We start from the raw sequence: 57671 nt of genomic DNA on the forward strand, positions 1-57671 counted from the left end.
CTCAGAGAAGATGAGGTTGATAGGTCCGGGGTGTAAGTGCGGCGACGTACGTAGCTGACGGATACTAATTGATCGAGGACTTAACCTATTTAAGTTAAAAGGGTTTGATTGACCCTGATTTGTGAAACAATTATTCGTTTTATCCAGTTTTGAGCGAACAAGCTCAGGTAGTCTAGTGGCGATAGCGAAGAGGTCACACCCGTTCCCATACCGAACACGGAAGTTAAGCTCTTCAGCGCCAATGGTAGTTGGGGGCTTCCCCCTGCAAGAGTAGGACGTTGCTAGGCACTTGAAAAGTCATTACCATATGGTAGTGACTTTTTTTGTTTATATGTCTACAAAAAAAGAAAAGCCAATGGCTGTTTTAATGTCAATCATAGTTGAGGATTCTCGACAAAAAACCTCACAGAAGCACCGGGGCATTGAAAGGCCATTACCAATAGGTAATGGTTTTTCTTTTTATATCAGCAAATGGGATTTGGTTTATTTTTGAAAGGGGTGGTTGTGTGCAAATGGTATTGATTATTTTTGCCATTAATATTGTTTATGTAACATTTTTCACGGTTCGCATGATTTTAACGTTAAAAGGATATAGGTATATCGCGGCCGGTGTTAGTATGATTGAAGTCGTTGTCTATGTTGTTGGACTTGGTTTGGTACTGGATAATTTGAATGAAATTCAAAATTTAGTGGCTTACGCGATTGGTTATGGTTGTGGGGTTATAATAGGTACGAAAATTGAGGAGAAAATGGCTTTAGGCTATATAACCGTAAATGTAATCACTGTAGACGAAGATAAGCTGCTTCCAAAATTACTAAGAGAACAAGGTTACGGTGTAACAGACTGGTCAGCAAATGGACTAGAGGGAAATCGATCTGCGCTTCAAATTTTGACTCCCCGAAAATATGAATTAAAACTGTATACAGCTATTAAAGAATTAGATCCAAAGGCATTTATTATTTCTTATGAACCGAAAGCAATTCATGGTGGGTTCTGGGTAAAGTCAATTAAGAGAGGTAAATTGTTTAAATGAAAAAAAAGAAAACGATGTGGTTTGAGGTCGCTGAAAACGAAACAATCGATGACTGTTTGAAAAGGATGGCACGGGAAGGCTATCAGGTAGCTGGTAAAAAAGAAGCGCCGATTTTTTCAGAAATTAATGGAGAAGTTGTCCCGGTTCGCCAGCTTATCCAATTTAAAGGGCAACTCATATAAAAAGACGAACAATAATTTTAAGTGTTGTTAAAATGTTCGCGTTTACGTTGACGAATGACCGCTTTATTGATAAAATAAGTAATGTAATTTAGATATCCCCATATAAACTGAAGGATTGGCTTCAGTGTTTCTACCGTGACACCTTAATGTCTGGACTATGCGGGAAAGCGACTTTTTAGGAAAATGGTAGCGAAAGGTGTGTGTCTTTATGAATGAACACAGTCATCTTAACGCATATTATATATCCTCGAATGGTCTGCTTTTCATGTTCAGTGAAAAGTAGATTATTCGAGGTTTTTTGATTTTAAAACAGCTTGATAGTAAATCATGGACTTTTATCTTAAAGGAGCGGAATTATTGTGGCGCCGAAAATTGGAGTTATTATGGGTAGTAAAAGTGATTGGGAAACAATGAGACATGCATGTGAGGTTTTAGAAGAACTCGGTGTATCTTATGAAAAGAAAGTTGTTTCAGCGCACAGAACCCCTGATTACATGTTTGAATATGCTGAGCAAGCCGAAGAAAGCGGACTAGCTGCAATCATTGCAGGCGCTGGTGGAGCGGCTCATTTACCAGGTATGGTTGCTTCTAAAACTTTATTGCCGGTAATCGGGGTTCCAATTCAGTCCAGGGCCCTTAATGGCATGGATTCCTTGCTTTCAATTGTTCAAATGCCGGGTGGTGTTCCAGTCGCGACGGTTTCGATTGGTAAAGCAGGCGCAACAAATGCTGGACTACTTGCCGCTCAAATACTTGCAATAACGGATAAAGCGTTGTTGAAACGGATAGAGGAACGTCGGTTAAAGATGAAGGAAATGGCACTAGAAAGCAGTGGTGATTTAGTATGAAAACAATTTCAGCTGGGAAAGTCATCGGTATTATAGGTGGTGGCCAGCTTGGTCGCATGATGGGATTAGCCGCAAAAGAGGCTGGTTTCAAGATTGCAGTGCTGGATCCAACTGAGAATTCCCCGTGTGGACAAATCGCAGACATCCGAATAGTTGCGCCATATGATGATGAAGATGCTTTAAAGAAACTTGCAGAGGTCAGCGATGTTATCACCTATGAATTTGAAAATATCGATTATGATGGTTTGAAAAGATTGAGTGACACTGCATTTGTTCCGCAAGGCGCTGAACTTGTTCGCATCACGCAAAATCGCATGAACGAAAAGGCAGAAATAACAGCATCAGGTGCGCCAGTAGCCAACTATATTACGGCACATACTTTTGAAGAACTCAAAAGTGAAATTGAGAATGTAGGTTTTCCGTGTATTGTGAAAACAGCATTCGGCGGTTATGACGGTAAAGGTCAGGTTAAATTGGATTCACTGGAAGATTTAATTGAAGCTGAGCCATTATTTCAAAATTCGCCTTGTATAGCGGAAGCATTTGTTCCATTTGAAAAAGAAATCTCAGTGATTATACAGCGTAATGCTGCAGGCGAATCTTACTGCTTGCCAATTGCTGAAAATATTCATAAAAACCATATACTGCACGAATCAATTGTTCCAGCACGGGTAGATGAGACAGTTTTAGTGAAAGCTGAAAAAGCAGCCACTAAAATTGCGAATCATTTAGAACTCGTTGGCACGCTTGCAGTGGAAATGTTCGTCCTTGGTGATGGTGATATCGTTATTAATGAACTAGCCCCACGTCCGCATAATTCAGGACACTATTCGATTGAGGCATGTAATATATCACAGTTTCACCAACATATCCGGGCGATTTGCGGTTGGCCGCTTCGGAAGCCAAAGCTTTGGGCACCATGTATTATGGTGAATGTTCTGGGGGAACATGTTGAACCATTAAATCAAGCTGTTGAAAAGTACCCAGATTGGTCCATCCATTTGTATGGCAAAGCAGAAGCAAAATTGCAACGGAAAATGGGCCATATTACCATAATGACAGAGAGCATTGAATCGACATTAACTGAAATTGAGTCGACAGGAATTTGGTCTGATTAAACAAAGAGTTTTTAATTCACACGGCAATCATTAATTGAAGTAAATGAAACTTCATTCAGGAGGAACTAACATGACAAAAGTAAACGTATATGTGACACTTCGTGAAAGTGTTGTTGATCCACAAGGTATTGCTACAACGGATGCGCTAAAAAATATGGGCTTTGCTGAAGTAGAAAGTGTTCGTATCGGTAAGTTAATTGAACTTAAGATTGATGAGACGACAACTGATATTGATGCGCGTGTGAAAGAGATGTGCGACAAGCTTCTTATTAATAAAGTGATTGAAGACTACCGTTATGAAATCGAGGAGGCTTGAATCCGATGAAGTTTGCTATTCTTGTTTTTCCAGGTTCAAGTTGCGATGTCGATATGCACCACGCGATAAATGAAGTGCTTGGTGAAAAAGCTGAATACGTTTGGCATACAGAAGCAGCGTTAGAAGAATTTGATGCGGTTATAATTCCAAGCGGATCTTCTTACGGCGATTACCTTCGTCCTGGTGCGCTTGCAAAAGGTTCTCCTGCAGTAGAGAGCTTGATGTCATTTGTAGAATCCAAGAAACCTGTTTTAGGTGTTGGAAACGGTTTTCAAATTTTAACTGAATTACATCTATTGCCAGGTGCTTTTCTTCAAAATAAAGAACTGCTCTTTAAATCGGGCAGTGCAAAATTAAGCGTTGAAAATGTGGAGTCTATTTTTACTTCTGAATATGAAGAAGCCCAAGAAATCACAATACCTTTTGCGCAAGCATACGGAAATTATTACGTAGATGAAAAAACATTGAGTCAGTTAAATGAAAATGGACAAATCGCGTTTACATATAAAGATGAAAACGATAATGGCAGTACTGAAAAAATCGCAGGCGTTTTGAATGAACAAGGAAATGTACTTGGCATTCTGCCGTTACCTGAACGTGCGATTGAAGAAATTATCGGCGGTACCGATGGGTTGCCTCTATTCAAGTCAATTTTGAAAAGGTGGAATGAAAACAATGTCAGCCAATCATGAACCAAGTGCAAAGCAAATTCAAGATAATAAGTTGTATCGTCAAATGGGAATGACCGATGAAGAATTCGAACTTGTTGTAAAAAGCATGGGTCGCTTGCCGAACTATACAGAAACAGGTTTGTTTTCGGCTCTTTGGTCCGAACACTGTTCATATAAAAGCTCGAAACCGATTCTAAAAAAGTTCCCAACAAGTGGCGAACGCGTTCTTCAAGGGCCGGGCGAAGGTGCAGGGATTGTTGACATTGGCGACAACCAGGCTGCAGTTTTTAAAATGGAATCACATAACTCACCATCCGCAATTGAACCATTTATCGGTGCTGCGACAGGCGCAGGCGGGGTTCTTCGTGATGTATTTTCAATGGGTGCACGTCCTGTAGCACTTGTCAATTCGCTTCGTCTTGGGGATTTAACAGATGAGCGTGACCGTTTCTTATTTAAAGAGGCGGTTGCTGGGATTGCAAGTTACGGTAACGGCATTGGCATTCCAACAATTGCAGGAGAAGTACAATTCGATAATTGCTATTCTAAGCGACCACTCGTAAATGCAATGGCTGTAGGGTTACTGAATCATGAAGACATTCAAAAAGGTGTTGCAGCAGGTGTTGGTAATACTGTCATGTATGCTGGTGCTAAAACAGGACGTGATGGCATACACGGAGCAACGATGTCCTCTTCGGAACTAACAGTTGAAGAAGATGGTGAGCTACCAGTTATGCAAGCTGGCGATCCATTCCTTGAAAAACTTGTGATGGATGCATGTCTTGAACTTGTAAAATCAGACGCGCTAATTGGGATACAAGATATGGGTGCTGCTGGTCTTTCATCAGCATCGGCTGAAATGGCATCAAGTGCCGGATACGGCGTTGAAATGAATTTAGATCTTGTACCGCAACGTGAAGAGGGCATGACAGCATATGAAATGATGCTCTCAGAATCTCAAGAACGTATGTTAATCGTCGTGAAAAAAGGTCGCGAACAAGAAGTCACGGATCTTTTTGCAAAATACGGCGTTGAAGCAGTGTCAATTGGGAAGGTAACGGATGATAAAATGCTCCGTTTACTTCATAAAGGCGAAGTAGTGGCGGAAGTATCAGCAGATGCACTTGCTGAAGATGCGCCAGTTTATTATAAAGAATCAGCGGAACCAGATTACTTTAAAGAATTCCAAGCAATGGAAATGTCTGAACCAGTTGTTGACGATTTAAGCGAAACATTAAAAGCGCTATTACAACGTCCAACGATTGCGTCGAAAAAATGGGTTTATAACCAATTTGATACGCATGTTCGTCGAAATACAGTTGTCGCACCGGGCTCGTCTGCGGGCGTAATTCGTGTCGATGGGACGAATAAAGGGCTAGCAATGACTTCAGATTGTAACTCTCGTTATGTTTATCTAGATCCTGAAACAGGTGGGAAAATCGCGGTTGCGGAAGCGGCAAGAAATATTATTTGTTCTGGCGCTGAACCGATTGCGATTACGGACTGCTTGAATTTTGGAAATCCGGATAAGCCAGAAGTGTTCTGGCAGTTTGAGAAATCAGCGGCTGGAATTTCAGAGGCATGCATCAAGTTAAATGCGCCTGTTATCAGCGGTAACGTTTCGATGTCCAATGAAGTGAACGGAGTAGCCATTTATCCGACGCCGACAATCGGAATGGTCGGATTGGTTCACGATTTATCTCACGTTACGACTACTGAATTTAAAAATGCTGATGACGTAATCTATATTATCGGTGATACTAAGCTTGATTTTGGTGGTAGTGAACTACAACAAATGCAAGAGGGCGAGATTTTTGGACAAGCTCCTGCCATTGATCTAGACGTAGAAGCTTCTAGACAAAAAGAACTTTTAACAGCAATCCAAAATCAACTTGTTGAATCAGCAACTGACTTGTCAGAAGGTGGATTTGCGGTTGCACTTTGTGAAAAAGCGTTCGGAGCTAATGGACTTGGCGCAAATGTAACGATTTCTGGATCAGCTGTCACTGCATTATTCAGCGAATCACAATCACGTTTCTTGGTATCGGTTAAGCGTGAAAATGCAAAAGCGTTCGAAGCTGCAGTAAAAGATGCGGTGAAAGTTGGCGTCGTTACTGATACAGAGCGAATTGTTATTAACGGAGAAGATACGGGATTAATAGACGGGACGGTTGAAGAGTTCCGTTCTGCTTGGAGAGGGGCAATAGAATGCTTGCTGAACTCAGAGGATTAAACGAAGAGTGCGGCGTGTTTGGTATTTGGGGTCATGAGGATGCGGCGCAGATCAGTTATTATGGTCTGCACGCATTGCAACACCGCGGTCAAGAAGGTGCTGGTATCGTTACGAAAGATAGCAAAGGCCTTCATGTTCATAAAGGTGAGGGCCTTGTGAATGAAGTGTTTTCCGGCAATGAAATAAATGAATTGACTGGTAATGCTGCCATTGCGCAAGTGCGTTATTCATCAGAAAATGGTCGTGGAATCGAAAATGTTCAGCCGCTTGTTTTTCGTTCAACAACGGGAAGTCTTTCGGTCGCACATAATGGCAATATTGTAAATGCCGCAGAACTTCGAGAGCATCTAGAACGTCAAGGGAGTATTTTCCAGACGAATTCAGATACAGAAGTGCTTGCGCATTTAATTAAAAGAAGTAATGGGACGCCGAGACAGCGCGACCGCGTCAAGAAAGCCTTATCGATGTTAAAAGGCGCATTTGCGTTTGTCATTTTGACGGAAGACGGCTTGCTGATTGCGCAGGATCCAAATGGTCTTCGCCCTTTATCCTTAGGGAAAATGGGTGATGCATGGGTTGTGGCATCGGAAACCTGTGCATTTGATATTATCGGAGCGGAAAGTGTGCGGTCGGTTGAACCTGGAGAATTAATCATCATTAATGATCAAGGTCTCCATTCGGAACGATTTGCACCAGCTGCAGATTCAGCAATGTGCTCGATGGAATATGTATACTTTGCACGACCTGACTCGGATATTGACGGGATTAATATCCACTCGGCACGTAAGCGTTGCGGTAAGAGACTTGCACGTGAAGTGCAGATTGAAGCAGATGTTGTTACGGGTGTTCCGGATTCGAGTATTTCAGCTGCCATCGGTTTTTCAGAAGAAAGTGGCATTCCGTACGAATTAGGTCTTATTAAAAGTCGTTACGTAGGACGGACTTTCATCCAACCTTCACAGGAATTACGTGAGCAAGGTGTCAAGATGAAATTATCCCCTGTGCGTCAAGTTGTGAGAGGCAAACGTGTCGTCATGGTAGATGATTCGATTGTTCGCGGCACGACATCTAAACGGATTGTGAAAATGTTGAAAGAGGCGGGCGCAACGGAAGTGCATGTTGTTATTGCATCTCCACCACTTGTCAGTCCATGCTTTTATGGTGTTGATATTAGTACGGATTCTGAATTGATCGCGACAAATCGTTCGATTGAGGAAGTTCGTGAATTAATAGAAGCGGATTCGCTGACGTTTTTGTCTCCGGAGGGAATGCTTGAGTCAATAGGCAGACCGGATAATACAAAGAACTGCGGACAATGTCTGGCATGCTTTACAGGCGAATATCCGACTGAAATTTATAAAGATACAGTTATGCCGCACGAAAAAGAAATGAGTAGATAGGGGGCTTTTCCATGTCGAATGCTTATGAAAAAGCGGGAGTCAATATTGAAGCGGGTTATGAATCGGTTGAGCGTATGAAGTCTCATGTTGCGCGTACGGGACGAAAAGGTGTTGCAGGTACTTTTGGTGGTTTCGGCGGCATGTTCGATTTGTCTGCACTTGATTATAAAGAGCCGGTTTTGATATCTGGTACAGATGGTGTGGGTACGAAATTGAAATTGGCTTTCATGGCTGATAAACATGATACGATTGGCGTCGATTGTGTTGCGATGTGTGTGAATGATATCGTGGCACAAGGTGCGGAACCGTTATATTTTCTAGATTATATCGCGCTTGGAAAAGCAGTGCCTGAAAAAGTCGAAGCCATTGTAAAAGGAATTGCTGATGGCTGTGTTCAGTCGGGTGCCGCGTTAATCGGCGGAGAAACAGCCGAGATGCCTGGACTTTACGATGTAAATGAGTATGATCTTGCTGGGTTCGCGGTAGGGGCTTGTGAAAAGAGCGATGTTGTTACGGGCGATAAAGTTGTCGAAGGTGATGTACTCGTTGGGCTTGCTTCGAGCGGTATTCACTCGAACGGATTTTCACTTGTACGTAAAATTGTTTTTGAAGATGAAGGCTATGAAATTGATAGTTTAATCGCGGGTTATGAAGAGCTCGGAACAGTTGGGAATGCGCTATTAGAGCCAACGAAAATCTATGCGAAACCAGTACTCGACATGCATAAGCAACTTGCTATCCATTCAATGGGGCATATCACGGGTGGCGGTTTCTATGAAAATTTACCACGTATGTTGCCTGATGGACTTGCAGCAGAAGTTGAACTTGGATCATGGGAATCCCTGCCAGTATTCAATATGCTAAAAGAAAAAGGCGCGCTTTCGGATAAGGACCTTTACAGCGTATTCAATATGGGAATTGGATTTGTTATTGCTTTACCGGCAGAAGATGCTGACAAAGCGCTTCAAATTGTTGCTGAACATGGCGAAAAAGCGTTTAAAATCGGTCGTGTGATTGCAGGAGAAGGCGTCGTGTTTAACGGCGAGCATGACGGGAGTCTAGCTTAATGACACGGAAAACTAAAATTGCTGTATTCGCTTCTGGAAGCGGAAGTAATTTTACAGCAATCGAAGAAGCCTGCAGAAACGGTGAGTTAAACGCGGAAATCGCTTTGGTCGTGACAAATAAACCCGAGGCATATGTAGTAGAACGTGCCGAAAACGCAGCGATTCCGGTCGCTGCGTTTCGTCCGAAAGACTACGCGTCTAGGGAACTTTATGAGGCGGCAATTCTAGATGCGCTTCATGAAGCCGGGGTGGAGTGGCTTGTGCTCGCGGGCTATATGCGACTTGTTGGACAGACGTTATTGTCTGCGTACCCATCCAGAATCGTCAATATTCATCCTTCACTGCTACCATCTTTTCCTGGAAAAGATGCCATTGGACAAGCGATTGAGCACGGTGTGAAAGTCACTGGCGTTACCGTTCATCTAGTCGATGAAGGAATGGATACTGGACCGATTCTTGCGCAACATGCAGTGGATGTTGTGGATGGCGATATTGAAAAGACGGCGGCTGCAATTCACGCTGTTGAACATTTCTTATATAAAGATACATTGGCACAACTATTTAGCTGATTGGTAAATACTAATTTATAAAACGGAGGGTTTTATTCGTGAAAAAACGTGCACTGCTAAGCGTGTCGGACAAAAGCGGGATTTTGGAATTTGCAAAAGCGCTAGAAAGTCTCGGCTATGAATTATTATCTACAGGCGGAACGATGAAACATTTGGCGGACAATGGTGTCGCGGTTACAGCTGTCGATGAAGTGACAGGATTCCCTGAAATTATGGAAGGTCGCGTGAAGACACTTAACCCGTTAATCCACGGGGGACTGCTTGCCAAACAAGATGATCCAACACATCAAGCGCAAATGGAAACGCACGGCATTCAGCCGATTGATATCGTTTGTGTGAACTTGTATCCGTTCAAAGAGACAATTTCAAAATCGGATGTATCCACTGAGGACGCGATTGAAAATATCGATATCGGCGGTCCGGCGATGCTTCGTGCTTCTGCGAAAAACCATGCGTATGTCACGGTGATTGTCGATGCAGCTGATTACGACCAAGTTCTTGAGGAATTAAAATCGGACGGGATAACGACGAATGAAACGCGCAGACGTCTTGCGGCAAAGGTTTTCCGTCATACAGCAGCTTACGATGCACTGATTGCAAGTTTCCTAACAAATCTTGCGGGAGAAGAATTCCCGGAGCAAGTGACCTATACATACGAATTAAAACAACCACTTCGTTACGGTGAAAATCCACATCAAAAAGCAGCGTTTTACAGTCGTCCACTTGGTTCGGACTTCTCGATTGCGTACGCGAATCAGCTGCACGGCAAAGAACTATCATACAATAACATCCAAGATGCAAATGCTGCGATTCAAATCGTGAAAGAATTTGAAGGCGCTGCGGCAGTAGCAGTTAAACATATGAATCCTTGCGGAGTAGGTACTGGCGAAACGATTTTCGACGCGTTCAATAAAGCATACGAAGCAGATCCAGTATCCATTTTCGGCGGTATCATTGCGTTGAACCGTGAAGTAGATGCGTCGACAGCAGAGAAATTATCAGGGATATTCCTTGAAATTGTTATCGCACCTTCATTCACAGCAGATGCAATTGAAATCTTAACGAAGAAGAAAAACATTCGTCTACTAACAATTTCATTTGATCAAAACAAAAAAGACAGCTGGAATACAGTTTCTGTTGAGGGCGGACTTTTAATGCAAGAGCCTGATGCATATGGATTTGCGGATGCAGACATTCGTGTAGCGACAGATCGTGAGCCTACGGAAGCTGAGTGGGAAGCGATGAGGCTTGGTTGGGCAGTTGTGAAACACGTGAAATCGAATGCGATTGTTGTGTCCGATGATCATATGACGCTTGGCGTTGGCGCGGGGCAGATGAACCGTGTCGGTGCGGCAAATATTGCACTTACTCAAGCAGGCGAACGTGCAAAAGGTGCAGCACTAGCATCTGACGCATTTTTCCCAATGGATGATACAGTTGAAGCAGCGGCAAAAGCAGGCATTACGGCAATTATCCAACCGGGCGGTTCTGTAAAAGATGAAGACTCGATTAAGAAAGCAAACGAATACGGGATTACAATGGTTATGACCGGCGTTCGTCATTTTAAACACTAAGGAGGGAAATGCATTGAAAGTACTCGTTATCGGGAGCGGCGGTCGTGAACACGCGATTGCCAGACAGTTCAATGTCTCCCCTTCGGTCAATAAAGTATTTGTAGCACCTGGTAATGACGGCATGAAAGGTGATGCTGAATGTATCGGGATTAGCGCGACAGATTTCGAAGCACTTGCATCATTTGCGAAAAAGAACGCTATCGATTTAACTTTTGTCGGTCCTGAACAACCATTAGCTGAAGGCATTGTAGATTATTTCGCTGAACGCGGATTACAAGCGTTCGGGCCGACCAAAGCGGCAGCACTCATCGAGGGAAGTAAATCATTCGCAAAAGAACTTATGGCGAAATACAATATTCCAACTGCTGGGTACGGAACGTTTACGGACGCGGAAGAGGCGAAAGCATTCATCCGTGAAAAAGGCGCACCGATTGTCGTCAAAGCGGACGGACTAGCGGCTGGAAAAGGTGTGATCGTTGCGATGACACTTGAAGAAGCGCTGAACGCGGTAGACGATATGATTGGCAACCAGAAATTCGGTGAATCTTCATCTCGTGTTGTCGTCGAGGAATTCTTAGACGGCGAAGAGTTCTCGTATATGTCGTTTGTTCACGATGGACAGATTTACCCAATGGTCATCGCGCAAGATCATAAGCGCGCGTATGACGGCGATAGAGGACCGAATACAGGTGGAATGGGTGCGTATTCTCCAGTTCCGCAGATCTCACAAGAAGTTGTGGATGAAGCCTATGAAAAAGTCGTCGTTCCGACTGTTGAAGCGATGGCGGCGGAAGGAACTCCGTTTACGGGGATTTTGTATGCAGGATTAATCCTCACTGAAGACGGGCCGAAGGTGATTGAATTCAACGCACGTTTCGGTGATCCGGAAGCACAAGTCGTTCTGCCACGTATGGCATCTGATTTCGGCGCGTTTATGGCTGCACTCATGGCTAGCAAACCGTTTGAGTTGGAATGGAATGATAAAGCCATGTTAGGCGTTGTCGTTGCTTCTGATGGGTATCCTGAGCATGTTGTGAAAGGAAACGTATTACCAAACTTAGATACACTTTCAGCGCAAGGACTGGATGTTTTCCATGCAGGAACAAAATTACATGACGAAAACTTTGTCGGTAATGGTGGACGCGTCATTCTAGTTGCTGCGAAAGCTGGCTCTTTAAAAGAAGCACAAGAAGAGGTTTATGAAGGTTTAACGCAGCTGAAATGGGACGGGTTTTTCTACCGGACTGATATTGGCTGGCGCACATTCGAATAAATCGAAGCCCACTCTTTCAAACAATGGGAGAGTGGGCTTTTATTGTTGCGGGGATTTGAATAGGCAGTTGCAGGATTTTGCAAGACAACTATACTTATAAGTAACGCAAATACGGGAAGGTGAAGTAAAAATGGTCTTGAAATTCAATGATGTGGAGAAAAGGTTGAGTGATTCGCTCGTTTTTCCAGCATTCAATTTACATATAAATGGAACCGAAGTGACTGCAATTTACTCTAGCTTGAATGTCCGAAGCACTCTTTTGCAGATGCTAACAAAGGAAATTCCCGTAGTTATGGGTGAAATCTTTATCAGGAACATCGAGATGTCAAAAGTGAATCTTTCAGAAGTTGGATTTTCGTTCCTAGAAGAAGGGTTGTATGAACGTTTAACAGTTGAAGAACATCTGAAATTATACTGTAGGCTTTACAATTGCAATGAATCGATTCCATCGGTACTTCGAAAAGTTCATCTGGAAGAAAAACGAAATATGCGGGTGAAACAGCTATCTTATTCTGAACAAAAACGAATTTTATTCGGGAAGCTCCTCATTCAAAATCCTGAATTGTTCATTTTTGAAGAACCCGATCAAAATGTAGACTTTGAAACACAACGCATTTTTATGTTAATCATCGAGCAACTACGAAATGAAGGGAAAAGTTTGCTTATTCTCACAAGTAATATGGAAAGCGCGATTACAACTGCAAATCGTGTATTTAAATTGGACGAACATGGTTTACAGGAAATACAAGTAGCCAGTGAATCTGAAAAAAAAGAGTCCGAAGATCAGCAAAGTGATGAAATCGCTCAGGAGGAAATCCAACCGGTTCGTTTTGAAAAAATCCCGACGAAGGTCAACGAAAAAATTGTATTATTTGATCCACCTGAAATTGATTATATTGAAAGTAATGATGGACAGACATATTTACATATTAAGGGAGAAGAATTTGCGACGACATTTACATTAAATGAGCTCGAAAATCGACTCCAACATTTTGGCTTTTTCCGCTGTCATAGATCGTATATTGTGAACCTCCAAAAAGTTCGAGAAGTCATTACATGGACTCGAAATAGTTTTAGTCTTGTTTTGGATGACGAAGAAAAATCGTCAATTCCACTTTCAAAATCAAAAATGGGGGAATTAAAAGCGATGTTGGGCCTAAAATAAGCACCATTCACCCCTAAAAAGGCGCTTTTCATCGAAAATATGCTGTTTTTCTTATAAAAAGCGTTTAATCTGAAGATGCAAGTACAAATCAGATAAAAACTTTTTCAGGGGGAATAGCAATGGAAAATATCATCGAAGTTGAATCATTAGAAAAAATCTTTGCAAATCAAACCGCACTTGAAGACGTAAATTTCCATGTTAAAAAAGGAGAAATTTTCGGATTTTTAGGTCCGAGTGGTTCTGGTAAAACGACAACAATTAAAATTTTGACAGGTCAATTAAACCAAACAAGTGGAAAAGCAACTGTCTTCGGGGAACCTGTTTCAGAAATGAAAAAAGGGGGGGCCAGGAAGAAAATTGGGGTACTCACCGATAATAGTGGCTTATATAGTAGACTATCGATTTACGATAATTTGAAACTATTTTGTGACCTTTATGAAGTACCGCTCAAAAGGATTGACGAAGTATTGGAGATTGTGAATTTGGAAAATGAAAAGAAGAAAGTCGTTTCTAAACTATCGAAGGGAATGCTACAGCGTGTGATTCTTGCACGGACACTTTTACATGAACCAAAGTTGTTATTCCTAGATGAACCGACTTCTGCGCTCGATCCTGTAAATTCACAACATATACATAATGGACTTCGTGAGTTGAATGCGCGTGGAACAACAATATTTCTTACGACGCATGATATGAATGAGGCAGAACTGCTCTGTGACCGTGTTGCATTTTTGAATAAGGGACAAATTCGGTTGATGGATGAACCAGGAAAACTTAGAAAACAGTATTCGGATTCAACGGTGACTGTTGAACTAAAAAACGAAGAGAAAGTTGTGCTTAAAACGACAGACGAGGGTGCACAGCAAATGTTTGATTATATGTCATCGAATAATGTGGTAGCTATTCATACGAACGAGCCGACATTGGGCGATATTTTTGTCGAAGTGACAGGGAGGAAATTATCATGAACTTTTCAATGAAGCGTGTTAATGCAATTTTTCATAAAGACTTTAAGGATATTTCAAGAAATTCGGCTGTTTCGGTTACAGCGCTCATGCCGCTCATCTTAGCTTTTATCTATGGAAAAATGGGCGATTTATCAATTGACATGCATTATATGATTATTAACTTTACTTTGGTTACTGTAGGATCCTTTGTCCAATGTAGTTTAATCGCTGAAGAAAAAGAAAAAAACACGCTTCGTGGATTAATGCTTTCACCTGCTTCGACGTTGGAAATACTCGGTGGAAAAAGTTTGTTAAGCACAATCGCTTCGATGATTATAGTTGTATTCGGAATCATGTTAACGGGCTACCGACCTGAACATGTTGTTGTTATAGCGGTTGCAATCCTATTCACATCATTGTTTTTTATTGGCTTGGGGACACTTCTTGGGCTACTCGCTAAATCAGTTATGGAAGCTTCCGTACTGGTATTGCCGTTTATGTTTATATTCGGATTTGGCTCGATGTTCTCGATGTTTACTGACAAATATCCGATTTTGAAAGTGATGGAATACACGCCAAACTCCCAACTGTTAACAATTGCACAGAAAGTTGAAAGTGGGATCGGTATCGGCGGCGTATTTCCGAATCTCGGAATTATTGCCTTGTGGATTATTGTAATATCGTTTTTAACGGTTGTTATTTTCAAAAAACGAATGGCAGATTAAACCAAATTAAAATAATCCTGAATCTAAGAATCACTAGATCAGGATTATTTTGGTGTTTATTCACTCGCTTCTTTTTTGTAGATGTTAATTTTCTTGTAAATGATAAAACCGGCCAATCCCAATTGTAATAGAGGAACAATCAGGAGTAGCTTCCCGATGGAAGAGCCGAAAATATAGCAGATTAAAAGTTCAGCAACCGCACCGACGATAAGTGGATATAAATCTCTTTGGAAATACCCGATAATTCCCCACGCTGCGGTTCCGGTAAATAGTATTATGAGCACTGGTCCAATGATGTCCCATACCATCTTAATCCCTCCCTCTATCCATGTTTACTAATCCAATGAATCATATGAAATGGAAGTCCGTCTTATCCCTTCGCCAGGTCTTCATTAAACTGCAGTTTATCTACCATATTATCAAATCTTATCTTATTCAGTTCTACTATATTCGCTATAATTATATCAAATCCTTCTTTATTAGGGGCTTCACTCACTACTTATATCACCTGCGCTATGCTACGATTACTAACAAAGAGATATTAGTAAAAGGAGCGAATTCAATGTGGGGGCATAATGAAATACAGGAACAACTACATATTATTGACGGCAAGAAAGCGCCGGATCTTGTGATTGTTAATGCGACATATTTACATTCCGTATATAAAAAATGGTTGACTGGAAACATCTGGATTTCGGGGAGCAGAATCGTTTATGTTGGAAAAGAGATGCCAACGATTTTAGATTGCACTGAAATTGTGGATGCGACGGGTAAGAAAATTGTACCGGGTTATATTGAACCGCATGTACATCCTTTTCAACTATATAATCCGAGAACATTTGCCCAATACGCTGGGAATCTTGGAACGACGACTTTCATAGCGGATAATCTTACCTTATTCATGTCACTGGCAAATGAAACCTCATTTTCACTACTAGACAAATTAAATAAATTACCGTTTTCATTTTATTGGTGGGCAAGGTTCGATTCACAAACAGTTCTTCAAAACGAGGCTGAGTTATATAATTTAACTTCAATTAAGGAATGGCTAGAACGACCTGAAGTTCTACTAGGCGGTGAGCTAACGGGGTGGCCACGTCTTATGGGCGGGGACCCAGCTATGGTGGCCGCAGTCCATGCAGCAAAATTAGCGGGTAAAAAGATTGAAGGCCATTTACCGGGCGCTTCCGAAAGAACGCTTACGCGGATGAAACTACTTGGGATTGACGGTGATCATGAAGCGATGACATTACAAGAAGTTGAAAGCAGATTATTGCATGGTTATGCGGTAACGCTTCGTCATTCATCCATCCGTCCAGATCTACCAAACTTATTAAAGGAAATTGTTGAAAAAGAACTGAATGTTTTCGACCATTTAATGATGACGACAGACGGCTCCACACCGGCATTCCACAGTGACGGCGTCATGGATAAATGCATTCGTGCTGCGTTGAAATCAGGCGTCCCGCCGATTGACGCGTATTTAATGGCGTCTTATAATGTTGCGCGTTACTACGATATGACGGATTTACATGGGATTATCGCCACTGGCCGGTTTGCGACATTAAACTTCTTAACGGATGAAGAAAATCCAGTACCAACGGATGTTTTATCAAAAGGTGTTTGGTTGAAACGAGAGGGGGACAGTACAAACGCATTTCCTCCTATCGATTGGTCAGTCATTCCGCAGTTTACACCAGAATTTAATCTAACCGAAGCGGATTTTACCTTTGATGTATCAATTGGCATTGAAATGATAAATGATGTAATTACAAAGCCATATTCAGTAGCAATTGACACGACAGTTGATTGTTTAGAAAATAGTCACGATGAAAGTTTTCTAATGTTAATTGATAAAAAAGGGAAATGGCGTGTGAACACGATATTAAAAGGGTTCGCTACGCATGTACAAGGGTTTGCAACATCCTATTCCAACACAGGAGATATTATTTTAATAGGAAAAGACAAGTCTTCAATGGTAGCTGCATACAATGAGGTAAAGCGGATTGGCGGGGGAATGGTTCTGATCGAAAATGGACAAGTCCTGGCTACACTTCCACTTCCGATTGGCGGCGGTTTATCGGCGGAACCGATGGCAAAACTTATCGAGCAAGAACTTGAACTAAAGTCAGCCTTAAAAGAACGGGGGTATCATTTCGCCGATGCGGTGTATACATTTTTATTTTTACAATCCACCCATCTGCCCTACGTTCGAATTACGCAGGTTGGTGTCTATGACGTTATGAAAAACAAAGTACTCATTCCAGTGACGGAAAGATAGGAGAAAAAGATGAAAAGTAAACAGCGCTTACTCTTTTATATTTTACTAGCTATTTTACTAGTATCGGCCTGCAGCAAAGACAAAGTTGAGGAACCTAACAAGAAGCCTACAAATCCAGATGAGTCAGAGTCTGTTGATGAAACTGCCTTGTATCAGGCACCGTTTACAGGTGTCATGTCTGAAGAAGAAAGTTTGCGTCGTCCAGTAGCTGTGACAATCAATAATCATCCGCTCGCAAGACCACAATCCGGTTTAAGCGAAGCAGACATCGTTTATGAATTAATCACAGAAGGAAATGTCACAAGGCTATTAGCGCTATTTCAAAGTGAACTTCCTGAACAAATCGGGCCGGTTCGAAGTGCACGAGACTACTTTATCCATATGGCGAAGGGGCTTGACGCGTTTTATGTTGCTCACGGATACAGTCCAGATGCACTCGCATTATTAAATTCGGGTTATGTTGACCATGTGAACGGTATGCATTATGACGGGACTCTTTTCAAACGATCAACAGATCGAAAGGCGCCTCATAATTCATATATTTCAAGTGACAGTATCAAAACTGCCGAAGAGACGACGAATTCTTCGATGGAGATTAATAAAATACCGTCACTTTCTTTCCATGAATCTATTGAAAGTGCTAAAATAGGAGATAGTACATCATCTTTTGTCGTTCAGAACGGCACACACCCTAATTTCACAAGTACGTATTCGTACCAAGAGGAAAATGGGACGTACGATCGAACGGTAAATGGTATGTTAACCATCGATAAAACAAATGACGAACCGATTGCACTTTCAAACGTGCTTGTGTTTGAAGCAGTACATCAGACAATCGACAATGAAGGTAGACAAGCCATCGATCTTGAATCCGGCGGCAAGGCCCTTTTATTTCAAGCTGGAATCGTAAAAGAGATTGAATGGGTAAACCTAGACGGTATCTTAACACCATTCGAAAACGGTGATCCCGCAAAACTCGTCCCAGGTAAAACATGGATTCACATCATCAAAACAAATCCAGGTATTGGGACTAATGTTTCGTATGAGCTTGGTGAATAATGGTCACTTAATCCCCCCTATATAGAATGATTATAGTTGATTGTAGTGTAGGGCGGCGACTCCAGCGGGATTAGCGAGACAGCCGAGACCCTGGACTGAGCGTAGCGAGGGAAGCGGCTCGGCGCTCGCCCGCAGGAAAGCGTCCGCCCGAAACGGAAATCAACGGATTATATAAAAAACGAGTACTTTAATAATGGATTGTTCAAGTAACACTTACAATACTCAAGGCGAATAGATGGAAAGAGAGGGAAATCGTATGCAACTAAACAAAATACGCGGACATCAAACAGACCAACTATTTAAAGCAATCCTTGAATTGGAAACAATTGAGGAATGCTATGAATTTTTTGATGATCTTTGTACAATCAGTGAGATGCAATCACTTTCACAAAGACTTGATGTCGCACAAATGCTAAATATGAAGAAGACGTACGATACGATTCAAAACGACACCGGCGCAAGCACCGCGACAATTTCACGCGTTCGCCGTTGCGTCGACTATGGCTCCGGCGGTTACAATAAAATACTAAGTCGTCTCTATCCAATAAATGATGATGAAAGTAACGAGTAATTTTCCTGAAGAAGAAACTAAATAGTGAAACTTAAACAATCAACCAGGCGGAGAAAGAATCTGTCTGGTTTTTTTGCTATAATAGAAGAACGAACATAAATGGTTAGGTGGTTAATAATGGACATCACAACATGGCGTCATGCCTTTAAATTAGATCCCGCGAAAACAATAACAAATAAAGAACTTGAAATTCTTGCAGAATCAGGAACTGACGGAATCATCGTTGGCGGAACAGATGGCGTCACGCTTGATAATGTGCTGGACTTGCTTGTGCGGATTAGACGATATTCAGTCCCACTAGCGCTTGAAGTATCAACTGTAGAATCGGTCACGCCAGGCTTTGACTATTATTTTATCCCAACAGTGTTAAACTCGACAAAAACGAAATGGATTAACGGCATTCATCACGAAGCGCTTCGTGAATACGGCCATATGATGGATTGGGACGAAATCATTACAGAAGGCTACTGCATATTAAATCCAGACTGTAAAGCTGCACAGTTGACTGGCGTAACGAAAGTCCCCGACGAAGAAGATATTATTGCTTATGCGCGAATGACGGAACATCTTTTTAAACTGCCCGTCTTTTATATGGAATATAGTGGCATGTACGGCGACCCGGAAATCGTTCGGGCGGCGGCACGAATACTTGAAAACACCAAGTTATTTTACGGCGGCGGCATTCAAAACGCGCAAGACGCAAAGGAAATGGCCCAAATTGCCGACACGGTTATTGTTGGAAACGTCATCTATGAGAATTTCAAAAATGCACTTTCAACAGTCAAAGCTGTTAAATCAGTTTCCCTCGCTGAACAATAAGTGTACAATGTGAAGAACAAATGTTCCGAAAGGACGAATGAAAAATGAAAACAATTGCAGAAAATTTACTGGCGGGTATGAACCCCGAGCAAGCAAAAGCCGTAAAGAAAACAGAAGGCCCATTGCTTATTATGGCGGGTGCCGGTTCAGGAAAGACCCGCGTGCTGACGCATCGAATCGCTTACCTTGTCGTGGAAAAAAGCGTTTATCCATCGAATATTTTAGCAATCACCTTTACCAATAAAGCAGCAAGAGAAATGCGAGAAAGAATCGATGATTTGCTAGGCTCAGGTACTGGCGAGCGGATGTGGGTATCGACGTTTCACTCTATGTGCGTGCGCATACTGCGTCGCAACATTGACCAGTTAGGCTATGCAAAATCTTTTTCGATATTGGATTCTGGTGATCAGTTGACAGTCATCAAAAATGTACTTAAAGAATTAAATTTAGATCCAAAGCAAAATGACGCAAGAATGTTATTAAATTCAATCAGCAATGCTAAAAACGAATGCATCGATGCCAAACAATATCGTGAGCAAATGAACACATTTAATCCTTATGAAAAAACGATTGCAGATGTGTATGACAGTTATTCAAGACGTCTGCGCCAAAATCAGTCGCTAGATTTTGACGACTTGATCATGTTGACGATTGAGCTATTTAAGCGTGTACCGGACGTTCTGGAATTTTACCAAAGTAAATTCCAATACATCCATGTCGATGAGTATCAGGATACGAATAATGCACAGTATCAACTTGTGAACATGCTCGCGGCTAAGTTTAATAATCTATGTGTCGTCGGCGACTCGGACCAGTCGATTTATAGATGGCGCGGCGCCGATATCGGAAACATTCTTACCTTCGAAAAAGACTATAAAAACGCAGAAGTGATAATGCTAGAACAAAACTACCGTTCAACGAAACGGGTGTTACAGGCAGCGAACGACGTCATTTCTAATAACCGTACGCGATATGATAAAAATTTGCATACGGAAAATACAGAAGGCGATCCGATTTATGTCTATAAAGCGAGCGACGAGAAAGATGAATCGCAATTTGTCGTCGGAAAAATCCTTGAATTGCAACAGGAAGAGAATTTAAAGCTTGACCAGTTTGCCATTTTGTACCGAACGAATGCCCAATCCCGGGTGATTGAAGAATTTCTAGTGAAATCGAATCTTGATTATACAATTGTCGGGGGCACGAAGTTCTATGAGCGAAAAGAAATCAAGGACTTGCTTTCCTATTTGCGATTAATCGCTAATAATGAAGATGACTTAGCGCTGGCACGCGTTATTAATGAACCAAAACGCGGAATCGGAGCTACATCATTTGAGAAAATGGCGAGTTTTTCCATCATGCACGACCGTTCCATTTTCGACTCCCTCCAGGAAGTCGATTTTATGGGGATCACGCCGCGTACAGCAAACGAAGTGGCAAAGTTTCGAGAAATGATCATCAATTTTACAAAGATGACTGAATATCTACCGGTTTCGGAACTCGTTGAAGAAGTGCTTGATAAAACGGGTTATCGGGAAATGTTAAAAAGAGAAAAGTCGATTGAAGCAGAAAGCCGACTTGAAAATATTGAAGAATTCTTATCTGTTACGAAGTCCTTTGAAGAGCAATCGGAAAATGAAGATAAATCGCTTGTTGCCTTTTTGACAGATTTAGCTTTGATTGCAGATATTGATTCGCTTGATGAGGAAGAGAACAAAAACGCCGAAAAGGTCGTCTTAATGACGATGCACGGTGCGAAAGGTCTTGAATATCCTGTCGTCTTTATAATCGGCATGGAAGAAAACGTATTTCCTCACTCTCGTTCGATGGGGGATGACGAAGAAATGGAAGAAGAAAGACGTCTGGCGTACGTTGGTATCACACGTGCCGAGCAGAAACTTTATTTAACTTCGGCGCGCTACCGAACGCTATACGGACGTGCGAGTTATAATAGTCCGTCCCGGTTTATCGCGGAAATCTCAGCAGACATTACGGAAGAATTATCGGAGAAAAGTGCATTTTCTATTGGAAGCAGCCCGCGAAATCGAATGGCAACATCCCCAAGACGCGCTGCTGTCACTCGACCTGCTTACAAAGCAAGCGGTGGCGAAAAGTTGGGCTGGAACGTCGGTGACAAAGCGAGCCATAAGGTGTGGGGCACCGGCATGGTTGTCAGCGTGAAAGGTTCTGCTGATGACATCGAACTTGATATCGCCTTTCCAAATCCGGTCGGCGTAAAACGTTTACTAGCTAAATTTGCTCCGATCGAAAAGGTATAAATGCCAAGGAGGAACGAAATGAAAGACAAAATTGAACTCGAAAAACGAGTGGAAGAGCTAAATAACCTCCTCCATCAATATGGCCATGCTTATTATGTACTCGATAAACCGCTCGTAACTGATGCAGTCTATGATGCGTATTTCGAGGAATTGTTGAAAATCGAAACTGAAAATCCGGATTTAAGGTTCCCGGATTCGCCCACGCAACGAGTCGGCGGCGAAGTTCTGTCGGGTTTTGGAAAAGTGACTCATGAAAACCCGATGCTTAGCTTAGCTAATGCATTTGATGAAGACGATCTACGTGATTTTGACCGAAGAGTTCAAGAAGCGACAGGCTCTAAGGTATCTTATATTTGTGAATTGAAGATTGATGGGCTCGCGATCTCTTTGCGCTATGTTGACGGGCGCTTTGTTCAAGGCGCGACTCGAGGCGACGGTACAGTCGGCGAAGATATTACCGCAAACTTGCGAACGATACGGTCGATTCCACTTCGCTTACAAGAGCCCGTTTCCATCGAAGTTCGCGGCGAAGCGTATATGCCTAAAAAATCCTTCGTTAAATTAAACGAATCCCGAGATGAAGCAGGTGAAGAACCGTTTGCGAATCCTCGAAATGCGGCAGCCGGATCCTTGCGTCAACTCGACACGAAGATAGCTGCAAGCCGGAATCTCGCCATTTTTATTTACGGGATTGGTGGAGACGGCAGTGAATACGGTGTGGATAGTCATTCTGATGCGTTAAATTATGCGGACGCGCTCGGATTTGAAACGAATAAAGAACGTCAGCGTTGTGAATCGATTGAAGAAGTCATTGCCTATATCAATAAATGGGCCGATGCGAAATCAGATTTGGATTACGATATTGACGGGATTGTCGTGAAGGTGGATTTATTCGAAGATCAAGAACAACTTGGTTTTACGGCGCGCAGTCCGAGATGGGCGACAGCTTTTAAGTTTCCGGCAGAAGAAGTCATTACCAAACTGATTGATATTGAGCTTAGTGTTGGACGGACAGGCGTTGTGACACCGACAGCGATACTTGAACCCGTACTCGTCGCAGGATCGACGGTAGGAAGAGCAACGCTTCATAATGAAGATTTAATCACAGAAAAAGACATTCGTATTGGAGATACAGTGATTATTCGTAAAGCGGGCGATATCATTCCAGAAGTTGTCGCACCCATTGTGGAAAAGCGATCGGGCGATGAAGTTCCGTTTGAAATGCCCGAAAACTGTCCTGAATGCGATTCTGAATTAGTCCGACTTGAGGAAGAAGTTGCACTCCGTTGTGTAAATCCAAAATGTCCTGCGCAAATGAAAGAAGCAATTATTCATTTCGTATCAAGAAACGCGATGAATATTGAGGGCATCGGCGAACGAGTCGTTGAACAATTGTATATGGCGGAACTCGTACGTGATGTTTCTGATTTATACACGTTAACGAGAGAGCAATTGATTGACCTAGAACGTATGGGCGAGAAATCCGTCTCGAATTTATTGACTGCGATTGAGAACTCCAAAGAGAATTCATTGGAAAAAGTATTGTTCGGCCTCGGTATTCGTCATGTCGGTGAAAAAGCCGCTCGAATTCTTGCAGAAGAATTTGGAACGCTTGAAGCGCTTATGAAAGCCGATGCAGAGACACTGGTGACCATCCATGAAATCGGAGATAAAGTCGCGGAGTCGATTACAACCTATTTTGCCAATGAAGATGTGTTAGAAGTGTTGCGAAAACTTGAGCGCTTCGGGGTTAACTTAGCGTATAAAGGTCAAAGCAGGCAGGATGTCCCGACAGAAGGACCTTTTGCTGGAAAAACAGTCGTGCTGACGGGGAAACTTTATGAAATGACCCGCGGGGAAGCAAAAAAAGAAATAGAAGCGCTTGGTGGAAAAGTGACGGGAAGCGTCAGTAAAAATACAGATCTAGTCGTTGCTGGAGAAGCTGCCGGTTCTAAACTCGTTCGGGCGGAAGAGCTTGAAATCTTAGTTTGGAATGAAGCGCAGCTGATTGAAGCACTCGGTGCAAAGGAGTAAACTTATGAAAAGATTCCTATTAATTCCTGGACTCGTTCTGCTGCTTCTAGTCGGAGGGTGTATCCCATCACTTGGCGGTGAAGAAGAGGAACTAATCCAGGATACTGAAGAAAGTGTAGAAGAAACGGTTATTATTCCAAATGTCCAATTGAAAGATAAGTATTACCAAACATTAATCCCTTTTAAGAAAAGCGCAAGTCGCGGTTTGGTTGCTGAGGACCGTGCCGGGACGAAATATGACATTAAAGAAGTAGAAGAAGGTCTATTGCGCATTTCGACCCAACACTTTGACACGAAAGATTATTACTTTCAAGAAGGACAGTATATTGATGAGGAAACGGCTAAGTCATGGTTAAGAAGGAAGGGTGAGGAGGAGAAGGGTCAAGGAAAAGTTGGCCTGAATCCAAAACGTCCACCTGCAGGAACATCGGATGCGGAAATAGCAAAAAAAGCGCCTGATTATCTTTCGCATATCGTCGAACAAAACTATCTGGTCATGACAAAAGATAAAAAGGTAAAGCTTGAGGGCATTTCAATTGGCCTTGCGTTAAAATCGTATTACTACAATGTCAACGGACGCGAGATAGCAGCAATACCGGACAAGCAGATTGAAGAACAAGGCATGTTGATGGCAGAAGAAGTTGTCAAACGTCTCCGTGCCCAAGAAGGACTTGAAAATATTCCGATTGTTGTCGGTCTGTTTAAACAAAATCGTAGATCTGCGATTGTACCAGGTAACTATTTCGCGACGGCTGTTGCGGATAAAGGTAAAGGTTTGACAGGATGGAAACGCATCAATGAGAAATACGTCGTGTTTCCGACACCGACAAATGATGAAAAGTATCGGGATACGAACAATGCCATAAAAAAATTCAAACAAGCCATTGATGATTATTTTCCAAGCTTCGTCAATGTGATTGGACGAGGGTTACATAAGGAAGGGAAACTAGACTCCTTAACCATTGAAATTCCAATTCAATTTTACGGAACAAGTGAAACAATTGGTTTTATTCAATACTTAGTCAGTATTATGCCGAAAAATCTTCCGAATGTTTATACTGAAGTGAGCATTACGTCGATTAATGGACCGGAAGCGTTAATCATAAAAAAACCTGGTGAAGATGAACCATTCGTTCATATTTATGGTTATTGACCCTATATGTTGAAGCCGACTATTTCTATGTATATGTAAATTGGTGTTATGATAAAGAGCATGAAGTGGACCTAAAGGAGGAAGTTACATGACAAAAGTTACAAAGGAAGAATTACTATCAGTTGCCGATCGTGCAATGCTTGCGCTGACAGATGAAGAAGCGAATCTTTTCACTGAAGATTTGGCGACATTCATCGGATATGCCGATAAACTAAATGAATTGGATTTGGAGAATGTTGTTCCAATGACGCACGCGCTTCAACAAATTAACGTGATGCGAGAAGACGTAGAACGAAACGTTTTAGACCGTGATGAAATGCTGAAAAGCGTAAAAGAACATGAAAATGGTGAGATTAAAGTTCCAACAATCCTTTCATAAAAGCACAAGGAGGAAATCCAATGACATTACTTAATAAGACGACGGCGGAACTTCAGTCGCTGTTACATAATAAAGAACTAACCATTAAAGAACTTACTGAAGAAACATTCGCGCGCGTTGCGAACACGGATGAGGCGGTACAAGCCTTCATATCGACCAATGAAACAGAAGCATTAAAGCGCGCCGAGGAACTGGATAACGAACCGGTTGAAAACCGCGGACCCCTATTCGGCTTACCAGTGGGCATCAAAGATAATATTGTAACAAAAGGAATTACGACGACTGCAGCTAGCCGCATGTTGGAAGACTTCATGCCGGTTTACGATGCAACAGTAGTTGAAAAATTAAACGATGCAGGAATGGTTTCAATTGGAAAATTGAATCTTGATGAGTTTGCGATGGGTTCGACAACTGAAACATCCGCATTCAAAACGACGCGCAATCCTTGGAACCTTGACCATGTCCCGGGTGGTTCATCGGGCGGTTCCGCAGCAGCAGTTGCAGCGGGAGAGGTTCCTTTTGCATTAGGTACAGACACTGGTGGGTCGATTCGCCAACCAGCGGCGTTCTGTGGTGTTGTCGGCATGAAACCGACTTATGGACGCGTATCCCGTTATGGACTTATCGCACTTGCATCCTCATTGGATCAAATCGGACCCATTACGCGTACTGTTGAGGAGAATGCGCTGCTTTTACAAGCAATTGCTGGCCATGATGAAAAAGATTCATCTTCATCCCCGAAAGAAGTACCAAATTATAAAGCGCATTTAACAGGTGATATTAAAGGAATGAAAATTGGTGTTCCGAAGGAATATATGGGTGAGGGCGTTGGAGAAGACGCGAAGAATGCAGTACTCGAAGCCCTTAAAGTATTAGAATCTCTGGGCGCAGAGTGGGAAGAAATTTCACTTCCGCATTCAGCATATGCACTCCCAGCGTACTATTTCATTTCGTCTGCAGAAGCGTCATCTAACCTTTCAAGGTACGACGGTGTTCATTACGGTTATCGTTCTGAAGATGCAAAAAATCTTGATGAGATTTATCGTAAATCTCGTGCGGAAGCTTTTGGAACGGACGTCAAAAGACGAATCTTGCTTGGTACTTATACGTTAAGTGCTGGCCATTACGATGACTATTATAAAAAAGCGCAAAAAGCAAGAATGTTAGTAGCCGGGGACTTTGCAAACGCCTTTTCTAAATATGATGTAATTATTAGTGCGGCGTCACCGACAACAGCTTATAAAATCGATGGCGAACCGGAAGACATCGTCACGAAATACATGGCCGACATTTTGACGACACCTATAAACCTTGCGGGTGTGCCGGCAATCTCTGTCCCTTGTGGATTTTCTAACGGACTTCCGTTAGGCTTGCAAATCATCGGAAATCACTTCGATGAGGCAACAATTTATAAAGTGGCACATGCGTACGAACAAGCAACCGATTTCCATACACGCACTCCGGCCATACGGGAGGGGAAGTAACATGAATTTTGAAGTAATCATCGGACTTGAAGTTCACGTCGAATTAAAAACAAATACGAAAATATTTTCTTCTGCACCATCCCATTTCGGTGCAGAACCAAATAAAAACATTCACGTAACTGACTTGGCTTATCCTGGCGTTATGCCCGTACTGAATAAATCAGTTGTCGATTATGGCATGAAAGCCGCAATGGCGCTTAACTGTGACATTGCCGACGTAATGCATTTTGATCGAAAGCATTACTTTTATCCGGATAATCCAAAAGCCTATCAGATTTCTCAAGAAGATCGACCAATCGGTGTAGGTGGATACGTGGAAATTGAAGTAGATGGTAAAAAGAAGAAAATTAGATTGAATCGTATCCATCTTGAAGAAGATGCGGGGAAATTGACACATACGGATCACGGGTATTCACTTGTCGATTTGAACAGACAAGGAACACCGCTTATTGAAATTGTTTCTGAAGCAGATATTCGTTCGGCTGATGAAGCATACGCTTTTCTTGAAAAGTTAAAAGCGATAATCGAGTACACAGGCGTTTCAGATGTCCGCATGGAGGAAGGTTCACTTCGTTGTGATGCCAATATTTCATTGCGTCCAGTCGGTCAAAAAGAATTCGGTACAAAGACGGAATTGAAAAACTTGAACTCCTTTAACTTTGTTCGTCGAGGCATTATTAAAGAAGTGGAACGACAAGAGAAAATCTTGCTTTCAGGCGGCGTAATTGAACAAGAAACTCGTCGTTACGACGAGTCGACTGGCGATACCGTGCTTATGCGTATTAAAGGATCAGCGGATGATTATCGTTTCATCAATGATCCAGATTTACCGGAAATTCATATTGATGAGGACTGGAAGGCTCGGATTCGTGCGGAAATTCCAGAACTTCCAGATGCGCGTAAAGAACGTTATATCAATGAACTCGAACTTCCGGCGTATGACGCAATGGTCTTAACATTGACCAAGGAAATGTCCGATTTCTATGAAGCGACTGTTGATGCTGGTGCCGATCCAAAACTGGCCTCTAACTGGCTAATGGGCGAAGTGTCTGCATATCTCAATGCTGAGCAAAAAGGACTTGCGGAAACGAAACTCACACCTGAAGGACTTACAAGCATGATTAAGCTCATAAAAGACGGAACGATTTCTACGAAAATCGCGAAGAAAGTCTTTAAAGAGTTAATCGAAAAAGGCGGTATGGCTGACGATATCGTGAAGGCGAAAGGGCTTGTCCAAATTTCGGACGAAGGCACGCTTCGCACGATGGTGGCTGAAACACTAGCAGCAAATCCTCAATCAATCGTCGATTATAAAGACGGAAAAGGACGCGCGTTGGGCTTCCTTGTAGGGCAAATCATGAAAGCATCCAAAGGACAAGCGAATCCACAACTTGTCAATAAAATCCTTCTTGAGGAAATCGAGAAACATTAATTTAACCTATGCGTCCTATGAAAGACTGCTACAGTCGTTTCATAGGACGCTTTTTAGTTAGACTTCTTTTCAAGCTAGACCTTGGAAGTTGATTCGGAATTGAGGAAAACGTACAATTGATGAAAGGGAGTGTGTCGTTCATGAAAACTGAAAAACAATACTTCGATGATGCAATTTCACTCAAAACGTATATGAATCAAATGAAAAATCACAAAGAAAATTCCCAGCGCATTTATGAGCAATTCGAATGTCCAAAAGACGATGAATTTATTGAACGATTGAAGACAGCAAAACCAAAAATTCTTGTCATTACCGAAGATTGGTGCGGAGATGCAATGATGAACAACGCGATACTCCTAAGAATCGCGGAAGCAGCTGATTTGGATGTGCGTGCAGTCTATCGTGATGAGGACACGTCACTAATCGATCGACATTTAACGAATGGCGGTCGATCGATTCCAAAATATTTACTTCTTGGGAAAGACGGAGCAGTTGCGGCCGAATGGGGTCCGCGTGCGAGTCAACTAGGAGACTATGTTTTAAAACTCAAAGAGTCATTACCTTCAAAGGATTCAACTGACTATCATGAAAAACAAAACGAATTTATTTCTAGGATTACTGCAGAATACACGACGAAACCGGAATATTGGCTAGCTGTTTACGAAGATATTCGTAAAACATTCTTGCCAGTCGTACAAAACGTGTAAAAATGAATTCGAATGTAAAGAAAGAAAGGGAATACTCGGATGAAACGTGCCCGTATTATTTATAATCCAACAGCTGGCCGTGAGGTTTTTCGAAAACATCTCGGCGATGTACTTGAACAGCTTGAAATGGCAGGTTATGAAACATCCTGCCATGCAACGACAGGAGAAGGCGATGCGACAGAGGCGGCGAAAATAGCGGTAGAACGAGGCTTCGACTTGATTATTTGCGCGGGTGGTGATGGAACACTCAACGAAGTCGTTGCAGGCGTCAGTCCTTTTGAAAAACGTCCTAAAATCGGACTTATTCCAATGGGAACAACAAACGACTTTTCGCGCGCCTTGCGAATTCCGCGTGATATTGGCGGCGCACTCGACGTCATTCTCAAAGGAGATACGATTCCTGTTGACGTCGGATTAATGAATGACCGTCACTTTATTAACATCGCGGGCGGAGGAAGAATGACTGAGCTTACCTACGATGTACCAAGTCGTTTGAAAACCGTTCTTGGTCAGCTGGCCTATTATTTAAAAGGTATTGAAATGCTGCCATCGATAAAATCTTCACATGTAAGAATTGAATATGATGGTGAAGTCTTTGATGATGAGGCAATGATGTTCCTTGTTGGATTGACTAATTCAGTAGGCGGCTTTGAAAAACTTGCACCTGATTCAAGTTTGAATGATGGTAAATTTACGTTGCTTATATTAAAGAAATGTAATATTGCCGAATTTATCCGTATCGTTTCGCTTGCTCTGCGTGGAGAACATGTTGATGATCCGCTCGTTATTTCGAGCAAGGCGGAAAAAGTCATCGTTACTTCATCAGAAGAAGTACTTCTGAATTTGGACGGCGAGTACGGTGGTGTATTGCCCGCGACATTTGAAAACCTTTATCGACACATAGAGATGTTTGCGCCATTAGACGAATTGAGAGAACAAGATTTAGTATAAACATAAAAAAGTTGTATGCACAGTCAGTAATTGACTTGCATACAACTTTTTTTACGTTAAGAAGTTTATCGCTTCATCTTGATTTCCAGCAAGTTCTGGAATTTGATCGACAGGAACAAATCGATGACAAAATGTCATGCCCTCATCTCTGCCATTCCCTTTTACGATATATTCCCATTTCTCATCATTGTCGCCGATATAAGAAAGATGGAAAATCGTGCGTTCGTAGATCTTGTTTTTATGTTCGGGAAAGTACTTGTTTTTGATTACTTTGCCCTTTAGCTCGAGGTTTTCGCGCGTAATTCCGGTTTCTTCTTCGATTTCACGATAGAGTGCATCAATGATAAATTCATCGCTTTCGATTGTTCCGCCTGGAACCTGAATGCCGGCATCAGGGTTATCTTTTTGTTTAAATACAAGAATCTCCCAGTTCGGTTCTTCGCCTCTTGTAATATAAGCTAGTACTTGTCTCCTGGTTTTCAATTGTCTTCACCTCTTGGGCTTATTCTCCCATTATACCTAATATTCATGCTATTCTCAAGTGTTTGTTGTTGAATTGTCAAATTGTAGACACTAAAGTTTCAATTTCACAATTAATCATGGCGTAAAGTAGGCGTATAGTGGGTATAAGATATAGGGAAGAATGACTTTGAAAGGTCGTGTTACCATGTATAAAAAACATGAGAAACGTCTGATTTGGCTTGTGTTCATTATCGCAGGAATTATGCTCCTCTCAATCATCGGTCGAATTTTTGGGAGTTGAAGGAGGTTATCTAATTGGGAAATGAAGAAGCTGTATTTTTTTCACGGGTATTAACAGAAACCACATTATCTTTCCACATTATTTACGCGACCATTGGTGTAGGCGTACCGTTAATGATTATGATCGCGCAATGGGTCGGTATTAAGAAAAATGACGAGCATTACATTTTACTGGCAAGACGATGGGCGAGGGGATTCATTATTACTGTCGCAGTCGGCGTTGTAACCGGAACAGCCATCGGTTTGCAATTATCATTGTTATGGCCGAATTTCATGGAGCTTGCAGGAAATGTCATTGCGCTCCCGTTATTTATGGAAACGTTCGCGTTCTTTTTTGAAGCGATATTCCTGGGTATCTATTTATACACTTGGGATCGTTTCGAAAACCAGAAAAAACATTTACTTTTGCTTATTCCAGTTGCAATCGGTGCATCATTTTCAGCGGTATTTATCACAATGGTAAACGCATTTATGAACGCGCCGCGTGGATTTGACATCTTAAACGGTGAATTAGTCAATATCAACCCGCTTATCGCGATGTTTAACCCGGCAATGCCGACGAAAGTGGCTCATGTCGTTGTGACTAGTTATATGACTGCAGCTTTCGTTCTTGCATCCATTGCAGCTTTTCGTTTATTAAAAGGGTCGAATCATGAATACCATAAAAAAGCACTTTATCTCACGATGAAAGTTGGGCTAATCTTTTCAATCGCCACAGTTATCATAGGGGATTTCTCCGGGAAGTATTTAGCCGAATACCAGCCAGAAAAATTGGCTGCGGCCGAATGGCATTTTGAAACAAAAGGAAATGCGGAACTTATTATGTATGGCGTGCTTGACGACGGGGAAGTGAAGTACGCGATTAAACTTCCAAATGCATTAAGTATACTTGCTCATGGCGTCACATCAGCAGAAGTGATCGGGCTTGACCAGTTTCCAGAAGATGAAATTCCACCGCTTTACATCCATTACTTATTTGACATCATGGTGACCATCGGCATGTGGATGGTGTTCTTGGCAGCGGTATTCTGGATTGGCACGAAAAGGTGTTGGAAAATGGTCACAACAAAATGGTTCCGTTGGTTAATTGTACTTGGTGGACCTTTATCAATTATTGCGATTGAAGCAGGTTGGTGGCTGGCCGAGGTCGGTCGACAGCCGTGGGTTCTGCGCGGACTAATGCGAACGCAAGATGCTGCGACCACAAGTGCGCATGTAGATACGATGCTAGTCTTATTCTGTTTACTTTATCTCATTCTAGGCGTCGGAAGTGTTGTCGTCTTAAGAAGGATGTTCCGTAACAATCCAGTCGAACAAGAAATCGAAGACCGGAATATGGAGAAGGGCGGTGACGTGCTATGAGCTTAGAAATAATCGGCATATCAGTCCTGTGGACATTTCTATTCGGTTATATACTTATCGGCGCAATAGACTTTGGAGCTGGGTTTTTTAATGCCTATAGTTTACTCACCGGTAAGAAACATATTTTAACGAATATCATTCAGCGATACTTATCACCAGTTTGGGAAGTCACGAACGTTTTTCTCGTCTTCTTCTTTGTCGGGATTATCGGATTCTTTCCGAAAACAGCCTTTTATTATGGAACGACTTTACTGGTTCCAGTCAGTATCGGGATAATATTACTCGCGATTCGCGGTTCGTACTATGCGTTTGAAACGTATGGTTCGCGCGGACACAAAGGCTATTCGTTTATGTATGGTCTAAGCGGAATATTGCTTCCCGCATCGTTGTCGATTGTCCTGACGATTTCAGAAGGTGGCTTCATCGAGATGGTGGATGGAAATCCCGTCCTCGATTATTGGATGTTGTTCACGAGTCGATTAACTTGGTCAATCGTCGTTCTGAGCATTGCGGCGACACTGTATATCTCCGCCGTATTTTTAACTTGGTACGCCAATAAAGCGCGCTACTTCGAAGCGGAAAATTTGTTACGAAAATACGCGCTCATTTGGGCCTTGCCGACAATCATTACTGCAGGCGGCATTATTTTCGAATTAAGAAGACATAACCCGGAGCATTACGCCAATATCCAAAACTTCTGGCCTATGTTTCTGATCTCGTTTGTCATGTTCATCGGGACCGTCTGGCTGTTATGGATACGTCGCAATTATGGGCTCGCGTTCATCTTGCTTGCTGGACAATTCCTATTTGCCTTCTTCGGATACGGTGCTTCGCATTACCCGTATTTGCTTTATCCGTACTTGACGATCTACGACAGCTTCACGAATCCAGCGATGGCGATATCATTAATTGTCGTGTTCATAATGGGACTTGGCTTGTTGATTCCTTCCTTGTATCTGCTCATGAGGTTATTCTTGTTCGATAAAGACTATGTCCGCGGAAAAAGTAAGCATCATGTTTAAAGGGGGAAGTTATTGTGACTAGTTTTCTAATGTTTTACGCCCCGTTTATTGTGCTTATCGGTGCAATTGTTCTCGCATTTGTCGTGGCGCCGAAGGACGATGCGGTAAGGCGGCAGATTGATGAAGAAGAATAAGTGTGGGGACAGACGTCGTGATGGCGTCTGTTTTTTTATTGGGGCTAAGGTCATGATTTGCGGATATGTTTGTGAAAGGTGCGGATATATGCGGGTAACTGACGGAAATCGCTGTGATAGTGTCGGATATGGACACTAAATGTACTGATATCCGTCCCAAAACGTCGGATATATATCGCGATACCTTGTCTTCGTGGTAAACTAGAGGCATATGAAATTTGGAGGAATAACAATGTCTTTTACTGTAAATAAAAATGATCGCCTCAACGTCTATGTCGAAGATCTAACGCATGACGGCTCGGGAGTTGCGAAAGTGGAGGGCTACCCGCTTTTCATTCCCGGCGCACTTCCAGGTGAAGAGGCTGAAATACAAGTGATGAAAACGATGAAACGATACGGTTTCGCGAAGTTGCTAAACGTAACAAAAGAGTCGCCGGACCGCGTTATACCGCCATGTCATGTGTTTTGGGAATGCGGCGGTTGCCAATTGCAACATTTATCATACGAAGCACAACTACGACAAAAACAAAAAACAGTCCGCGACGTTATGGAACGTATCGGTAAAATTCCGCATGTACCCGTACATCCAGTCAAAGGAATGGACAACCCATGGCGCTATCGCAATAAATCACAAATTCCATTCAGTGAACGAAACGGGGAAGTTGTTTCAGGATTTTTCCGCTCACGAACGCATCATATTGTCGACACAGATGTCTGTATTATTCAAGGTGAAGAAGCAGATGAGCTCATGTCCACATTGAAACACGAAATGCATCGCATGGGGATTGAAGCATATGACGAGCGAACAAACCGCGGCATGCTGCGTCACCTAATTGTTCGAAAAGCACGCGCAACAGGCGAATTAATGGTCGTACTTGTGACACGTTCGAAGAAGTTTCCGCAAAAAGACGCTGCGATAGAACTCATTAAACGCGTCGTCCCGGACGTGACATCGATTATGCAAAACGTCAACAGCGAAAAAACGAACGTCATTTTTGGTGATAAAACACTATTGCTCTACGGAAAACCATTCATCGTCGACACAATTGGCGATATCAAATTCGAGATTTCCGCACGTTCATTTTACCAAGTGAATTCTGAACAAACGGAAGTGTTATACGGACAAGCACTCGAGTACGCACAGCTGACAGGAACTGAATCCGTCATTGATGCCTATTGCGGTATCGGCACAATTTCACTGTTCCTCGCTCAAAATGCGAAAGAAGTATACGGCGTCGAAATCGTTCCGCAAGCAATCGAAGATGCCAAACGAAACGCGGAATTGAACGATATCAACAATGCTCACTTTGAAGCTGGCCCAGCTGAAGAAGTAATTCCTAAATGGTACGCAGAAGGAAAAAGATTTGACGTACTTGTAGTGGATCCACCGCGTAAAGGCTGCGACGAGAAATTATTGGACACGATTTTAGAATATAAACCGAAACGTATTGTTTATGTATCATGTGATCCAGCAACGCTTGCGCGGGATTTAAGGATATTAGAAGATGGTGGGTACCGTACGCAAGAAGTGCAACCGGTAGATATGTTTCCACATAGTAGCCATATTGAGGTTGTGACTTGGTTGGAGTTGGATTTGTCTAACGATAATTAACTCTTATTACAAATAATAAACTCTTTCGATTTTCATCCATTTCCATTCCGAATCCGGTAAAATTACAAACTCCTTTAATCCTAGGAGTAGTAATTAACATAATTGTGATGAATAAATCAAAAAGAAGTTACTATATTCATGAAGTAGATGAGTAAAGGTTTTCAAGATATAATGAGTCTTTGATAGTGAGTGTATCTGTAAAACAATAATAAACATCACTCGGCGAACATTACCGATTTCCATTTCTAACTCAATAGTACCCCGGTTTTCCTCAATAGGATTCCGGGGTTTTTCTTATCTAAAACCACCAAAACCATCTCTTCTTTCCCATCTTCTTTTCTCCACTATCTATTTCGGTAACTTTATTGTAACGCTGGAAAAAAACGTGAAAAGACAGGTGGAAAAGTCGGGGAACGGAATACGTTTTATGCCACGTAATTCCTATAAGTTAAAAGAAGCACAACAAATTCAATCAAAGATTGGAAATGAAGTTGTAGCTGTCACGATAAAATAAGATTATCTATATGTATTCTATGTCGAATATGACATAGGATTTTTTAATGTTTAATTTATTTAGATGTTAAAATGCAAAGTATATATTGCATTTAAATATCTAACATGTTATGTTTATTTTACAAAAGCAATTTATATTTTGCATTTAGGAGGGTGATACATGATAAACAAAATAAAAATTGCAAGAATGGAAAAAAAACTGACTCAGGCCGAACTTGCAAAACAGATCGGAGCTACGCGACAAACAATAGGTTTGATAGAAAAAGGCGAGTACAATCCAAGTTTACAACTTTGTATAGCTATTGCAAAATCGCTTGGAAAAACTTTAGATGATTTATTTTGGGAGGATGAGACAAATGATTAATTCTTTTATTAATAAACTATTACCCAAGGATGAATATAACCGGTTATCATCACTTTACTTTTTTGCTGAAAGTGCACTAATTGTTTTAATCGTTTTTATCTGTTTAACAATCGTCCAACTGTTTTTCTATGATTTAAGTGGTGGATTGGACTTACTATTACTGTGTGTAACGTTTTTTATGATTATTTATCCGACTACACGATATGTTTTATCTGGAATGGAGCATGATGATGTGATGGATGAATCGAGTTATGAAAAGAGTCGTAAAAAAGGTATGGTTCAAACAATGGGCACTGGAGCTTTATTTTTCATCTTTTTATTGACTCTTAATTTATTGAGAAATGACACACTTGATATGTTAGAACTGATCATTATGCCAATTACGTTTACAATTATTTATGGTGTTTTTACAATAATATCTTTAAAAAAATCATATAATAAAAATAAGGATTTAGATGCATAGTAGATTATGATCGCGATATTGTAAATATAAATACAAAAGTGAAGACTCCTGAGCATTATTTATGCAACTTTAGTTTTGAATTTAACAAAGCTAGGTATGACACAATTAAAAAGGAGTAAATTTAAATGATAGGGAAAAGAATAGCTGCACATATTTTAAATAGAGTTATCATCTTTTTCCCATCAATGATACTGCTTGGAGGGATTAGCTTCTTGATATATCCAAGTTATTTCATATTCGGGAATGATCCAAGTTCAGGCTGGTTGATATTCTGGCTTTTAAAGTACATGATATGTTTACCAACAGTATTTATAGATTTAATCAGTCGACCATCAGAATTTCTGGAGGTAGTTGAAATAATATTACCTGCTTTAATAAGCTTAATAATATTAGAGATTATAAGTATCACCTTAATAAAACGTGATATAGGTATGAAAATTCTGGGACTTAAAATAGTATCTATAAAAGAGAAACCATTGAGCTTAATACAAATAATAGTTAGAACGATTATAAAATACTTTTTACTGGCTTTTTTTCCTTTTGCACTGGTATATACTTTTTTAAATAAGGAGAAATTGTCATTGCATGATAAGATATCTTATACAAAAGTAGTAAAAGTGCAAAGTTAAAAAACTTTCATATTCCAGCATTCCATATCTGACGCAATAGTTTCCCGGTACTCCTTAACAGGATTCCGGGATTTTTTCTGGTCTAAAACTACAAGCTTTCTTCGTCTTTCCAATATCGAAGAAATATAAAGAGGACACATAGTAAAGATGAGAATTTAGTTTGGAACTGAAGAAGGAAAAAGTGATTGAATCTAGAATTCTATAGTGACATATTTGCATTTTGGAAATTGGTGAAGGGGATGGACTTGATGACAGAGGTTTTTTTCAAAGTTCAAGATGTACTTGAGAATTACAAAACAGCAATTTATGAAAAAAATGTTGAAAAGTTCTTGTCCATGTATGTGCCCGAAATCCATATTTATGATTGCTGGGGGAACTGGGAGAGTAAGGGGATTTCATCATGGAAGGAAAATATTGTCGAGTGGTTTAATGGGTTGAGTGAGGATGATGTTTTACTGAAAGTTGATTTTAACGACCTCGTAGTTGAAGAAAATTCAGATCTCGCATTTATTCATTGTGCTGTAACATTTGCTGGTTACCGAGAAGATACGGGTGAAAAAATTCGAGAAATGACAAATCGTTTCACATATGGTTTGAGAAAAGTGAATGAATCTTGGCTCGTAGCTCATGAACATTCATCATTACCTATAAATATGGAAACTGGTAAGGGAATTTTTAACTTGAAGTAAAAGATGAATAGTGTATTTATTACTATTATTCAATTTAAATATATTGTATGATAATGAAAATGACAGTAAACTATTTGTGAGTTTGAAAGGAAGTTTGATGAAATTGATTAATGGTTCAAATCATAAATGTATTGTTGAAAATTTACGTGAGTACAATCTAAAGAAAAACATTAAAGAACAACTAAAAATCATAAATCCTCTCTTGGGGAAAAAAGAAACAGACATAAAAGTACATTTAATGAATGCCGTGATTAATGGTGGCATTACTAAAAGTGAATCGGATTTCTTGGAAATCAAAATGGAGCTAGGTCGTATGTGTTTAGAATTGGAACAAGTATTAGATGGTATTTATGTTACTTTGTTGTTTTATGATAGAGAACGAAATCATGTTTTTCATGGTGCTGGTCCTAGTATTCCAGTGGAGTTCTTTGACTTCTTTGGTGTTATTAATGAACAGGGAATACTAGATGAAAATTGTGCTTCATGTGGAAAAGCTATTTTTACACAAGGAATTGTACAAACAGATATTGGAACGAGTACACTTTGGAAAAACTTTAAAGACAGTATCATTGAATTCGGTTTTAGGTCTTGTACCTCGATACCATTCTTTACAAACACTGGTCGTTTAGCTGGAACGTTTGCTCATTATTCTAAAAGGCCAAACAATCTTTTAACACAAGATGAAGTAGAAATGATTCAAGAGAAGATTTCTATGTTTAGTTTAGAAATTCAAACGATATCTGATCGTATTCATGAGTATACGAAAGCTGGTAATGTTAGTCTGACAATTTAATAAAGAAAGGGGATTAACGCATGACTGTTGGAGAGCGCTTGAAAATGCTTCGCTTGGAAAAAAGGCTTACACTGCTAGAGGTTGCATCTAAAATTGGACTGGCCAAATCATCTTATGCTAGTTATGAAGGGGGCCATAGAAATCCTCCCATCGATAAGCTAGTAGCATTGGCCCGACTTTATCATGTTTCAACAGATTATTTACTTAGATTAACGGATATTCCTGATTCTGTTGAATCTCTTCAAAAGCAACATCTACAATGGGATGGAATTAGTTTAAGTGAAAAGGAATTAGAAATTGTTCATCAAGTGGTTGAATTAATGACTGAAAAGCATCAAGAAAATAATGAAGTAAAGTTGAGACATATGGATATCGGATAATATTCATTGTCTTTTTTTTCTCTAGAGGGTCGCTTAAAGCGAACAAAGTTCGGAATGGGGGGCTTAACTTATTATGAGGTGTAGGTATACTGATCAATTCAGAATGGAAAACGTAAGAATTACATATAACCATGTCGTTGATAATGACCAGTTACAAGAAGAAAATATTTCATACCTGACGAATGAAAAAATCAATGTAGTGGGAAAATTTGCTGCTGAAGCAGCTCATGAGATTGGAAATCCACTTACATCTATTAAAGATGTTGTTCAACGATTAAATAATATGGGAGTAAGTAATCCTAAATACTATTCAATGATTGATTCCGAGATAAATAAGGTCGAGGAAATAGTAAATAGACTTATTATGCTTTCAGAAACACAATCAGTGAACTTTCGTATAAATGATATTGAGATTATCCTAGAAAGAGCTATTCTGGGGATGAAAGAATTTGCGCTACTTGAGGGAATTAAAATTCATTCAAACTTAGAAGCGCAGGGTTTACCTATTTACTGTGATCAAGTTCGACTTCAAGAGGTCATTGAAAATATTATCAAACATGCTATTGAAGCTTCAGCTTGTAATAAAAACGTGTATATCACTTGTAAATCAACTGAATCCCATGTTCATATCATGATAAAAGGTCATGGAGTTGGTAACTCCGAGGAAAGGGTTGTGCACTTATTTGAACCAAATTACGCCATAAAAGAGAGCAGTACAGGTTTGGATCTAATGATTAATCACAAAATTATTAAAGAACATAATGGATCTATGCAAGTTGAAAGTAAGTTAGACATAGGTTCAACGGTTGATATTTACCTTCCACTTGTAGGGAGTCTTGAAAAGGTCTATTAATAATCATAATATGGATTATTTGATTCAATTAGATTCTTAAAGAGCTTTTATGAAAGGTACGAGTTTATTCTCAGAAGAAGGATCGAACGATTTCTGAAGAAGATATCGAATATGTTTTAGAAATGGCAATAGTCATTGTGCTCGCAAGTATCCCGGTTATCCTCTATAGGGTACCGGGATTTTTTTATGTTCAAAACCTCCAGAGCCCACCCGTCATTACAATAAAATTCTCACTCGAATCCTTTGTGGTTCTCAACTTTATTCGATATGAAACTAGGAAGCACTAATCTCTTAAGATTCGTCAAATTAGTTTGAATACATGGTAAAATATACATAACCCACTTAAGTTAGTGAGGAGAAGTATCGATTTTAATAAATAGGAGTGACTTATTGAGGAAAATAAAAAGTGTTCTTATTACGTTTTCTTGTTTAGTATTAACAGCTTTATTATCAGGCGTTATCTTTCTGTTTGTAAATAATATCGAAGGAATAATCGTTTTATTATCAGGTTTAATTTTTTTATTTGTCTTGTTTATAGTGACAATAATCGGTTTAATAAATGGCGAAATTAAGTTATTAAAAATGAATGGTAGGTTTAACGTTTCGTTAGCCATTTCATATTTAGTAGTGACGAGCACGCTATTATGCGTAATGTGTTTTTTAAACTATGTGATATATGATACGTATGGAGATTTGTCTGCAAGTGGAAAAATGAAACTACTTCAAGAAAAAGTAGTCGCAAGTGAGGAATTGCAAAAGGTTATAGGGGATTATCCTGTTTTAGAGCATGGTCATATAACGTTTCGATATCATCCAGATACGGAGAAACCAGTGTATGAAATTATTCATACAATGGAAAGTATGACTGAACTTGAAAAAGAAGTTTTCGGACGGGAGATTACGAAGACTGAAAAACTAGAAGTGATTGCTCTTCGTAATTCTAAAGAGTACATACAGTTGAACCCATTATCTACTGAAACAGTCGGTGGATCCTATGACTCAAGAAATAAAAGAGCAATGGTTTATCAGGAGAGAGAAAGTTTCGATGATGATAAGTCATTTATGATTGGTACATTTGCACATGAATATAGCCATTATCTCATTGATTTATTTATAATGGAAGAAGGACTAAATGATAATGATATACCTGCTTGGTATAAAGAAGGAATATGTGAACTTTTTCATTATGAGATTGTAGATACAATTTCAATTCCCGGAAAAATAGACACCAGTTTAAAATATACAGACCTACACACATCAAAAAAGTGGAATGCTGCATCTGAAAAGACGGATGTCTATTATTTAGCCAAAAGGGCAATTGGATATATAGTAGAACACCAAGGAGACGTAAAGGATTTATCGACTATTCTCCTTCAGCAAAAGAAAACTGGTTCATTTGAGCGATCCTTTGACCAAATAACGGGATTGCAATTAAGTACATTAAACGAAACTATTTTTTCAGTGGAGAAAGATTTACAAAAAGCATGGATTGCTTGGTCGCAAGAATCGGACATTGAAACTGCTGAAAAACTTTATAAAGAAATAACCAAGAAACATCCAAATGAAAGTATAGCGTGGCATCAATACGCATTGATTCTTGAAGAACAAATGAAATGGGATGAAGCACTCAATGCTAGACGAAAAGTGATTAGCATAAATCCTGAGGAAGCTGCCGGTTTTCTCAACCTATCCTATTTGCTAACAATCTTTGATTCAAAAGAAGCCTTGGAAATGGCAAATAAATCTTTAGAATTAACGAAACAAGAGCCATATGGGAATGTAGTATTTGTCCAGAAATGGGTAGACGAAATCTCTAGCTATCATGAATTGATGAGTGAAGAAAGATTCGTTGAGGCCTATCAAGTAATTCTTCAAAGTGAACAATTATCCTTTCAACCAACAATTATTGAGGAATTAAAAAAACAAGTACAAGTGAAATCCCCATCATAATTAATAACATCTTTCATTTTCTTTGATGTCCATCTTAAGGGCGGCGCATAAGAGTGAGAGATTTTTTACTTGGAATCAAGTATGAGATTGGGTTTCTTCTAAAGAAGATCGTAACGTGATAAAGGTACCTGTGCATGGTGCAATTATGACAATTCGTGTACTTGAATAAAAAGCCAATAGAGTATTGGAAAAGTGTTGTATAATCAGGGTCTAGTCATCATATTATGCAATTGTAGTGTATAAACTGAATAGTTTCTTGCACAGGTACCTACTTTCATATTATTTGTAAAGGCGATTGTTTTACGATATACTCTTATAGTTTTGATAAATAATATGGAGGCATCAACATCAACATGGCAAACGAAAACATTCAATCGACGATTGCAAATCCAGCTCCACTAGGGCTGTTCGCATTCGGCGTGACGACTGTGCTCTTGAACTTACATAATGCGGATATCATACCGCTTTCAATTGTAATTGTTGCAATGGGTTTCGCGCTAGGCGGCGCTGCACAGATAATAGCCGGTATCATGGAATATAAGAAAAACAACGTATTTGGTGCAACTGCCTTTACTGCTTATGGCTTTTTCTGGTGGTCTTTAATCATCATATGGATCAATCCATTTAGTGAAATTGCAGCTGCAGATGATAAGAGCATGGGGTTCTATCTTCTGCTTTGGGGTATCTTTACATTCATGATGTTTGTAGGTACACTGAAGCATAATCGCTCATTACAGCTGGTATTTCTGACTTTGACAATGTTATTTTTACTATTATCAATTGCAGATTTCACTGGCATTCATTCAATACAGATTGTAGCCGGCTGGGTAGGAATCGTATGCGGAATTTCAGCTATGTATACAGGCCTTGCACAGGTTATTAATAACGAATTTGGTAAAATAATGTTACCACTTTAATTTAACAAATTGAATTTGAAAAGAGCAGCTTCGGCTGTTTTTTTTATTATAGTTACAGCGTTTTTAGTGTAAAAAAGAAGTTACTTATGTAATTGATCAGTATAATATGAGCAGGAACATCTTGACTTGGGATAGTGGTTTGACCCAGTGTCCAATTATGAAAGGATTCGAATTTGATATGAAAAATAATTTTTGGCGTGATTTACCACGACCGTTTTTTATACTGGCACCGATGGAAGATGTAACGGATGTTGTTTTTCGTCATGTAATCAGTGAAGCAGCTAGACCTGATGTGTTTTTTACAGAGTTTACAAACACGGTGAGTTATTGTCATCCGGAGGGAAAAGAAAGTGTACGTGGACGTTTGACTTTTACAGAAGACGAACAGCCAATAGTCGCTCATATATGGGGCGATAAGCCTGAACACTTTAGGGAAATGAGTATTGGCATGGCGAAACTAGGATTTCAAGGTCTGGATATTAATATGGGCTGTCCTGTGCCTAATGTGGCATCGAAAGGGAAGGGAAGTGGCCTTATACTACGTCCAGAAGTTGCAGCAGAAATCATACAAGCCTCAAAAGCAGGTGGTCTGCCTGTCAGTGTGAAGACAAGGCTTGGTTACAGCGATTTAGACGAATGGCATGACTGGCTAACGCACATATTTAAACAAGACATCGCTAATCTTTCTATTCACCTGCGTACGCGAAAAGAAATGAGCAAAGTCGATGCGCATTGGGAACTGATTCCGAAGATTAAGAAACTTCGCGATCAAATAGCGCCCGATACGCTTTTGACCATCAATGGGGATATACCTGACCGTCAAACTGGTATGCAACTCGTCGAAAAGTACGGTGTTGATGGGGTTATGATTGGCCGCGGTATTTTTCATAATCCTTTTGCTTTTGAAAAAGAGCCGAGAGAACACAGTAGTGAGGAATATCTTGATCTCTTAAGATTACAACTAGACCTTTATGATAAATATTCAGAAGAGTTATCACGTCCATTCAAAACACTTCATCGCTTCTTCAAGATATACGTGCGCGGCTTTCGTGGCGCTGCAGAATTAAGACATGAAATGATGAGTACAGCGTCAACAGATGAAGTGCGTGCATTGCTTGATAACTTTGATTGATTTAAGTTTTTTTAATACAGGTCATGATGTGTCGAAAGTTCATTATTAACTAATTTTATTGTTTGAGGTTATAGATACTATATTTATGCTACTTTTTATAATACGTTGTGGGGGGAGTTAATATTATGGCGAATGTTTTTGATAATTTAAAGCCCTTAAAAAAAGATATGGAAGAAAAAGGTTGGTGTATTGAGTCTTTCCTATTTAAATATAAACAGATAGATTTTGTAGTACTGATAAAATTATATGAAGATGACGAAGCAAGACCTGAATATGCACTGTTAAAAATCGAGTTTTTAAAGCAAGGAGACTTTGATGATAATTTACTAGTTCCTGCAAATTCAGTAAAGCTTTTTGTTGAACCCAAAACGTTAAGAGAATATTTTAATATTGAGTATACAGAAAATATCGGGAATATACTTCGACAATTTAATCAACAATTATCAACATTTATCCCTTCTAAAGTGATTGAAACTAAGTCGAATATCCAAAAAGAAGCTATGGTTCGTTCACTTAACCAAAGCGATGCAGAAAACCCAAATAAACAATATTGCTATGCCGTAAGGAGAAATCCTATAAAAGCAGATGGAACATTAGGGCAACGGAGCCTGTATAATGATAACAAAACTAGACTTCTTCGGCCTGAACTATATCAAAAGTTAAATGTAGACAAAAATTTGAGCTTCTGCTTTTCAGTTGATCTGAATGAGGAAAAAACAAATGAAAATATTATTTATAATTGGGCCAGGAATAAAAACAAGTAATCGGCTTCAAAACATGAATAGGCTTGTTATGTCGAGTTGACTTCTAAAAGAGCGTCGCATTAGGTACACTACAGGGACAAACTAAGTTGGAGGAATTGCGATGAAGGTTATAATCGAATGGCGTTACCGAACTCCTAGAGGAACGGAAACTGTCTTTCATTCGGATGAAATGAAAGCAGCCCATGCCATGCTCATAGCAGAAGACTTGGAGAAGACGGGACGTACGAAAAGCTTGAAGTTTATCGATCAACACGAAAACACGTGGACGGTCAAGCAAATGAAAAGCTTTTTAAAAGAAATCAAAACAGAGCCGCATAATATTACGGTCTATTTCGATGGCGGTTTCGACCAAACTACAAAGGGATCTGGATTGGGTTGCGTCATTTATTATGATCAAAATGGAAAATCTTACAGACTCAGGCAAAACGCATCTGTTTTGGAACTCACATCGAATAACGAAGCGGAATACGCAGCACTTCATCTTTGCATAAAAGAACTTGAAAATTTAAATGTCCACCATACTTCTGTCAAAATTATTGGGGATTCTCGGGTTGTCATCAATCATTTAACCGAGGAATGGCCAGCAATCGAACAAAACCTGTACACTTGGGCAGACCGAATCGAAGCGAAAATGAAAGCCCTGGGAATTACACCAGAGTATGAGTTAGTATCTCGCAAAGGGAATACAGAAGCAGATAAATTAGCTACACAAGCATTGAACGGAATCGAGATTACAGCAACGATAGAAGTTCTTTAACTTGATATTGGTACCTGTGCAAGGTGCACTTATGACAATTCAAAAATTCGGATAAACATCCAAAAGGATATCGGAGAAGTGCGTATCGACGGTATCCTTATTTAGCTTTATGCAATTGTAGTGTATTGACTGAATAGTGTCTTGCACAGGTACCAAAAGAGGTATTCAATAGAGGTATTCGTAGAGGTACCCGAAAAGATTTACTTAAATGAATTTACATATAAAATAATTGGATGGTGCTGCTGTGATTGGTATGGGCTATCGAACGATAAAGACAGCTGTAGGAGCAGGGCTGGCAATTTGGATTGCGAGTTTATTGGATTTAGAATTTGCAACATTCGCTGCCATTATCGTTATTATGTGTATCGAGAAAACGAAGAAAAAGACATTAATCACAATGAATAAAAAATTCCTTGCCTCTTTATTATCTTTGATTCTTGGCGCTTTATTTTTTGAGGTATTGGGTTATTACCCCATTGTTTTTGCCATTTTCATTTTATTATTTGTACCTATCCTTGTAAGATTAGGTATCCAAGACGGTTTTGTCACAAGCATGGTCGTCGTATTACATGTTTATACGGTAAAGAATGCGAACTGGGCTATGTTTTTGAACGAGTTCTACATTATTCTCATTGGTATGGGAATTGCGCTTCTGGTTAACAGTTTCATGCCAAATTTCAAGCAAGATATTGAAACCTTTAAGCAGAAGATTGAACAAAAGTTTGAAGTTATTCTTTATGAATTCTCTGCACATTTAAGGGATAGTAAGCGAAACTGGGATGGGAAAGAAATACTTGAGGTAGAAGATACAATCAATCAATCTAAGAGCATCGCTGTTCAAGATGTAGAAAATCATCTGTTACGAAAGCAAAATAAAGATTATTATTATTTGGAAATGCGAGAGAATCAACTTGAGCTTCTAAAACATATGATGAAAATCATTGCGATTGTCTCTTCCTCGAGCCTACCTGTCAAACAGAAAGAAATGTTTGCTGAGTTCTTGGAGAATTTAAGTCAGAAAGTCCATTCCGGAAATACAACCGACATCTCATTAAAAGAGTTAGAGGAATTAAAAGCATCGATCCGTGAGACGGAGTTGCCGCAGACCAGAGAAGAATTTGAAGTACGGGCGAATCTATTTTACTTAATTTTTGAAATGGAAAACTACTTAAACATAAAGAAAAAACTTTTTTCAAAAAGAAGCCGTTAGGGTAACGGGAAAGTGCTATGAAGTTTTGCTCTGCGCTTGGGATAAGAATCTAAAATTGATAAAGAGATAGGGCGCCCTTGTTCAATAACGGACAAGAGGTGCCCTGTTTTTATCTAAGAGCATATGCGATAGTCGTCAAAATTAATTCATTGCCTTTTAACAATTTGGCCGCATCCATATTTTCGACGATATGAACCCATTTGATGACATTGATTTGTACCTGAGCACCAGCAAGAAGCTTCGCGCTACTGAATAACTTTTTCGTCAGTACATCTGCTACAGTGAGTGAAAGTCCATTCCTATAACGCATAATTATTGATGTGTCAAAACATCTTCTATTAAAAAGGCCATATACAAATTGGTTTTTGTGAAAGGATTGGTGGCGTCCATATCTAATAGTCGTTCTACCTTTTTGATTTTATATAGGACAGTGTTGCGATGAATGAATAGACGCTTGCTAATTTTACTTGTACTACCGTTTTCTTCAAGGAAAATACGTAAAAATGTCACGTAATCAGTGTTGTGCAAAGCATCATATCGATAAAGCTGTCCAAGCATATCCTGTTTAAAGGATTCAATTAATGTCCGATTTTGCACGCCCATAATAATTTTGTAGGCACCAATTTCTTTATATTTGTATAAGAATCGGTTGTTGTGCAACTGTGCTAATTGAATGACAGTGAGTGATTCCTCGTAGCTTTTATTGATGTTTCCGTAGTCTTCATAAAAGTTTCCTTTGCCGATGATGACATTTAAGTTGCCGTTTTTCTGGGTGATTTTGTCGTAGATGTCTTCAACTGTTTTTGAGAAGGTGCTATTAGAGGTAGTGATTTGTGTTCGGTTGATAAGGTAGATAAGGTGATTTTTGTGCTTGAGTCTTAAAAAGCGTTTATATCTATTTTGGAATGCGAACTGAATGAGGATCTCATAACTATCAATGTTACTGCATGCATCTGTTGTTGTACAAGTGATGATGGCCAATTCTGCGCTTTGTGGAAATCCGAGTTGCATTAAATTTTTCCTTGTGGAATCGGCGTGCTGTTTGTAGTGAAACAGTGAGTTGTAAAGGACTTGGTCTTCGGTGGAGTGTTCTTGCTCGTGATTGGAGATAAATTGAAATGTCGTTTTTAAAAGATCAGCTATACGATAATCCCAAGACATTTGAAAAATGGGCAATTCATGCTCATTGGCAAACGAGATGACCGATTCAGGAATGTCAGGAATATAAGGTCCCGTATTCACAATAAAACCAGCTATTTTTTTAGTGTAAGCCAATTTAACGAGTTGTTTTAATGAGGTATTTTGATGTGGAAAGTTAATGCCTGTTGTCACAACTAATTCATTTGGTCGGCAAAACATGATTAAATCAATGCTTTCTACTACGTTAATACCCCTAACCCTTCGATACATACCGCTTTGTCCAGCTACTAATGTCAGCATTGGGAATAGTGCGCCCTCTACGATATTACGAATCGTCGCCATAACAGCCCCTCCTTACTATATAAATAACGTACCATAAAACATGTGCACTTGCACATGTTTTTTTAGTCACTAATCCATATCTTTTGAATCTTTTCTATTTTACAATTCTAATAGACAACCATTTTTAGATAACTATTAATTTTGAATCTTCACAAGAAACTACTTTTCGATAACTGTGAAAGAGAGGACTTGCATATGTATAAATGTAATAGTAGTCGATTGCAGGGTTTAATTGAACAGTTTAGTCAATTTGGTGCAACTGCCAATGGAGGCGTCACCCGTTTGTCGCTATCAAAAGAGGATCTATTAGCGAGAGACTATTTTTGTGAAATATGTAAAGGGTTAGGTATGAGCATTCAAGTAGATGATATGGCAAATATCTATGCGATTCTACCAGGAAAAAAAGAATTCCCACCAATTGTAATGGGATCACATTTAGACTCGGTTGAAAAAGGTGGCAGGTTTGATGGCGTCTTAGGTATTTTAACAGCAATAGAAGCGATACAAACGTTAAAGGAAAACGATATTGAGCTCGATACCCCATTAATGCTTGTGAATTTTACGAACGAAGAAGGTGCGCGCTTTGATCCAGCGATGATGAGTTCGGGTGTCATTGCTTCAAAATTCACTAAAGAGAAAATGCAGAAGTCTCTCGATAAAAATGGAATTACTTTTCAAGAAGCATTACAGGCAAGTGGCTACGCGGGGGAGCAAGAAAACCGTTTAACAGAAGCCCTTGCTTATATTGAGCTGCATATTGAACAAGGACCGGTATTAGCAGCAAAGCAATGCGAAATTGGGGTTGTCGAAGGCGTTTTAGGCATGGTGTGCTATGAAATTACCGTGACAGGTGAATCAAATCACGCTGGCACAACGCCGATGTCGATGCGTAAAGATCCAATGATTGTAGCATCTCGTATAATTTCGTCTTTGCATGAGCAGTTGGGCAAAATTGACGAAGAGCTTGTTTTCACATTTGGGCGTATGCACGTGGCACCTAATATTCATACAGTCATTCCAAAGGAAGTAGTATTTACCTTGGATTCACGTCATCAAGATCCAGCAGTGATGCGCAAAGTGGAGAAGCTATTGACAGGTTTAGCTTCAGAGGAAGAGGGTTGCCACATTCGCCCGAACAAGCTATGGGGGCGGGATACGGTATTTTTTGATGCGGATATTTGTAATGAAGTAGAAAAATCATGCCGTGACTTTGGTTATTCCTCCCATCGAATGTTCAGTGGGGCGGGGCACGATGCACAGTATATTTCAAGCTTCATCCCCTCGGCAATGATTTTTGTTCCAAGTATCAGGGGGAAAAGTCATTGCGAGGAGGAAGAAACAACATTTGAAGACTGTGCAAAGGGAGCAGACGTGTTACTGGAAACCGTGTTGACACTGGAAACGAAGTTCAGCATGGGTGAAAAATACACACTAAACTCATGATGAGTGCAGACTAGAAGACTATATCTCGCTAGCACATTGGTTCATCACTAAGTTAGCGTTGACGATAAAGTGCATATCAAGCTTTCCGTCTTGACGATGAGCCATCATATTAAAAGTATTTCTACAAATTTTACATTAATAAACGAAGGGTGAGGGTAGTGTGAAAAAAGTAATTACAGGTGGACTTATTGCGACAGCTTCAGATATGTATGAGGCAGATATTTTAATAGAGAACGGAAAAATCGTGCAAATCGGTAAAAATTTATCAACTGACGGAGCGGAAATTTTAGATGCAACGGGTAAATACGTAATGCCTGGGGGAATTGATCCGCATACGCATTTGGATATGCCGTTCAACAACACGGTGACAGACGATGATTGGAAGTCGGGTACAATTGCGGCTGCCTTCGGTGGGACGACAACCATTTTAGATTTTTGCTTATCTGCGGGTGAAGAAAAACTTACTACGGCTGTGGAAAAGTGGCATGAAAAAGCAAAGGGAAAATCAGCTATTGATTACGGCTTTCATTTAATGATTAGTGATTTAACGCCTGAAACAGAGGCAGAGTTACCGTTGTTACTAGAGCGGGAAGGGATTACGTCTGTCAAGGTGTTCATGGCTTACGCGAAAGAATTCCAGGCCTCAGATCGTACGCTGTTCAAAGCCTTTAAAATCGCAAAAGACATAGGCGCTGTTGTCATGGTGCACTGTGAAAATGGCTCAGTCATCGACGAATTAGTAACGGAGGCGAAGCAAGCCGGTCAGACGGCGCCAATTTATCACGCGCTGACGCGTCCCGCAGAATTAGAGGGTGAGGCGACGAAACGGGCCATTGAATTAGCGCATATCGCAGGCGCAAAGCTTTATGTTGTACATGTGACGTGTAAAGAGGCACTAGATGAAATTATCGCAGCTCGTGAAAAGGGCTATGACGTATACGGAGAAACATGTCCACCTTATTTAACGCTTGATCAGTCGGCGTTAGCACAGCTAGGCTTCGAGGGTGCGAAATATGTGTGGTCACCACCACTTCGCCCGAAATATCATCAAGAGCATTTGTGGAATGCGTTAAAAGCCAAGCAACTTCAAACAATTGGTTCGGACCAATGTTCATTTAGCTTTAATGGGAAAAAGCAATTAGGGTTAAATGACTTTTCTAAAATTCCAAATGGTGGACCATTTATCGAAGATCGTTTCAGCATTTTATTTTCTGAAGGTGTAGCGAAAGGGCGAATTTCCATCAATGACTTTGTCGATATGATTTCGACGAGTGCCGCAAAAATTTTCGGCTTATATCCACAAAAAGGAACGATTGCTATTGGTTCTGATGCGGATATCGTAATTTTTGATCCTACGGTAAAACGAAAAATTTCAGCCGACACCCACCATATGAATGTAGACTACAACGCGTATGAGGGCTGGGAAGTAACTGGAGAACCTATCAGTGTACTTGTACGTGGTGAATACGTCATTAAAAACAAACGATTTGTAGGAGCATTAGGCAGCGGTAAATATATCAAGCGTGCACTACAGCCGGCGACTGTACAAACAGTCAGCGTGTAAACATCAATCCATGAGGGGGAATGTTTCAATGACTTCGCAACTCGAACGAAATTTTGTGGAAATGAATAGCAGGATGACAAAAAATGAAGCGCTAGAAGAGGCGAATCGATGTCTGTACTGCTATGACGCACCTTGTATTACAGCATGTCCCACAAGTATTCAAATTCCGAATTTCATTAAAAAAATTGCTTCCGGTAATATGAAAGGTTCGGCCATGACGATTATGGAGGCCAATCCAGTTGGTGCAAGCTGTGCACGAGTATGTCCAACCGAGGAATTATGTGAAGGGGCATGTGTGTTACATTCCTCCACAAAGCCTATTAAAATCGGTCACTTGCAACGTTATGCAACAGATTGGGCAATGGAGTCAGACGTCGAGCTATTTAAAAAGGGCCAAACAAATGGACAAACGGTAGCGATTGTTGGCGCTGGACCAGCTGGTTTATCGGCAGCGCGTGAGCTTAGTCGTCTTGGCTATAGTGTCACAATTTTTGAAGCTGAAGCAAAGGCGGGTGGCTTGGGTAACTACGGAATCGTGTCATTTCGACTACCGAATGATGTAGTGGATTGGGAAGTTGCACAAGTTGTTAAGCTCGGTGTGGATATTAAAACAAACACAACCGTAGGCGTAGATATTTCAAGTGAGGAAATTTTAGCGCAATATGACAGCGTTATTTTAGCGGTTGGTATGGGATCAGTGCCTAATCTTGGCATTAAAGGTGAGGAACTAGTTGGCGTCCATGATGCCATTGAGTTTGTAAAGCACACGAAAATGGGTGCACTGACAGAAGACTTAGTCGGTAAACGTGTTGCGGTCATCGGTGCTGGTAACACAGCCATTGATGGTGCAACCTGTGCTGTGCGACTAGGTGCGGACCAAGTAGACATTCTTTATAGAAGAACAGAAAAAGAAATGACTGCCTACCAATTTGAATATGAATTTGCAAAGCAGGATGGCGTTGGATTTAAGTGGCTGACCGCGCCGAAACAAATTATCGGTGATGATGCAGGGAAAGTAGTGGGACTTGAATGCGTCAAGATGAAGCTTGGAGAGGCGGGTGCAGACGGCAGGCAACGACCTGAAGTAATAGAGGGATCTGAGTTTGTTATAGAGGTGGACGCGGTCATTAAAGCAATTGGACAAACGCGCTTTGTCCCGCTAATTGAAGCATTTGGATTGCAGCATACGGACGGAGTAGTAGACATTGACGAAACGACAATGCAAACATCAAATGACAAGGTGTTTGCCTGTGGGGATGTCGTGTTTGGCAATGGCCAAGGGGAAGCAATGGTGGTAACAGCTGCACAGCAAGGTAAAGATGCTGCTTACATCATTCACGAGCGTTTAAGAAAACCGAGCGGGATCGCATAGGGGGGAATGTAGCATGGCAGACTTACGAATTGACTTAGCGGGCATTAAATCACCGAATCCATTTTGGTTAGCATCAGCACCACCGACAAATTCGGGCTATCAAGTGCAACGTGCATTTGAAGCGGGCTGGGGTGGAGCGGTTTGGAAGACATTGGGCGAACCAATTTTAAATGTTTCATCGCGCTTTGCGGCTGTTAGCTTTAACGGACAGAGAGTAGCGGGCTTTAATAATATTGAGCTCATTACGGATCGTCCGTTAGAGGTTAATTTACAGGAAATTCTTGAAACGAAAAAAAGGTTTCCTGATCATGCCATTATCGCTTCATTAATGGTGGAGCCACAGCAGGACAAGTGGCATGAGATTGTTAAAAAAGTAGAAGCTGTCGGGGTTGATGGTCTTGAGCTTAATTTTGGTTGTCCACATGGGATGGCAGAACGTGGAATGGGGGCTGCTTCAGGTCAAGTCCCTGAATTGGTTGAAAAGCAAACGCACTGGGTGAAGGAAGTTGCACGCACACCTGTGATTGTCAAGCTAACGCCAAACATTACGGATATTACGATGACGGCAGAAGCGGCAGTGCGTGGTGGGGCAGATGCCGTTAGTATGATTAATACGATCAACAGCTTGGCGGGAGTCGATTTAGATTCATGGAATACAGTACCGCATGTTGGTGGGAAGGGGGCACATGGCGGATATTCTGGGCCTGCCGTCAAGCCAATTGCACTAAATATGGTAGCAGAATGTGCGCGAAATCCTTTCGTCAATGTACCGATTTCAGGCATTGGTGGGATTTCAAATTGGCAGGATGCTGCGGAATTTATGTTGATGGGTGCAACCGGTATACAAGTCTGTACAGCAGCGATGCACCATGGATTTAGTATTGTCGAAGATATGATTGATGGACTTAATAATTATCTGGATGAGAAAGGCATTGCCACAGCGATGGATATAGTCGGTCAATCGGTCCATCGTTATTCTGACTGGGGTGACTTAGATTTAAACTACAATATTGTTGCTGAAATTAATAATGATGTTTGTATTAATTGCAATAAATGCTATATTGCGTGTGAAGATACGGCACATCAATGTATTGACCTGTACACAGAGAGTGGTCGTCCGATGCTAAAGGTGCGGGAACAAGACTGTGTAGGCTGTAATTTATGCGCGATTGTCTGCCCAGTAGACGGTGCGATTTCAATGGTCGAAAAAGTGTCCACTATTGCACCGATGACTTGGAACGAACGTCAATCACTTATCAGTAATTTTGCTCGATAAAAGAAGTAAGGTAATTTACTATACGGCTGTGCGTTTCCCAGAAGTCGCACAGCATCCACGCCAATGCCAAATGAAACAATTTCATCTTTAGTGGAAAATGCTTTCAAGTACAGTTTTTGGTGTAGAGCCATAAAAAGAGGTCAATTGCTTGTTCGTTAACTGGAAATCTACTATAAGGGAGAGACATGAATGGCGAATGGTGGCGATTATTTAAAATCACCAGATTTACTTCCAGTGACACATCAACAAAGGAATATTGGGACATTTGGTTTTGCAGTGATTTGGGTAGGAATGGCCGTCGTATTAGCCGCCTTTGCAATTGGCGGATCAGCTATTATGAGTTTATCATTGCCGATGGTAATTTTAGCGACATTGATAGGTTCCATTTTAATCGGCGTATTTATGACGTTAATCGGTGATATTGGCATTGAGCACGGCTTGTCCTTCCCGGTTTATATGCGTGCCCCATTTGGCACATTTGGCACGCATATACCATCGCTTGTTCGCGGGGTGACAGCTTCTTGTTGGTTCGGTCTTAACACCTATTTTGGTGCATTGGCCATCAATGGGATTTTGAATTTATTATTCGACTTTAATAATTGGTTTTTATGTTTCCTTGTTTTTGCAGCATTTCAGTTATTTAACACATCGCTCGGCATTAAATCCATTGAGCGTTTTGCGGATTTTGCTGCGCCGGTTATCATTTTAATATCGTGCTGGATGTACATTACGCTTGCCGATCATGCAACGGCTGAAGGGAAAAATGTGTGGACTTGGGTGGAATCACCGACGACAGGGATGGCGGCATTTACAGCATTCATGGTTGTGATGATGGCGAACATGGGGTTTTGGGCAACGTTAGCAGCTGATATGCCGACACTTTCGCGTTTCTTTAAAGCGCCTAAAAATGAACGCAATTGGTTCAAACGCAATAAGACGCAGTTAGTTGGCTCTTTAATCGTAATGCCGCTTACCAATACATTTATCGTAACCATAGGTGCAGTGGCTTATATGGCAGTGGCATCTGCTGATCCGATAAATGCCTTGCAGCAAAGTGCAAGTGGAATTGTGTTAGGGGTTTTATTGCTTATGATTGTGCTAGCGCAATGGTCAACCAATACGTCAGCAAACGTTATTCCTGCGGCAACGATTTTCTCAAACGTTGGTGGTCCAAAAGTGCCGTTCTGGGCTGCTGTTATAATCGCGGGTATTATTGGGGTTATAGCACAGCCGTGGAGCCTGTTTGGCGTCTTAGTCAATGCGTTATTAATCATTGGCGGTATTTTAACAGCAATTGTGGGGATATTATTCGCGGATTATTATCTAATCCGTAAACGCCGTGTGAACGTAAAAGATCTTTACGAGTTAAACGGCCAATATAAGTATATGAATGGCTTTAACTTGGCGGGGTTAATCGCTTGGGTGATTGGTGGTGTCATAGCGAATATGTTCCCAACGTATTCTTCACTGGTGGGATTTTTCGTGGGGGCACTCGTGTACTATGTCTTGGCGAAATATTGGTGGTTCAAAAAGTACCCGCAAGCCGAACTAGACGATCCTAGTGACGACAGGTATTTAGGTATTACAGCTGGTCACGATTGGGATGATATCGTCGAGCAAAAAATCGTCGAGCAAGAAATTGAAGAAAAAAGTGCTTAATAAGAGAGGCGAGGTGTGCGTATGTCGGATCATTTACTAAGTATCGACGAAATGAAACAAGTAGATGACTATTTAGACAGGGGCTATAAAGTCCATTCTGTGTACGAAAATTTAAGCGGGATGTTTGTCCAGTTTGAACGGCAGGAAGAAGTTCGTTTGCAGATTCTGACCGCCGAAGCGCGTAAATATTTTGCGGCAATGCTCCATGAACAAACGCTGTTGTAAGAAGGTATGTCAATTTGATATGAAGTGGTGTAAACTCTATTCTAATACATACTAGAATAGAGTTTTAATGTTGTGCTTATATCTTCATTAGTTTTTGTTAGCCCTAAACGGCCTACAAAAACCAATAGGATATCGACGAAGTTTTATAATTATAGTGACAGGTACCTCAAAAGTTGTTTACATGAAACTTTTGAGGTACCTGTTTTTTTATTCGAAAGTCTAAATAGGAAATGTGCTGTGAGAGGGGGGCTGCATGAATAAGTGGATCATTCAAAGGAACCCGCCATTAAATAATTCAATTTCTAATTTGATTATTATCATACTTGACTAGGAACAGGAATATGATTGTTAGAGTATACAAGCGCGAAGAAAATGAAGAACGTATTTCATATTGCCACGATTTATATGAATTCATTACTTTCAAAAGAAAGGACAAGCCATATGCCAAATTACCATCAACAATCATCCACTCAGGTTATGGATATGTTGGACGTGACAAATGAAGGATTGAGTGAATATGATGTCGAAAAAAGACAAAGGCTATACGGTTATAATGAATTGGAAGAAGTAAAAAGGACAAGCACATTTGCGGTATTCTTTGGTCAATTTAAGGATTTATTAGTCATTATATTAATGGTTGCTGCTACTATTTCATTTCTATTAGGAGAAGTATCGAGCACGATTGTGATATTGATAGTCGTTCTGTTAAATGCGGTCCTAGGCACCGTACAACATGTGAAGGCAGAACAGTCTTTGGATAATTTGAAAGCATTATCCTCTCCAATTGCAAAAGTTAAAAGGAATAATCAGATAGTGGAAATCTCTTCGGAAGATATAGTGGTAGGAGATATTCTTTATTTGGAGGCGGGCGACTATATTAGTGCAGATGGAAGATTAATAGAAAGTCACAGTCTGCAAATAAATGAAAGTTCTCTGACCGGTGAATCATTGGCTGTGGAGAAAAATACCGCCTCTATCATTGAAGAGCATCTGACCTTTGCTGATAAAAAGAATATGGTTTTCACTGGAAGTTTTGTCGCAAATGGACGCGGTACCGCGGTTGTGACAGCGATTGGAATGAAAACGGAAATCGGGAGAATTGCAAGTTTACTGGATACTGCAAAAGAGAAGAAAACACCCCTCCAAGTAAGTCTAGACAATTTTGGTGAAAAATTAGCCTTAGGGATAACGATGATTTGTGTCGTCATTTTCACGATTGATCTTATTAGAGGGCGCGAGTTAGTTGAATCGTTCATGTTTGCCGTTTCGCTTGCCGTTGCAGCGATTCCAGAAGCACTCAGTTCGATTATTACCATTGTATTGGCTTTTGGGACTCAAAAAATGGCGAAGGAAAATGCCATTATCCGAAAGCTCTATGCTGTCGAAAGTCTGGGTAGTGTATCTGTGATTTGTTCTGATAAAACAGGGACGTTGACCGAAAATAAAATGAAAGTGCAACAAGTTTTTGTCGATCAAAAAGTCGTCTTGCATAATCAGCTTCAGCCAGAAAATGCAATGGTCAAAAAACTTATCGTACAAGCCCTCTTATGCAATGATGCCTTTGAAAGAAATCATCAAGAAATCGGAGACCCGACTGAATTAGCGCTTGTAAAATTGGGGAAGCAGTACAATATTGACGAATTAGGTGTAAGAGATTATTATCCTCGGGTGGCGGAAATCCCTTTTGATTCGGACAGAAAACTAATGAGTACAGTGAATCAGTTCGAACAAAAGTCTTACATGATTACTAAGGGGGCAGTAGATGTACTTCTTCCTAAAGTTGTGAAAATCGAAACTTCTAAAGGGATATTTGCGATAACTAACGAACATCGTAAAAAAATTGAAGAAGTGAATCGTAACTTCTCGATGAATGGTTTACGTGTGTTGGCAATTGCTTACAAAGAGGTTAGAAAAAATCAAACAATCAATGCGAAAGACGAAAGTAATTTAATTTTTGTCGGGTTACTTTCGATGATGGATCCACCAAGAAAAGAGTCGAGAACAGCGGTTGAAAGTTGTATAAAAGCCGGTATTAAACCCGTTATGATTACAGGTGATCATAAAATAACAGCA

The 57671-nt window shown here is 40.6% G+C and carries 55 protein-coding genes, 2 rRNA genes and 1 riboswitch (1 of these 58 running past the window's edge); of the genes, 53 read left to right on the forward strand and 4 right to left on the reverse strand.

What is annotated here, in order from left to right; all coding sequences use genetic code 11:
• From J4G36_RS16320 to J4G36_RS16400, 17 genes are all read left to right on the forward strand, one after another.
• A 23S ribosomal RNA gene (locus J4G36_RS16320) occupies positions 1–88 on the forward strand; the annotation flags it as partial.
• Positions 89–171: 83 nt separating this feature from the next.
• Positions 172–287 (forward strand): 5S ribosomal RNA (rrf, locus tag J4G36_RS16325).
• A 225-nt stretch (positions 288–512) separates the two neighbouring features.
• Positions 513–1034, forward strand: coding sequence for a DUF2179 domain-containing protein (locus J4G36_RS16330; RefSeq protein WP_210471470.1), 522 nt, complete (start codon positions 513–515; stop codon positions 1032–1034).
• Positions 1031–1216: an NETI motif-containing protein gene (locus J4G36_RS16335; RefSeq protein WP_210471471.1), complete on the forward strand. Its 186-nt coding sequence runs from the start codon at positions 1031–1033 to the stop codon at positions 1214–1216. The genes J4G36_RS16330 and J4G36_RS16335 overlap by 4 nt, the downstream gene beginning before the upstream one ends.
• A 78-nt stretch (positions 1217–1294) precedes the next feature.
• Positions 1295–1394: riboswitch (purine riboswitch) on the forward strand.
• A gap of 181 nt (positions 1395–1575) precedes the next feature.
• Positions 1576–2064 (forward strand): 5-(carboxyamino)imidazole ribonucleotide mutase, encoded by a 489-nt coding sequence (gene purE / locus J4G36_RS16340; RefSeq protein WP_210471472.1) that lies wholly within the window; start codon positions 1576–1578, stop codon positions 2062–2064.
• Positions 2061–3182, forward strand: coding sequence for a 5-(carboxyamino)imidazole ribonucleotide synthase (gene purK, locus J4G36_RS16345; RefSeq protein ID WP_210471473.1), 1122 nt, complete (start codon positions 2061–2063; stop codon positions 3180–3182). Before purE ends, purK begins: the two co-directional genes overlap by 4 nt.
• Positions 3183–3252: 70 nt before the next feature.
• Positions 3253–3498: a phosphoribosylformylglycinamidine synthase subunit PurS gene (gene purS, locus J4G36_RS16350; RefSeq protein ID WP_210471474.1), complete on the forward strand. Its 246-nt coding sequence runs from the start codon at positions 3253–3255 to the stop codon at positions 3496–3498.
• A 5-nt stretch (positions 3499–3503) separates the two neighbouring features.
• Positions 3504–4190 (forward strand): phosphoribosylformylglycinamidine synthase subunit PurQ, encoded by a 687-nt coding sequence (purQ, locus tag J4G36_RS16355; RefSeq protein ID WP_210471475.1) that lies wholly within the window; start codon positions 3504–3506, stop codon positions 4188–4190.
• Positions 4174–6402 carry a phosphoribosylformylglycinamidine synthase subunit PurL gene (gene purL, locus J4G36_RS16360; RefSeq protein WP_210471476.1) on the forward strand — a complete coding sequence of 743 codons (2229 nt, stop codon included), beginning with the start codon at positions 4174–4176 and terminating at the stop codon, positions 6400–6402. Before purQ ends, purL begins: the two co-directional genes overlap by 17 nt.
• Positions 6378–7802, forward strand: coding sequence for an amidophosphoribosyltransferase (gene purF / locus J4G36_RS16365; protein WP_210471477.1), 1425 nt, complete (start codon positions 6378–6380; stop codon positions 7800–7802). The genes purL and purF overlap by 25 nt, the downstream gene beginning before the upstream one ends.
• An 11-nt stretch (positions 7803–7813) precedes the next feature.
• Positions 7814–8869, forward strand: a complete 1056-nt coding sequence (gene purM / locus J4G36_RS16370; protein ID WP_210471478.1) for a phosphoribosylformylglycinamidine cyclo-ligase — start codon at positions 7814–7816, stop codon at positions 8867–8869.
• Positions 8869–9438 (forward strand): phosphoribosylglycinamide formyltransferase, encoded by a 570-nt coding sequence (purN, locus tag J4G36_RS16375; RefSeq protein WP_210471479.1) that lies wholly within the window; start codon positions 8869–8871, stop codon positions 9436–9438. The genes purM and purN overlap by 1 nt, the downstream gene beginning before the upstream one ends.
• A gap of 38 nt (positions 9439–9476) precedes the next feature.
• Positions 9477–11012 (forward strand): bifunctional phosphoribosylaminoimidazolecarboxamide formyltransferase/IMP cyclohydrolase, encoded by a 1536-nt coding sequence (purH, locus tag J4G36_RS16380; protein WP_210471480.1) that lies wholly within the window; start codon positions 9477–9479, stop codon positions 11010–11012.
• Between the two features lie 13 nt (positions 11013–11025).
• The gene (purD, locus tag J4G36_RS16385; protein ID WP_210471481.1) at positions 11026–12285 is read left to right on the forward strand and encodes a phosphoribosylamine--glycine ligase; all 1260 of its coding nucleotides are present in this window, start codon (positions 11026–11028) and stop codon (positions 12283–12285) included.
• Between the two features lie 130 nt (positions 12286–12415).
• Complete coding sequence (locus J4G36_RS16390; protein ID WP_210471482.1) at positions 12416–13450, forward strand: LytTR family transcriptional regulator DNA-binding domain-containing protein; 1035 nt, start codon at positions 12416–12418, stop codon at positions 13448–13450.
• 119 nt (positions 13451–13569) lie between these two features.
• Positions 13570–14418 (forward strand): ABC transporter ATP-binding protein, encoded by an 849-nt coding sequence (locus J4G36_RS16395; protein ID WP_210471483.1) that lies wholly within the window; start codon positions 13570–13572, stop codon positions 14416–14418.
• The gene (locus tag J4G36_RS16400; protein WP_210471484.1) at positions 14415–15122 is read left to right on the forward strand and encodes an ABC transporter permease; all 708 of its coding nucleotides are present in this window, start codon (positions 14415–14417) and stop codon (positions 15120–15122) included. The genes J4G36_RS16395 and J4G36_RS16400 overlap by 4 nt, the downstream gene beginning before the upstream one ends.
• Before the next feature lie 56 nt (positions 15123–15178).
• Here J4G36_RS16400 and J4G36_RS16405 read toward each other — a convergent pair whose 3' ends face one another.
• Complete coding sequence (locus tag J4G36_RS16405) at positions 15179–15430, reverse strand: hypothetical protein (RefSeq protein ID WP_210471485.1); 252 nt, start codon at positions 15428–15430, stop codon at positions 15179–15181.
• Positions 15431–15684: 254 nt separating this feature from the next.
• Between J4G36_RS16405 and J4G36_RS16410 the strand changes: the two genes are divergently transcribed.
• From J4G36_RS16410 to J4G36_RS16465, 12 genes are all read left to right on the forward strand, one after another.
• The gene (locus J4G36_RS16410) at positions 15685–17403 is read left to right on the forward strand and encodes an adenine deaminase C-terminal domain-containing protein (RefSeq protein WP_210471486.1); all 1719 of its coding nucleotides are present in this window, start codon (positions 15685–15687) and stop codon (positions 17401–17403) included.
• Between the two features lie 9 nt (positions 17404–17412).
• Complete coding sequence (locus tag J4G36_RS16415) at positions 17413–18462, forward strand: DUF3048 domain-containing protein (RefSeq protein ID WP_210471487.1); 1050 nt, start codon at positions 17413–17415, stop codon at positions 18460–18462.
• A 256-nt stretch (positions 18463–18718) separates the two neighbouring features.
• Entirely contained in the window at positions 18719–19033 is a 315-nt protein-coding gene (locus tag J4G36_RS16420) for a YerC/YecD family TrpR-related protein (protein WP_210471488.1), read from the forward strand.
• A 117-nt stretch (positions 19034–19150) separates the two neighbouring features.
• Positions 19151–19852, forward strand: coding sequence for a heptaprenylglyceryl phosphate synthase (gene pcrB, locus J4G36_RS16425; protein WP_210471489.1), 702 nt, complete (start codon positions 19151–19153; stop codon positions 19850–19852).
• 44 nt (positions 19853–19896) lie between these two features.
• Entirely contained in the window at positions 19897–22131 is a 2235-nt protein-coding gene (gene pcrA, locus J4G36_RS16430) for a DNA helicase PcrA (RefSeq protein WP_210471490.1), read from the forward strand.
• 18 nt (positions 22132–22149) lie between these two features.
• Complete coding sequence (ligA, locus tag J4G36_RS16435) at positions 22150–24165, forward strand: NAD-dependent DNA ligase LigA (RefSeq protein ID WP_210471491.1); 2016 nt, start codon at positions 22150–22152, stop codon at positions 24163–24165.
• A 4-nt stretch (positions 24166–24169) separates the two neighbouring features.
• Positions 24170–25318, forward strand: coding sequence for a CamS family sex pheromone protein (locus tag J4G36_RS16440; protein ID WP_210471492.1), 1149 nt, complete (start codon positions 24170–24172; stop codon positions 25316–25318).
• An 88-nt stretch (positions 25319–25406) separates the two neighbouring features.
• On the forward strand, positions 25407–25697 hold the full coding sequence (gatC, locus tag J4G36_RS16445; protein ID WP_210471493.1) for an Asp-tRNA(Asn)/Glu-tRNA(Gln) amidotransferase subunit GatC: 291 nt from the start codon (positions 25407–25409) through the stop codon (positions 25695–25697).
• Positions 25698–25717: 20 nt separating this feature from the next.
• The gene (gene gatA, locus J4G36_RS16450; protein ID WP_210471494.1) at positions 25718–27181 is read left to right on the forward strand and encodes an Asp-tRNA(Asn)/Glu-tRNA(Gln) amidotransferase subunit GatA; all 1464 of its coding nucleotides are present in this window, start codon (positions 25718–25720) and stop codon (positions 27179–27181) included.
• 1 nt (position 27182) lies between these two features.
• A complete protein-coding gene (gene gatB, locus J4G36_RS16455; RefSeq protein ID WP_210471495.1) occupies positions 27183–28613 on the forward strand; it encodes an Asp-tRNA(Asn)/Glu-tRNA(Gln) amidotransferase subunit GatB in 1431 nt (476 codons plus the stop codon).
• 140 nt (positions 28614–28753) lie between these two features.
• Positions 28754–29320, forward strand: coding sequence for a thioredoxin family protein (locus tag J4G36_RS16460; protein ID WP_210471496.1), 567 nt, complete (start codon positions 28754–28756; stop codon positions 29318–29320).
• A gap of 39 nt (positions 29321–29359) precedes the next feature.
• Complete coding sequence (locus J4G36_RS16465) at positions 29360–30271, forward strand: diacylglycerol kinase (RefSeq protein WP_210471497.1); 912 nt, start codon at positions 29360–29362, stop codon at positions 30269–30271.
• Between the two features lie 51 nt (positions 30272–30322).
• Here the strand turns inward: J4G36_RS16465 and J4G36_RS16470 are convergent, their stop codons facing one another.
• Complete coding sequence (locus J4G36_RS16470) at positions 30323–30754, reverse strand: NUDIX hydrolase (RefSeq protein ID WP_210471498.1); 432 nt, start codon at positions 30752–30754, stop codon at positions 30323–30325.
• Positions 30755–31048: 294 nt separating this feature from the next.
• On the opposite strand from J4G36_RS16470, the gene J4G36_RS16475 reads away from it, so the two are divergent.
• The 17 genes from J4G36_RS16475 (at position 31049) to J4G36_RS16550 (ending at position 46577) form a co-directional block, all read left to right on the forward strand.
• Entirely contained in the window at positions 31049–32395 is a 1347-nt protein-coding gene (locus J4G36_RS16475; RefSeq protein ID WP_210471499.1) for a cytochrome ubiquinol oxidase subunit I, read from the forward strand.
• Positions 32392–33417: a cytochrome d ubiquinol oxidase subunit II gene (locus tag J4G36_RS16480; protein ID WP_210471500.1), complete on the forward strand. Its 1026-nt coding sequence runs from the start codon at positions 32392–32394 to the stop codon at positions 33415–33417. The genes J4G36_RS16475 and J4G36_RS16480 overlap by 4 nt, the downstream gene beginning before the upstream one ends.
• Before the next feature lie 14 nt (positions 33418–33431).
• Positions 33432–33551: a cytochrome bd oxidase small subunit CydS family protein gene (gene cydS / locus J4G36_RS18960; RefSeq protein ID WP_483315910.1), complete on the forward strand. Its 120-nt coding sequence runs from the start codon at positions 33432–33434 to the stop codon at positions 33549–33551.
• 232 nt (positions 33552–33783) lie between these two features.
• Positions 33784–35163: a 23S rRNA (uracil(1939)-C(5))-methyltransferase RlmD gene (rlmD, locus tag J4G36_RS16485; protein WP_210471501.1), complete on the forward strand. Its 1380-nt coding sequence runs from the start codon at positions 33784–33786 to the stop codon at positions 35161–35163.
• A gap of 673 nt (positions 35164–35836) precedes the next feature.
• On the forward strand, positions 35837–36040 hold the full coding sequence (locus J4G36_RS16490; RefSeq protein ID WP_210471502.1) for a helix-turn-helix transcriptional regulator: 204 nt from the start codon (positions 35837–35839) through the stop codon (positions 36038–36040).
• On the forward strand, positions 36033–36503 hold the full coding sequence (locus J4G36_RS16495) for a DUF6773 family protein (protein WP_210471503.1): 471 nt from the start codon (positions 36033–36035) through the stop codon (positions 36501–36503). Before J4G36_RS16490 ends, J4G36_RS16495 begins: the two co-directional genes overlap by 8 nt.
• Positions 36504–36628: 125 nt before the next feature.
• Positions 36629–37132 carry an RDD family protein gene (locus J4G36_RS16500; RefSeq protein WP_210471504.1) on the forward strand — a complete coding sequence of 168 codons (504 nt, stop codon included), beginning with the start codon at positions 36629–36631 and terminating at the stop codon, positions 37130–37132.
• A 248-nt stretch (positions 37133–37380) separates the two neighbouring features.
• Positions 37381–37821: a YybH family protein gene (locus tag J4G36_RS16505; protein WP_210471505.1), complete on the forward strand. Its 441-nt coding sequence runs from the start codon at positions 37381–37383 to the stop codon at positions 37819–37821.
• A gap of 43 nt (positions 37822–37864) precedes the next feature.
• The gene (locus J4G36_RS16510) at positions 37865–38614 is read left to right on the forward strand and encodes a GAF domain-containing protein (RefSeq protein ID WP_210471506.1); all 750 of its coding nucleotides are present in this window, start codon (positions 37865–37867) and stop codon (positions 38612–38614) included.
• Positions 38615–38634: 20 nt separating this feature from the next.
• On the forward strand, positions 38635–38994 hold the full coding sequence (locus J4G36_RS16515) for a helix-turn-helix domain-containing protein (RefSeq protein ID WP_210471507.1): 360 nt from the start codon (positions 38635–38637) through the stop codon (positions 38992–38994).
• Positions 38995–39097: 103 nt separating this feature from the next.
• Complete coding sequence (locus tag J4G36_RS16520) at positions 39098–39847, forward strand: sensor histidine kinase (protein ID WP_210471508.1); 750 nt, start codon at positions 39098–39100, stop codon at positions 39845–39847.
• A gap of 390 nt (positions 39848–40237) precedes the next feature.
• On the forward strand, positions 40238–41797 hold the full coding sequence (locus J4G36_RS16525) for a collagenase (protein WP_210471509.1): 1560 nt from the start codon (positions 40238–40240) through the stop codon (positions 41795–41797).
• A gap of 353 nt (positions 41798–42150) precedes the next feature.
• Positions 42151–42714, forward strand: coding sequence for an acetate uptake transporter (locus J4G36_RS16530; RefSeq protein WP_210471510.1), 564 nt, complete (start codon positions 42151–42153; stop codon positions 42712–42714).
• 157 nt (positions 42715–42871) lie between these two features.
• Positions 42872–43846, forward strand: a complete 975-nt coding sequence (locus J4G36_RS16535) for a tRNA dihydrouridine synthase (protein ID WP_210471511.1) — start codon at positions 42872–42874, stop codon at positions 43844–43846.
• Positions 43847–43971: 125 nt separating this feature from the next.
• Entirely contained in the window at positions 43972–44610 is a 639-nt protein-coding gene (locus J4G36_RS16540) for a DUF6037 family protein (RefSeq protein WP_210471512.1), read from the forward strand.
• A gap of 100 nt (positions 44611–44710) precedes the next feature.
• On the forward strand, positions 44711–45367 hold the full coding sequence (locus J4G36_RS16545) for a reverse transcriptase-like protein (protein ID WP_210471513.1): 657 nt from the start codon (positions 44711–44713) through the stop codon (positions 45365–45367).
• 229 nt (positions 45368–45596) lie between these two features.
• Positions 45597–46577 (forward strand): aromatic acid exporter family protein, encoded by a 981-nt coding sequence (locus J4G36_RS16550; protein WP_210471514.1) that lies wholly within the window; start codon positions 45597–45599, stop codon positions 46575–46577.
• Positions 46578–46686: 109 nt separating this feature from the next.
• On the opposite strand, the gene J4G36_RS16555 is transcribed toward J4G36_RS16550, so the two are convergent.
• Both J4G36_RS16555 and J4G36_RS16560 read right to left on the reverse strand, forming a co-directional pair.
• The gene (locus J4G36_RS16555; protein WP_210471515.1) at positions 46687–46887 is read right to left on the reverse strand and encodes a PucR family transcriptional regulator ligand-binding domain-containing protein; all 201 of its coding nucleotides are present in this window, start codon (positions 46885–46887) and stop codon (positions 46687–46689) included.
• 2 nt (positions 46888–46889) lie between these two features.
• The gene (locus tag J4G36_RS16560) at positions 46890–48059 is read right to left on the reverse strand and encodes a PucR family transcriptional regulator (protein WP_210471516.1); all 1170 of its coding nucleotides are present in this window, start codon (positions 48057–48059) and stop codon (positions 46890–46892) included.
• Between the two features lie 195 nt (positions 48060–48254).
• Between J4G36_RS16560 and J4G36_RS16565 the strand changes: the two genes are divergently transcribed.
• The 7 genes from J4G36_RS16565 to J4G36_RS16595 form a co-directional block, all read left to right on the forward strand.
• Positions 48255–49502 carry a Zn-dependent hydrolase gene (locus J4G36_RS16565; RefSeq protein ID WP_210471517.1) on the forward strand — a complete coding sequence of 416 codons (1248 nt, stop codon included), beginning with the start codon at positions 48255–48257 and terminating at the stop codon, positions 49500–49502.
• Positions 49503–49662: 160 nt separating this feature from the next.
• Positions 49663–51066 carry a dihydropyrimidinase gene (hydA, locus tag J4G36_RS16570; RefSeq protein WP_210471518.1) on the forward strand — a complete coding sequence of 468 codons (1404 nt, stop codon included), beginning with the start codon at positions 49663–49665 and terminating at the stop codon, positions 51064–51066.
• 28 nt (positions 51067–51094) lie between these two features.
• Complete coding sequence (locus J4G36_RS16575; RefSeq protein WP_246880682.1) at positions 51095–52438, forward strand: NAD(P)-dependent oxidoreductase; 1344 nt, start codon at positions 51095–51097, stop codon at positions 52436–52438.
• Between the two features lie 13 nt (positions 52439–52451).
• Entirely contained in the window at positions 52452–53714 is a 1263-nt protein-coding gene (preA, locus tag J4G36_RS16580) for an NAD-dependent dihydropyrimidine dehydrogenase subunit PreA (protein WP_210471520.1), read from the forward strand.
• Between the two features lie 189 nt (positions 53715–53903).
• Positions 53904–55373 carry an NCS1 family transporter gene (locus J4G36_RS16585; RefSeq protein WP_210471521.1) on the forward strand — a complete coding sequence of 490 codons (1470 nt, stop codon included), beginning with the start codon at positions 53904–53906 and terminating at the stop codon, positions 55371–55373.
• Between the two features lie 21 nt (positions 55374–55394).
• Positions 55395–55598, forward strand: coding sequence for a hypothetical protein (locus tag J4G36_RS16590; RefSeq protein ID WP_210471612.1), 204 nt, complete (start codon positions 55395–55397; stop codon positions 55596–55598).
• A gap of 441 nt (positions 55599–56039) precedes the next feature.
• Positions 56040–57671, forward strand: partial view of a cation-translocating P-type ATPase gene (locus tag J4G36_RS16595; RefSeq protein ID WP_210471614.1) — the 5' portion only. Its footprint extends 975 nt past the window's final position; only the first 1632 of its 2607 coding nucleotides appear in the window; the start codon lies at positions 56040–56042; the stop codon falls past the right edge of the window.

The sequence above is a fragment of the Sporosarcina sp. 6E9 genome (assembly GCF_017921835.1).
Taxonomy (GTDB): Bacteria; Bacillota; Bacilli; order Bacillales_A; family Planococcaceae; genus Sporosarcina.

What these genes read in the sequence shown, in the direction of transcription:
- J4G36_RS16560 (WP_210471516.1), bottom strand. Translation starts at nt 48,059, where the DNA reads ATGGCGACGATTCGTAATATCGTAGAGGGCGCACTATTCCCAATGCTG.
- J4G36_RS16530 (WP_210471510.1), top strand. Translation starts at nt 42,151, where the DNA reads ATGGCAAACGAAAACATTCAATCGACGATTGCAAATCCAGCTCCACTA.
- purM (WP_210471478.1), top strand. Translation starts at nt 7,814, where the DNA reads ATGTCGAATGCTTATGAAAAAGCGGGAGTCAATATTGAAGCGGGTTAT.
- J4G36_RS16490 (WP_210471502.1), top strand. Translation starts at nt 35,837, where the DNA reads ATGATAAACAAAATAAAAATTGCAAGAATGGAAAAAAAACTGACTCAG.
- J4G36_RS16590 (WP_210471612.1), top strand. Translation starts at nt 55,395, where the DNA reads ATGTCGGATCATTTACTAAGTATCGACGAAATGAAACAAGTAGATGAC.
- J4G36_RS16330 (WP_210471470.1), top strand. Translation starts at nt 513, where the DNA reads ATGGTATTGATTATTTTTGCCATTAATATTGTTTATGTAACATTTTTC.
- purS (WP_210471474.1), top strand. Translation starts at nt 3,253, where the DNA reads ATGACAAAAGTAAACGTATATGTGACACTTCGTGAAAGTGTTGTTGAT.
- J4G36_RS16585 (WP_210471521.1), top strand. Translation starts at nt 53,904, where the DNA reads ATGGCGAATGGTGGCGATTATTTAAAATCACCAGATTTACTTCCAGTG.
- J4G36_RS16495 (WP_210471503.1), top strand. Translation starts at nt 36,033, where the DNA reads ATGATTAATTCTTTTATTAATAAACTATTACCCAAGGATGAATATAAC.
- J4G36_RS16440 (WP_210471492.1), top strand. Translation starts at nt 24,170, where the DNA reads ATGAAAAGATTCCTATTAATTCCTGGACTCGTTCTGCTGCTTCTAGTC.
- J4G36_RS16400 (WP_210471484.1), top strand. Translation starts at nt 14,415, where the DNA reads ATGAACTTTTCAATGAAGCGTGTTAATGCAATTTTTCATAAAGACTTT.
- J4G36_RS16480 (WP_210471500.1), top strand. Translation starts at nt 32,392, where the DNA reads ATGAGCTTAGAAATAATCGGCATATCAGTCCTGTGGACATTTCTATTC.
- gatC (WP_210471493.1), top strand. Translation starts at nt 25,407, where the DNA reads ATGACAAAAGTTACAAAGGAAGAATTACTATCAGTTGCCGATCGTGCA.
- J4G36_RS16500 (WP_210471504.1), top strand. Translation starts at nt 36,629, where the DNA reads ATGATAGGGAAAAGAATAGCTGCACATATTTTAAATAGAGTTATCATC.
- J4G36_RS16545 (WP_210471513.1), top strand. Translation starts at nt 44,711, where the DNA reads ATGAAGGTTATAATCGAATGGCGTTACCGAACTCCTAGAGGAACGGAA.
- J4G36_RS16505 (WP_210471505.1), top strand. Translation starts at nt 37,381, where the DNA reads ATGACAGAGGTTTTTTTCAAAGTTCAAGATGTACTTGAGAATTACAAA.
- J4G36_RS16390 (WP_210471482.1), top strand. Translation starts at nt 12,416, where the DNA reads ATGGTCTTGAAATTCAATGATGTGGAGAAAAGGTTGAGTGATTCGCTC.
- pcrA (WP_210471490.1), top strand. Translation starts at nt 19,897, where the DNA reads ATGAAAACAATTGCAGAAAATTTACTGGCGGGTATGAACCCCGAGCAA.
- purF (WP_210471477.1), top strand. Translation starts at nt 6,378, where the DNA reads ATGCTTGCTGAACTCAGAGGATTAAACGAAGAGTGCGGCGTGTTTGGT.
- J4G36_RS16540 (WP_210471512.1), top strand. Translation starts at nt 43,972, where the DNA reads ATGGCGAATGTTTTTGATAATTTAAAGCCCTTAAAAAAAGATATGGAA.
- J4G36_RS16460 (WP_210471496.1), top strand. Translation starts at nt 28,754, where the DNA reads ATGAAAACTGAAAAACAATACTTCGATGATGCAATTTCACTCAAAACG.
- J4G36_RS16405 (WP_210471485.1), bottom strand. Translation starts at nt 15,430, where the DNA reads ATGGTATGGGACATCATTGGACCAGTGCTCATAATACTATTTACCGGA.
- purQ (WP_210471475.1), top strand. Translation starts at nt 3,504, where the DNA reads ATGAAGTTTGCTATTCTTGTTTTTCCAGGTTCAAGTTGCGATGTCGAT.
- J4G36_RS16575 (WP_246880682.1), top strand. Translation starts at nt 51,095, where the DNA reads ATGACTTCGCAACTCGAACGAAATTTTGTGGAAATGAATAGCAGGATG.
- purL (WP_210471476.1), top strand. Translation starts at nt 4,174, where the DNA reads ATGTCAGCCAATCATGAACCAAGTGCAAAGCAAATTCAAGATAATAAG.
- pcrB (WP_210471489.1), top strand. Translation starts at nt 19,151, where the DNA reads ATGGACATCACAACATGGCGTCATGCCTTTAAATTAGATCCCGCGAAA.
- J4G36_RS16335 (WP_210471471.1), top strand. Translation starts at nt 1,031, where the DNA reads ATGAAAAAAAAGAAAACGATGTGGTTTGAGGTCGCTGAAAACGAAACA.
- rlmD (WP_210471501.1), top strand. Translation starts at nt 33,784, where the DNA reads ATGTCTTTTACTGTAAATAAAAATGATCGCCTCAACGTCTATGTCGAA.
- J4G36_RS16465 (WP_210471497.1), top strand. Translation starts at nt 29,360, where the DNA reads ATGAAACGTGCCCGTATTATTTATAATCCAACAGCTGGCCGTGAGGTT.
- ligA (WP_210471491.1), top strand. Translation starts at nt 22,150, where the DNA reads ATGAAAGACAAAATTGAACTCGAAAAACGAGTGGAAGAGCTAAATAAC.
- purN (WP_210471479.1), top strand. Translation starts at nt 8,869, where the DNA reads ATGACACGGAAAACTAAAATTGCTGTATTCGCTTCTGGAAGCGGAAGT.
- gatA (WP_210471494.1), top strand. Translation starts at nt 25,718, where the DNA reads ATGACATTACTTAATAAGACGACGGCGGAACTTCAGTCGCTGTTACAT.
- J4G36_RS16410 (WP_210471486.1), top strand. Translation starts at nt 15,685, where the DNA reads ATGTGGGGGCATAATGAAATACAGGAACAACTACATATTATTGACGGC.
- J4G36_RS16555 (WP_210471515.1), bottom strand. Translation starts at nt 46,887, where the DNA reads ATGCGTTATAGGAATGGACTTTCACTCACTGTAGCAGATGTACTGACG.
- J4G36_RS16420 (WP_210471488.1), top strand. Translation starts at nt 18,719, where the DNA reads ATGCAACTAAACAAAATACGCGGACATCAAACAGACCAACTATTTAAA.
- purK (WP_210471473.1), top strand. Translation starts at nt 2,061, where the DNA reads ATGAAAACAATTTCAGCTGGGAAAGTCATCGGTATTATAGGTGGTGGC.
- gatB (WP_210471495.1), top strand. Translation starts at nt 27,183, where the DNA reads ATGAATTTTGAAGTAATCATCGGACTTGAAGTTCACGTCGAATTAAAA.
- J4G36_RS16415 (WP_210471487.1), top strand. Translation starts at nt 17,413, where the DNA reads ATGAAAAGTAAACAGCGCTTACTCTTTTATATTTTACTAGCTATTTTA.
- J4G36_RS16520 (WP_210471508.1), top strand. Translation starts at nt 39,098, where the DNA reads ATGGAAAACGTAAGAATTACATATAACCATGTCGTTGATAATGACCAG.
- preA (WP_210471520.1), top strand. Translation starts at nt 52,452, where the DNA reads ATGGCAGACTTACGAATTGACTTAGCGGGCATTAAATCACCGAATCCA.
- J4G36_RS16515 (WP_210471507.1), top strand. Translation starts at nt 38,635, where the DNA reads ATGACTGTTGGAGAGCGCTTGAAAATGCTTCGCTTGGAAAAAAGGCTT.
- J4G36_RS16535 (WP_210471511.1), top strand. Translation starts at nt 42,872, where the DNA reads ATGAAAGGATTCGAATTTGATATGAAAAATAATTTTTGGCGTGATTTA.
- J4G36_RS16395 (WP_210471483.1), top strand. Translation starts at nt 13,570, where the DNA reads ATGGAAAATATCATCGAAGTTGAATCATTAGAAAAAATCTTTGCAAAT.
- J4G36_RS16565 (WP_210471517.1), top strand. Translation starts at nt 48,255, where the DNA reads ATGTATAAATGTAATAGTAGTCGATTGCAGGGTTTAATTGAACAGTTT.